Origin of the sequence: Vibrio sp. N418, from assembly GCF_000222565.1 — a bacterium.
GTDB lineage: Bacteria > Pseudomonadota > Gammaproteobacteria > Enterobacterales > Vibrionaceae > Vibrio > Vibrio scophthalmi.
Genome location: NZ_AFWD01000024.1, coordinates 115,344 through 161,953 on the forward strand (window position 1 = coordinate 115,344; position 46,610 = coordinate 161,953).

The window sequence follows — 46,610 nt, forward strand, 5'->3', positions numbered from 1 at the left end:
GGCACGTACACCTTCGCGATGGCGAAGTTCTTAAAGACACGGTACGCGACATCAGCCGTTACAACGGCCGCGCGCTCATCATGCCAAACACCATTCCACCAATTACTGATACCGAAATGGCCGCAGCCTATCGTGAACGTATCATGGCAGAAAAACCAAGTGCTCAATTTTCTCCTCTCATGGCACTTTATCTAACCGACAATACGACTCCTGATGAAATTCGTAAAGCCAAAGCCTCAGGTCTTGTTGTCGCCGCTAAATTGTACCCTGCCGGCGCAACCACTAACTCAGATTCAGGTGTAACCTCAGCAAAAAACATTTACCCAGTGCTAGAAGCAATGGAAGAGGTTGGCATGTTGTTGTTGGTCCATGGTGAAGTGACTGCACACGAAATCGATATTTTTGACCGTGAAAAGCAATTCCTAGAGACAGTTCTCGCACCGATTGTGAACGATTTCCCTAACCTAAAAATCGTTTTAGAGCATATCACCACCGCAGACGCGGCAAATTTTGTTAACACTGCTAACGATAATGTGGCTGCGACAATCACTGCACATCACCTGATGTATAATCGTAATCACATGCTCGTGGGTGGCATTAAACCGCACTTCTACTGCTTGCCAATTCTAAAGCGTAATACGCACCAACAAGCACTGATTGCAGCAGCAACCAGCGGCAGCAAAAAGTTCTTCTTGGGGACAGATTCAGCACCGCATGCCAAAGACAAGAAAGAAGCCGCTTGTGGTTGTGCGGGTTCATACACGGCGCACGCAGCGTTAGAGTTATATGCAGAAGTATTTGAACAAGAGGGTAAACTTGAGAACCTTGAAGGGTTTGCAAGTCACAACGGCCCAGACTTTTACGGCCAGCCACGCAATGCTGATACGGTTACGCTAACCAAGCAAGCTTGGACCGTGCCAACAACCATGCCATTTGGTAGTGATATTGTAGTGCCAATCAAAGCGGGTGAAGAGATCACTTGGTCTGTTAAATAATACCCGCAACGTTCGTCTTGCTGGTCACGTCGTTATTCTGACTGGTATAGCAGTCTAATGGCGAATTCCAACCAATAAAAACGCCCCGAGATTCGGGGCGTTTTCGTCTGAAATAGAACTCTAACACTAAGCGTTATTTGAACTCAAATTTGCCTTTCATGATGGCCCAGTGACCTGGGAACGAGCAGAAGAAAGTGTAATCACCACCCGCCTTAAGCTTCGCAGTATCAAAGGTTAGCGTTGTCGAATCTCCACCACCAATCACTTCTGAAAACGCATAGACACGTTCATCACCTGGCTTGACATAGCTGTTGTCAATACCCGCGCTCATACCTTCTGTACCTACCGCTTGAACGTTTGCAGTATCAGCGATCACAATGTTGTGGCCCATCGACGTCGCAGGTAGGCTACCTGTGTGCTTTAGTGTGATTGAGACCTCTTCACAAGTCGCTGGTACGCTAATCACATCCGTTGAGAATTTCATCATATCGTTTGCTTCGATAGTTACCTCACAGCTTGCGCTTGCTTGAGCTGAGAAAGCCGCTGCGAATAATGTTGTTATAGAAAGCAAGTAACGAAGTTTCATTGTTTATCTCCTTATTGAAAGCTATGCGCATTATACTGAAATAGCTTCATTTTTCCTGTGCAAACCTCTCAATTAACACACCGTTATCAAATATTTCACTCAAACAAGCACAACAGTTCACTTTTTCTGCGGCTTAGCCCGATTGTACGCAAAACCCCACTTTTTCGATCAAAACAATTTTCATCTCAAACCGAACTGTAAAAATTAAATCAGTAAAATATCGTAAAAAACCCAACTTTAACCACAAGTTTATTAACCAACAACAACAAAACCAACTGAAGCAGCCAAAATAACAAGCAAAACAAAGCGAAACAGAACAAATTTCAAACAAACGCCACAGCGCACAAATAGTAAACGTTTGCAATCAAGGGAAACAAATGCAATTGGAGTATTTTTTATACCTGAATACATCAGCACCCATAAACATTCCAAAACAGATTAACAGTGCAAAAGTCAAAGCTATAAAAACGTTTTCATAAGCAATAATCTCAATCAAAAATAAAATGCTAATAGCTTGAATTAAAAGAAAATAAAACACAAAACCAACAACAATAAAGCGCAAGTGACAATTTAGTCATTGACAGTTTATTTTCAATCATCATAATACGCGCCGTTTAACCAAAACATGGCATTTAGTTTTCTTGTCTTACTTGTAGAGGTAAAAATGGCTGCAGATAATAATTATAGTCTTGGACCTGTTCCAATTTCGGCCCGTAAAGGCGTAGCGTCGTTAACCATGGTGATGCTGGGGCTCACTTTTTTCTCGGCAAGTATGTGGACTGGCGGTTCACTTGGTATTGGTCTTTCCTTTGATGATTTCTTACTCGCAGTTCTAATTGGCAACCTCATTCTCGGCATCTACACTTCTTTTCTTGGTTATATCGGCGCTTCTACCGGCCTCTCTACTCATCTTCTTGCTCGTTTTTCTTTTGGCTCTAAAGGCTCATGGCTTCCTTCTGCACTGCTTGGTGGTACCCAAGTCGGTTGGTTTGGTGTCGGCGTGGCTATGTTTGCAATTCCAGTACACAAAGCGACAGGTATTGATACCAATGTGCTGATTATCACATCTGGCTTGCTGATGACTGCCACGGTGTACTTTGGCATTGCCGCTTTAATGATTTTGTCTGCCATTGCAGTTCCAGCAATTGCCCTACTCGGTGGCTACTCTGTCATTGAGGCCGTTAACAGTATTGGCGGCGTAGAGCAGCTACAAAAAGTACAGCCAGCTGAACCTCTCGATTTTTCAGTAGCCTTGGCGATGGTGGTTGGCTCATTTGTTAGCGCAGGAACACTGACGGCTGACTTCGTTCGTTTTGGTAAAAAGCCAATGGGCGCGGTGATGGTGACGATGATTGCTTTCTTTGTCGGTAACTCACTGATGTTTGTCTTCGGTGCGGCTGGCGCGGCTGTTACTGGCCAATCCGATATTTCAGAAGTAATGATTGCGCAAGGGTTACTTATTCCCGCAATTATTGTTCTTGGCCTTAATATTTGGACCACCAACGACAACGCGCTGTACGCTTCGGGCTTAGGCTTTTCAAACATCACTGGGCTACCTAGCAAATATATCTCTATGCTCAATGGTGTAATCGGTACACTTTGCGCATTATGGCTGTACAATAACTTCGTTGGTTGGTTGACCTTCTTATCTCTGGCTATTCCACCAATTGGTGGCGTGATCATTGCGGATTTCTTAGCCAACCGTAAGCGTTACCTCAATTTTGACCAAGCTCAGTTCCAAACCATTAACTGGGCAGGTATCGCAGCCGTTGCGATTGGCGTGATTGCTGGCCACTTCTTACCAGGTGTCGTACCCGTAAATGCGGTACTTGGCGGTGCAATCAGCTACTTAGTATTAAATCCTATCGTAAATAAAAAGACTCTGGTTCAACAACCAGCGTAAGGAACCATCATGACAACACTACTGATCAAGAACGCAACACTGCAAGGACAAGAAGGTCTCAAGCAGATTCTGATTAAGGATGGTCAATTCGAGCGTATTGAAGACAATACCGTTGAACTTAATTTCACCGGTAATGTACTCGATGCGGAAGGTGGCCTAGCGGTCGCACCTTTCTGCGAGCCTCACATTCACCTAGACACGACTCAAACGGCCGGCGAGCCAAGCTGGAACATTTCAGGTACTTTGTTTGAAGGTATCGAGCGCTGGGCTGAGCGTAAAGAACTGCTGTCGATTGAAGATGTAAAGTCACGCGCTAAACAGACACTAAAATGGCAAATTGCGAATGGTGTGCAGCATGTACGAACTCACGTAGACGTCTCAGATCCAACATTAATCGCGCTTAAAGCGATGATTGAAGTGCGTGAAGAGATGAAAGAATGGGTAGATATCCAAATCGTTGCGTTCCCACAAGAAGGCATCCTGTCTTACCCGAACGGTAAAGAACTGCTAGAAGAAGCGGTTCAACTAGGTGCTGACGTCATTGGTGCGATTCCACACTTTGAATTCACGCGTGAGTACGGGGTTGAATCGCTGCACTACGTATTTGAATTAGCACAAAAATACGATCGTCTTATTGATGTTCACTGTGACGAAATTGACGACGAGCAATCTCGCTTTATCGAAACCTTGGCTGCACTGGCGCATAAATTCAACATGGGCCACAAGGTCACCGCAAGCCACACAACAGCAATGGGCTCTTACAACGGCGCATACGCGTCACGTTTGTTCCGCTTGCTACGCATGTCTGGCATTAACTTTGTTGCTAACCCACTGGTGAACATTCACCTGCAAGGCCGTTTTGATGACTACCCAAAACGTCGTGGTGTGACACGAGTGAAAGAGATGCTTGCTGCCAATATTAACGTTTGTTTTGGCCATGATGATGTCTTCGACCCATGGTATCCATTAGGCACTGCGAATATGATGCAAGTGCTGCATATGGGTCTGCATGTGTGTCAGGTGATGGGTTACGACCAGATCAATAACGGCTTAGAACTTATCAGTACCAACTCAGCACGTACTTTGAATATTCATGATCAACATGGTATTGAACAAGGTAAGCCGGGCAACCTACTGATCCTTCCTGCTGAAAACGGTTTTGATGCGGTACGTCGCCAAGTCCCTGTGCGTTACTCGGTTCGCCACGGTAAAGTGATTGCTGAAACACAACCAGCAACGACCCAAATTCACCTAGCTGAAACAGAAGCGGTGACTTTTAAGCGCTAAGCTCTTAATTTAATTTATATAAAAGAAAACCCCGCTAGGCAAAGCCTAACGGGGTCTATTCTTACTCGCAGCAATCCAGCTACTAATAAGTGCTCCCTGCATCATATCCTTGATAGTACGCTGCATCCTTCAGCACTTCCATAACATCGCTGTCCTAGCGGTGTCCTTCGCAATCCTAGCTAACCATCGTTCCTCGATGGCTAAATCTTCGTCCTGAAGATGACCAAATCCTTGGGTCTTTCCTGTTCCGTGTCCGCATCCTGCCGACACCTTTAATTTAACCATCTAAGCCGAATCTCTCAATAGTATTACCGCATACAAATGTTTATCACTTTCCACATAAAACAATTTAATTCCTATTTATCAGCAAGTTAAATGAAGCCCCTCGCTATTTACTCAACAACGAAACGATAGTTTCTTACGTTGCTGTGAGAGATCTCTTACGTACTAATGGGCAGTTTTTACCTCATCATTCTTAAACACACGACTCAGCAGACTATAAACGAAGAAAAATTGAGCAGCCTCAGTGTGGATTGTGGCTACTAACTCATTAAAAAGTGAGATATTATGATCCAACCTAGATCACATTATTGTGTTTTTATGGTCAACGACTTAGCGAATCACATCGCTTATTCGTGGTCACATTCACTCTTTGTAAGGAAGATTTAATGATTTCAAAATGGGCGCAACGCTTTTACCAAATGGCTGAGCTTGTTGGCTCTTGGAGTAAAGATCCATCCACTCAAGTTGGTGCGGTCATTACTAAACAAAATCGCATTGTCTCGGTCGGCTTTAATGGTTACCCACACGGTATTTCCGATAGCGCGGAAACCGATGAACGCGAAATGAAATACTTAAAAACGCTTCATGCCGAAGAGAACGCGATTTTGTTCGCGAAACGAGATTTAGACGGGTGTGAAATCTGGGTGACACACTTTCCGTGCCCAAATTGCGCGGCAAAGATCATTCAAACCGGTATTTCAGCGGTGCACTGCCCAGAGCAAACTGAAGATTTTATCTCACGCTGGGGAGATAAAATCAAAGTCAGCCAAGAGATGTTTTTACAAGCTGGCGTGAAAGTCAATTGGCTACCACTGGCTGATATCAGCAAACCGGCGCAGTAACCAACTTTAATTGCTCAAAGATTTCAAATAGCTGTTTTGATTTGTAGGGTTTCGCTAAGTAAGCATCCATCCCTGCGTCGAAGCAGCTATCAATATCTTCTGGTAACACACTGGCGGTCAGTGCGATTATTACGATGGGCTGATGACCATTATGCAGCTCCCATTGACGTATTTTCCGTGTTGCGGTTAAGCCATCCATCACCGGCATCATGCAATCCATCAATATGGCATCAAATGCCTCACCTGATTGAATCACATCAACCGCATCGGCTCCGTTACTCACCACTTGATAATCCATACCTGCTTTATTGAGAAACAAACTCGCAATTTTCTGATTCATCAAATTATCTTCAACAATCAGAATGTTACGGCTTCGTGTCTGCCTCGGTTCATGATGAACCACCGCTTGAGAAGCGTTTGGCTTTGCCAACCGTACGTAGGATTTTTTTTGCAATGCGGTTACCAGTCGATTTCCTAACATCGGCAAGGTTAAGCTGGATGAGACGATACCTTCTACTGCCACAGTTCGCCCTTGTGGGCCTGACAATACAACAATCTCAGCATTAGTTTGTAGCTGTCTAAGCTGAGTTAGTCCCGCTAGATATGATGGTTGGTTTGCATTATAACCCGTCGTGCAAGCATGGTGTTTATTAGTAATGCAATACAAGATCACATCATACGATTGCACCAGATTACTGGCATGGGCGATATCTTCTACGCTGTAAAAGGTCACCCCTAACTGGTGGAGTTCTTGCTTAATAGAATGCTCATACTGGCAATGATTGGTCAACAGCAAGACCTGCTCATTAATTTGAACGGGAGCAGGTTGCACGGCTGGAACATCAATCGGTATCGAAACAATAAAGCGACTGCCCTTGCCCACAACCGAATCAACATAAATGTCACCCTTCATTAATTCGACTAACTGACGACAAATGGTCAATCCAAGCCCTGTTCCACCATAAGATCGGGTAATACCACCATCTTCTTGAGTAAACGGCTTAAAAATCTCACTCAACTTATCTTGAGCGATACCCACTCCAGTGTCGACGACAGTACAGAGAAGTGTTGTTTGTTCGACTTTTTCCACCAGTGATATCTGCACTTTTACACTACCTTGGTGGGTGAATTTCACCGCATTACTCAAAAGATTCAGGATCACTTGCTTTAAGCGAAACTCATCAATGCGTATTGCCTTAGGAATGGGCGTTAACCATTCAACAAACAAATCAACGTGCTGTTTTCTCGCCTTACTGAGTAAGATGGCTAAGGTCTCGTAAATCACCTCTTTGATATCAGACTCAACAACGGATAGTGATAAGCGTCCTGACTCTATTTTTGACAAGTCCAAGATATCGTTGATCAGTACTAGCAATGATTGCGATGAACCTTCAATATCCGTTAAAATTTCTTCTTGGCTTGGTCTTAATTGACTATCCGACAGTACTTCGGTCATACCGATGATACCGTTTAGTGGAGTGCGTATTTCATGAGAGATATTGGCTAAGAAAATACTCTTTGCTTTATTAGCGGCTTCCGCACTTTCCTTCGCTTCAACTAATTGCTGTTCATAATCTCTTTGCTCTTGAATAATATGATTGAGACTGTCGGCAAAATCGGTGAACTCATCCTTACCATCAACTGGGATCAGCGCAACTGTGCCGTTTCTTTTCATCATCCCCATCGTATTTAGAATTCGGGTCAACTTTGAGTTGATTCGAAATAACGTACTCGCTCCCCACGTAAACATCACAACCAGCACTAAGCCACTGATTATCGCCAGCAAGATTAATTTCTGTTGACTCGCCTTCCCTTTGAGAACCACTGCTTGCTCAAGCTCATTGGCTAAAATAGTCAACTGTTCGACCACGGCATGATTTCGACTTTCAATGACTTTAACCAGTTCATGCATCTCCAAGGGCGTAGCGCGATTGTGCAACATTTGGCTTCTAAAATAGGCGCTTTGACGAAACTCTCGGCTAGTAAAAAGCACTAATAGTTTCTCTGCTTTAGGATTACGTACATCATTATTGAGGAAGTGTTCAAGATAATATTGCTGGCGTTCGCCTACACGAAAATACTCTTCCGCATAATCGGCGTAATCCCACTCTAGCGTACTAATTTCCTTTGCTAGCCATGCTTCTCTCTCCATCCAAAAATGCAGCCAACTAAGATCACTAAGCACGACTTCCGCTTTTTGAATTGACCTATCTGCATGGTAATTTTCAATCTGTTGCACGGTCAAAAACAATGTTTCTAAGCTACTGAACATCAAGCGGCCTAATTCTATCGTGCTGGTGTAACTAGCAAACTCTAACTCAGGTAAGACACCTTTTAGCTCCATAATCTGCTCTATCATTACGCGACGCCGTTCAGGTCGTAACTGCTGCTGAGTAGAAACCAACGCCAACGTTTGATCTAATTGTAATAAGCTTTGATGGATCTCTTGTTTGACCGAGTCATTTTTTAACCGCTTAGATAGAGCAAAGTAAAGCTGATTGGATAAGGCAGAAAGATGGCGTAGATGCTCAGCTTTCACATTGGTCACTGTATAGCTCTCGAGCCTTTCCTGAATGCGGATGACTGAATTTGCACAAAACAGCAAGATAACCAGAGTCGGTAAAAGACACAGCACTAGCAGTCGCGATTTAATCGACACGCGAGCAAAGATCATTGAGGGATTCATTCCTTGAATCAAAAGTGGCTCAAATATAAGCAATCAGTAGCATTCAAACCAACTTATTTACCGTTGCGCATTCCTTTTCTCATTATTGCTACATTGATAGAAATATTGACAATAAGTGTGCGAAGGACATCAGATCATATTGACCATCAGGTTGCACAAATAAACGTTGGCTTGCGCACAATTTTTCAATTTCCCCCATGCCATCTTGCCGCGATATGCATGAAGTCCGCAATTGAAGTCGCTAAAAAGCTCAACTCACCCCCATTGTTTACCAAATAGGTGGTTTATCCATACAAGCTCACATCATGACGCAATCACCTCTTCCCGTTACACCACCAAATGCGCAATGAGTATTTTTTGTAGCAAAATAAGCGCCTCACTATCGAATTTGTCAATGATGCATTGTGCTAATGCCTTCAGCGGAAAACGCCTAAGTTAGGCGACATTTCAGCATCAGACAGGGTGATTATTTTTCCTAGCAGAATAACCCATCGTAAGTTACGCTTTTTACACAAAATAATTACAAAACATTCACTCTAAACTTCCTCTTAATCCTCTGCGTGTCTGTTAGGCAAAGGTGGAGTTCTGACGAGTGGATACCCTCGCTTCCACAAGGAAAAGCACTTCCAAAACGAAAAGGTCCTGTACGCTCATGAGCCCAGAGAAACATCTTCTCGAATGGCAAACTAGCCAGTCGATTGCTGAAACCATTTATCCATTACTTAGGCAGCTTTATCGCCAAAAAGGTGTTGAAGTCTTACTGTTTGGCAAAACACTGGTGAACGCCGCAACAATCGATATCATAAAAGCCCATCGCCTCGCTCGTCACTATAGTGGACATGCGTTATCCGCGAGCCAAACACTGCCTCTGATTCAAGCACTATGTGACATGCCGCTATCACCATGTCGCATCGACGTAGGTCAGCTGGCTGATAAGTTTTGGCAAGATCGTGAAGATGCCCATGGCGTAAAAGATTTTCTACACTCAGCCTTGGTCACAGCAATGAATGGCGAGGGCGTATCAAAACCTAAAGATGTCGTGTTGTACGGCTTTGGCCGTATTGGTCGCTTGTTAACCAGACTTCTGGTCGAAAAAAGCGGCTCAGGCTACCCACTGCGTTTACGCGCTATTGTGGTCCGTGGAGGTAAACAGGGTGACCTACAAAAACGCGCTAGCCTGTTACGACGAGATTCTGTACATGGTCAATTCAATGGCAGTATTGTTGTGGATGAAGAACGAAAAGCCATCATCGCCAACGGTAACTACATTCAAGTCATTTATGCTAACAGCCCTGAAGATATCGACTACACCCAATATGATATTCATAACGCGCTAGTGGTCGATAACACGGGAGCTTGGCGTGATAGCGAAGGACTGAGTAAACACCTCGCTTCAAAGGGTGCACAAAAAGTATTACTGACTGCGCCGGGTAAGGGCGACATCAAAAACGTCGTCTTTGGCGTCAATGAACAGGTGATTAAGCCAGAAGATACCATTATTTCTGCCGCAAGCTGCACCACCAATGCGATAACTCCAGTACTTAAAGCACTCAACGACCGCTATGGCATTGAATCTGGTCACATTGAAACCGTACACTCTTTTACCAATGATCAGAACTTGATTGATAACTTCCATAGCGGTGAGCGTCGTGGTCGTAGTGCTTCACTGAACATGGTACTCACCTCAACAGGCGCAGCTAAAGCGGTTGCTAAAGCCTTACCTGAGCTTGCAGGTAAGTTGTCTGGCAACTCTATTCGCGTACCAACACCCAATGTATCAATGGCCGTGGCTAACTTAAACTTAGCGAGCCAAGTTGAGCGTGACGAGCTCAATCAGTATTTACGCGATATGGCACTAAAATCGAACCTCTCAGCACAAATTGATTACACCGACTCCACCGAGGTAGTCTCATCCGATTTGGTTGGTTCTCGCTTTGCTGGTGTGGTCGATGGGGCAGCAACAATCGCGCAAGACAATCGCTGCGTACTTTATATTTGGTACGACAATGAATTCGGTTATAGCTGCCAAGTCGTTCACTGTATGGAGCAAATGATGGGCGTCCGCTATCAAACGTTTACCTAGAGGTAATCTAACCTCAGCCGTCGGCTTATCACATTACCTATTACCTAAATAAATGGCGGCTAAAAAAATTCCCTGTTGGTCGGTAGCGAACTACCTAGCTAACCTGTTGACTGCCGCTTCTGGATGAGGCGGTTTTTTTACATTCATGTTTGGTTCATCTAAGCCGTATTAATCTGTACACTGTTAACCTAGTGCAATACACATTTTTAGATTTACTTTCTACACTCAGGTCACTTTAAGCTGCAAGTCACCCACTTGCCTTTGGTTTTTTGAGTCAATGCTGCACTACACAATAGAGGTATTAATGATGTATAGAATGCTCACCACAGCGCTAACCCTAGTCATCGGTTTTTTCACTGTTATGTTCGGTTTGCTATTGGCGATCCCATTAGCCATTCTAGGCGCCATCACCGGCAAACGCCTGCGCGATAATTTCAAGGCACAAATGCAAGCACAGCAAGATTCTGCGATGAATCAAAGCATGGATAAAGGTGCGATTGAAGGCGAATTTGAAGAAGTGCGCAAATAAACCATTGCCACCATTAAGCCACCTATAAAAAACGTGATGACCCAATGCGCTTTGACCGCACTTAGTGATAGATCATTCAGTCGTGAACACGTTATAGTGGTCGCAGTTGCAACCGTCATGGAGTAAGACGATGAGTAAAAGACAACGCGATATTACCCTGCGTTTCTTGGCTGAGCCCAGCGATGTCAATTTTGGTGGTAAAGTGCATGGTGGCGCAGCGATGAAGTGGATCGATTTAGCTGCATATGCATGTGCTGCAGGCTGGAGTGGTAAATATTGTATTACTGCCTACGCTGGTGGGATACGTTTTGTATCACCAATTCACGTCGGAAATCTGGTCGAAGTGAGTGCTAAGGTAATCTATACCGGCAGCTCATCAATGCATATTGCTATCGATGTTCAAGCCAGCGACCCTAAAGAACTAACTAATCGCTTAACCACCCATTGTATCGTCATCATGGTTGCGGTGGACGAAAATGGCAAACCCTCGCCGGTACCGGAATGGGTTCCGAGCAGCGATGAAGACATTGAATTACGAGAATCTGCGATCCGACTGATGAATATGCGCAAACAGATTGGTCAGGAAATGGAAGCGCACGTTAAATATCTCAAATAGTTCCTCCGCTCTGATCGCCTCCTATCTAACGAGTCACACTCGAGCAATGCCAGCGGCCAGACACTCCACTTGATGATAATGACAGTATGTCAGGCTTGAGTAAAAAGCTGATACTGTCATTTTTCCTTCACTAAAGTCTGCTTAACTCTGTGCTGCATCCAATGAAAGGCAAGGATCTTAGCCATTAAGCACATCTCATTCAACGGTGATAGATTAACATCTGCATTCAACGCACCTACATTAAGTGAAACGACCTTGAGCGATCTTAAGTCGGTTGAATACCAATGGGTTCGAACCATGTATGCCGAAGGTTACAGCGATCAGCAGATTCACCACTACATCCAAACCTGCTTTGGTGGTGATGAAACATTTGCCACACTGTTTCGTCGCGTCGCACTATCGCAAGAAAGCATTTACGTCTTGCTAAGATACCTAGGATGCGCACCTTCCAATCGCGAGCTATAACACATAAGACCGAGTAATGCTTAGTGCGAGATGGACAATATAAGGCCATGATTAATAAGGAATATAGACTTTAAAACCAAAGGAAGAATAGAAATAAAGCCCGTCATCCGAGCATAAGAAATGTATAAAAAACGCTCATCAAGGACTTGAAACCACATCAATCTGCAACAAATCATGCCGCTACAATGTAATTATTAGCACTGCGTCGCATTGAGTATCGAATTCGCTACCGCACATTAGCCGATTACTTAATATGGACGCTGCAAAAAGAAATGCCTGAGCAATGCTCAGGCAGGTTACAAAAACCGTTAGTTTTCATTTAGTAAGGAATCTAAGCTAACAGCCAGCTATGCGTAACACCAATTTTGCACTCGACTTAACTGATCGGCGGCCAAACCAAGAATGTTAAGTGGAGCAACAATGAGGCGACGTGCAGGTCGCCTTTGTCGTTTTTATTTGCCTTCCACAGCACCGATTGATGGTGAATCCTCTGACCAACCCATGCTATGTAAGTAGAAAAACATCTACATTTTAAATGTAGTGAATACGAAGTAATTCATCAGCCTAAGCTATAGAAAAGTCTAATATTTTAGACTGTGTCGCATTCTTCTAAACAGTGTGTACGAATCCTAGTTAGAAATCAACCATGATGTGACTAGAATCTCATATCCGAGAGTAATTCCTGTTCAGTTTGGGTGAATCAATGCGAGACAACACTTTGCTACTTAGGCCAATAATGCCTAACACAGCGATGATTGCCGCTATCAATATTGATGAACGGCATGATAATCAAACGTCCCCTTCATGTTCATAGCAGATTGTGTCGCACATCGTTTCATTCCAAATAAAAAAAATCCCCTACTTTTTAGCAAAAGTAGGGGATTCAATTTAGACTCAAACTAGACTAACAATTACTCAGCAGGAGCATCTGTTGCCGTCGTGTCATCTTGCTTCTCAACAACCAACTCCGCAAACACTTGTGTTGGCTTCGCAACGATGTTGCGGTTTTCTTGACTCACGTCTGTCAATACCACTTCAAGTGTGTCGCCAAGACGGAACTCAAGTTGCTTATCGATTGAAATCGTACCTTGTTCGCCGTTGCACTCGATACGTTCTTTATTAGACATAATCAATGAACTTGGAATAAAGGCAGCGGCGCCATTTTCAAGTAAACGAATACGCATACCCGCACGATTAATATCAAAGATTTCACCAACGAATTTGGTCTCTTTGCTTGGCTCTTCAGCCAACGTGCGTGCATACAGCCAATCACCTACTTTACGTTCAGCCATATTGTGATGCTTACGATGTAGAGCAAGCTCTTCGCCCACGGTTTCATCTGCGGTTTGCACTGGTTCTTTGCCTAGTACATGCGCTTTTAGCATACGATGGTTAATCATATCGCCGTATTTACGAATTGGAGACGTCCACGTCGCGTAGATATCTAAACCCATCGCATAGTGCGGTAGTGGCTGATTACCCATCTCACTGTATGCTTGCGCTTTGCGGATGCGGTTATCGAGATAACTCGTATCTTGCTGACCTAGCCAACGACGTAGCGCGGCAAAGCCTTCTAGAGTTGCAATGGATTCAGCAGTAAACGGTAATTCACCTTCAGGGTTCACTAGCGCAACCACATCGGCAATTTTTTCAGGCTTGAAGCCAGCATGTGTATTGAAAACACCGCATTCAAAGTTAGCACGCAATGTTTTACCCGCACAGATGTTGGCGGTGATCATTGACTCTTCAACTAAGCGGTTTGCTGTACGACGCATATCCGCATGAATCGCGACGACATCATTATCTTCACTCAATTCAAAACGGTAATCAGGACGGTCAGGGAAAACCACTGCATTATTTTGACGCCAGTTAGCGCGCGCTTGAGAGAATTCATACAAATCACGTACGATTTGTGCAATCTCATCATTTGGTTGCCATTCTGACGACTCGCCGTTTTCCAACCAATCTGAAACATGATCGTAAACTAAACGTGCGTGCGATTTAATGTGTGCAGCAAAGAAGTGGATATCATCACCAATCACACCATCCTTATCGACCGTCACAGTACAGCAAAGTGCTGGACGAACTTCTCCCTCAATCAGAGAGCAAAGATCATCGGCAAGATCGCGAGGTAACATTGGGATGTTACGGCCTGGCAAATAGATAGTGAAACCACGTTCACGAGCCACCTTGTCCATATCACTATCCGGCGTGATGTAGGCAGTAGGATCGGCAATCGCAATCGTTAATTCAAAATCACCATTCGCATTTTTCTTCGCGTATAACGCATCGTCCATATCTTTGGTTGATTGACCATCGATAGTCACGAATGGAACATGGGTCATATCGACGCGCTCTAAATCTGCATCGTCTTTCAATTCCCAATGATCAATACCCGCGGGCTCGCTGTTAGGCAGATCGTTTTCCGCCAGCGTTACCCACCAAGGCGCAATCTTATCGTCAGCATCAGTGATTTTTTTCGAAATCTCAACCAAGAAACCAGCATCGCCTTTAAGCGGGTGTTGTACGAGATGAGCAACGACCCAATCACCTTCAGCAAAATCATTCGGGTTTAAACCCTTCTTCACTTTTGCTTTTAGTGACTGTTTTTTCAGTTGAGGATGATCCGGTGTTACGTTCAATTTGCCCTTGAACATCTTAACGCGACCAATAAAGCGAGCGAGGTTGTGTTCCAACAGCTCTTCTGGCTCTGCCGATTCGCGATCGTTATCGGTACGAATGATCGCTTTCACTCGATCGCCATGCAGACACTTCTTCATATATGGAGGCGGGATAAAGAAGCTGGTTTTGCTATCTACTTCTAAGAAGCCAAAGCCTTTTTCAGTTGCTTTAATAGTGCCTTCTTTTTTCGGTAGCTTTTCTTGGATTTGCTGTTTAAGCTGAGCCAGTAGCGGATTATCTTGGAACATTTTTACTCTTAATCACTTGTAAAATTGCGCACACTATAACATTGCGGTTTTACCCAAGCTACTTAAAGCGAGACTTTGTTCACGCCCTCTCCTTGCCAAACTGAGCAAAATAACAGCAAAATAGCCTGCGCGTGGCGACAAATTCTGCAAAATTGTCTTTTTGAAGAAATTTTTGTGATGAATTTCAATTTTTTCTGGCTTTTTTTGTGCTTTTAGGGAATAATCCGCCTCCCTTATGTCCCTAGCGGCTTGATGCGATTTACAACTTATCCGCATCTGAACGGAACTCAGCTCTTTATCTGGATTGGTAATTGAAATTGGTAGAGCTCGTGGGACCTTTTGTTTTTATTTGTTATATGGGATCCCAATGACAGACTCAGTAATTCAATTTAGTGAATTAGCACTAAACGACGCCATCCTTTCAGCTCTTGACAGCATGGGTTTCGTTTCTCCAACACCTATCCAAGCAGAAGCGATTCCTCACCTTCTTGCTGGCAAAGACGCACTAGGTAAAGCTCAAACTGGTACTGGTAAGACAGCGGCATTCTCGCTACCACTACTAAACAAAATCGATCTTGCTCAACGTAAACCACAAGCAGTTGTTCTAGCTCCTACTCGCGAACTAGCGATCCAAGTAGCGGCTGAAATGAAGAACCTTGGTCGTAACATCTCTGGTCTTAAAGTTCTTGAGATCTACGGTGGTACTTCTATCGTTGACCAAATGCGTGCTCTTAAAAACGGCGCACACGTGATCGTTGGTACTCCTGGTCGTGTTCAAGACCTTATCAACCGTGACCGTCTACACCTTGACGAAGTAAACACTTTCATCCTTGATGAAGCTGATGAAATGTTGAACATGGGTTTTGTGGATGACGTAACTGCAATCATGGAGCACGCTCCTGAAACTGCACAACGCGTTCTTTTCTCTGCAACTATGCCTCCAATGCTGAAAAACATTGTTGAGCGCTTCCTACGTGAACCAGTAATGGTTGACGTTGCAGGCAAAAACCACACTGTAGACAAAGTAGAACAGCAGTTCTGGGTTGTTAAAGGCGTTGAAAAAGACGAAGCAATGTCTCGTCTTCTAGAAACAGAAGAAACTGACGCGTCAATCGTATTCGTACGTACTCGTCAAGATACCGAGCGTCTAGCTGATTGGCTATCTGCACGTGGCTTCAAAGCTGCTGCACTACACGGTGACATTCCTCAGTCTCTACGTGAGCGTACTGTTGATCACATCAAAACTGGCGTAATCGACATCCTAGTAGCAACTGACGTTGTTGCACGTGGTCTTGACGTTCCTCGTATTACTCACGTATTTAACTACGACATCCCGTTCGATGTTGAATCATACATCCACCGTATCGGTCGTACTGGCCGTGCTGGTCGTAAAGGTAAAGCGATCCTATTGGTTCGTGGCAACCAAATCCGTATGCTTCGCACTATCGAGCGCGTAACTCGCTCACAAATGGAAGAAATCCAACTTCCAATGCGTGATCAAGTAGCTGAAGCTCGCCTAATCAAACTAGGTGCTGAGCTAGAAGCAGAGAAAGAACACAAAGCACTAGACAAATTCGTTGAGCTTGTTGAAAAGCTACAAGAATCTCTAGAGATCGATGCGAATACTCTTGCTGCGATGCTACTTAAGCGTCAACAAGGTAAGCGTCCTCTATTCTACGTTGGCGAAGACCCAATGGTAGAAGCAATTGCTCGTGACAAGCAACGTCGCACTGAACGTCGTGAAGGTGACCGTGAAGGTGGTCGTCGTGAAGGTGGTCGTAGCTTCAACACTCAAGATTGGGATACTTACCAACTTCAAGTGGGCCGTGAGCAAGGCGTACAAGTTAAAGATATCGTTGGCGCTCTAGCAAACGAACTAGGTCTAGTTAAAGGCTCTATCGGTGCTATCAAACTAGATCAAGGCCAAACTTACGTTCAGCTTCCTAAAGCGATGGATTCTGAAACAGCTGGCAAACTAAACAAACTACGTATCCGTCAGAAAGAAGTTGGCGCAGTAGTTTGTGACTTCAACGATTTCCGTGAGCCTCGTGGTCGTCGTGACGGCAACCGTGATGGTGGCGGTCACCGTGGTAACCGTGAAGGCGGTTTCCGTGGCAACCGTGAAGGTGGTAACGGCGGCGGTCATCGTGGCAACCGTGATGGCGGCGGCTACCGTGGTAACCGTGAAGGCGGTAATCGCGAAGCTGGTAACCGTGAAGGCGGTAATGGCGGCGGCTACCGTGGCAACCGTGAAGGTGGCAACGGCGGCGGTTACCGTGGCAACCGTGAAGGTGGCAATGGTAATGGCGGTAATGGTGAGCGTCGTTTCGACCGTAACCGTGGCGGCGACAACCGTGGCAACTACCGTGGCGAACGTGGCCATGGTCGCCCAGCTCGCAACGAAGACTAATTAGTCATAAAAAAACCGGCGTTTATCGCCGGTTTTTTTATTTCTACTCTCCCCTTCAGTTCTATAGAGGGGAAGTCAAATCTCCGTTCCCATCAACGTAATTGTGATATGAACGGCAACAACGCTTCTAGCTCTTCATCATTAGAAAGTGAATGCTAAGTTCGCTGATGCACCAAACTGATTTTCGCCCGCGTAAGAACCTGCAATATCGAAGCTCACAGCATCGAATGGGCTAATACCAATACCAGCAGTAATCGAATCATCAAGCGTGTCTTCGAGATCCATTTCGTAACCTGCGCGAAGCTGTGCCCAACCCCATGCATTTCCCTCGACACCAAAGCGAAGGAATTGAGTGTCATCATTCAACTCTTTAAAACGCTTTTGTTTGGTGAGGTCAAAATCAACACTCGCTGCAAGGTATTCACCCGCGTAACCCAAACCAATTGTCGCTTGTGGATTTAACTCGTAGGTATAACCGCCTATTTCGGTATCAATCTCTTGTGAAAATAAGTTTTTCATCGCCAGACCAGCACGCAATGGACCAGAGTGCCAAGCCATACCAAGATCGATATTAAACGCTGTTTTGCTGCGCTCGCTTTTATCATAATCATCTAGATCAAAGTTATCGATAAAATCGACTTGTGAATAGGTCAGTAGATTTTGGTATTTTGGTGAAATACCAAACGCAATATTTTGACCGCCAAGCTCAAAGCTTTTCGCAAAAGATAGACCAACTTCGGCAACACCAAAAGCAACCATGGCAAATTTTGACTCATCATAACGTTGCTTCACTTCGTCAGCGCTATCACCTTTATCTGGTGTAATCATGGTTGCCGCAATCACTTCAGTGTAACCACCGCCAAATAAGTTCACCGATACCGCGCGAGTTGGGATAGCCACGGCGAAATTAAGACCAGCAGTCACAGCCACTGGCGCATTGCCTTCAAGCTCATCCATAAATTTATTTAGCTCAGCAGCGTCAGACGGTGTTGCACCAGTAAAATCGCCGTAACGGTCATACAAATCTTGCGCGTCATCGATGGTCTGAATCGTTTCATCTTGGTCGTGAGCGGTTAAGCCAAAAGCTGGGAACAGAATGCCGACATCGTCGTTATCACGATGCAGTGCTCCCAATGCAGGGTTATGGAAAGGGGCAAGCAAATAGTCGGCAGAGACCACACCGGTGTTACCCATACCGTTACTGCGCGCATCCGCCATTTGAGTTGCTGCGATTGAAGAAGTTGAGATGGTTCCCAACGCACATACCACTGCGAGAGTTGTCTTTTTCATAATCGATCCATGTTGATTCTGATTGTTATTCATACCTATACCGCCCAGTTATGACACAAGTAAGGCCGTGACCCGGTTCAGTTAGGTTTATTTCATTTTGACGGTAAACTTTTTAACTAGTAATAAATCACCCGTCCAGCATCAATAGTGATCGAGATTCCATAATGTGTGCTTGCTCAACTCTTTGCATGATAAGGCGAGAAAAAAAATCAACAAATCCACATAAGACAAATAAATCATCCGATTAGATAAAAAAAGAGCGAGAAGCGAGAAGCGAGAAGCGAGAAGCGAGAAGCGAGAAGCGAGAAGCGAGAAGCGAGAAGCGAGAAGCGAGAAGCGAGAAGCGAAAGAATATCTGACTGGTGATAGCGGTAAACCAATTGGGGGATATAAACGAGTTTTATTGTTCGCCAGCGAGATGAGCGCATGTAATCACAATATAACTCGTTATATTAGGGTGTTAAGAGTGTTCCATCATCGATTAAGACTGAATAGCAACGCTACTGCGCTCCACCAGCGTCGGTTCTAATTGGATCACTTGCGTTTCATCGCAACTGTTATCCAATTTACGTAATAAGGTTTCTACTGCAGCTTGGCCTAAACGATATTTAGGCTGGTGAATCGTGGTTAATGATGGTGACATGAATTTGGCAATTTGAATATCATCGTAACCAATGATCGAAAGCTCTTCAGGAATCGCGATACCTTTTTCATTGGCAGCATTGATCACCCCCATCGCCATCATGTCGTTACAAACAAAAATCGCGCTCGGCAGTGGCCCTTTTTGGTACATGCGATTAAAGGCCTCATACCCACCATCACACTCGAAGTTAGACTCGATAATCCAGCTCGGATGAAACTCCAAGCCTTCCTCATTTAACGCACGCTTATAGCCTTCATAACGCATTTGCGCTTGATAGCGGTTTAATGGCCCGGTAATACAGCCGATTTCATGATGACCGCATTCAATTAGATATTTGGCGGCGATGTAGCCACCTCGTAGAGAGTTGTCTTGAATTTTATCACTGGCAAACAGCATCGGGCCCCAATCCATTACCACCACTGGCACATCAGGATATTTGTCGAAAATCTCAATGTGCTCCCCTTCTAGAGACGAACACATGAGAATTAAGCCATCGACACGTTTTTGCAGCAAGGTGCTGATCGACGTCGTCATACGCTCTTGATCCCCTTCGGTATTACACAGGATCAAGTTGTAGCCTTTTTGGTAGCAGCTGCGTTCCACGCCTTTCACCACTTCACCAAAGAAGGGGTTACTTGAGGTGGTGACCAGCATGCCCAAGGTTTTAGTGCGATTAGTCTTTAAACTACGCGCCAGTACCGAAGGTGAATAATTAAGCTCTTGAGCGGCACGATTCACCCGCTCAGCAATTTCTTCGCTTACATAGCGCGATTGGTTGATAACATGACTTACTGTTGAGGTGGATACACAAGCCAATTTGGCAATGTCTTTCATGGTTGCCATGCTATCTTACTCCTAAATTACTGCTGGGCGAGGAACACCTCGACTTCTTCACGATGCGGAATAGACGTTTGCGCACCAAAACGAGTGACGCTGATTGCGGCTGCCGCATGAGCAAACTTAATTGCTGATTCTATAGACATTTCTTCAAGCAAACCAGTGACAAATGCACCATTAAATGTGTCCCCTGCAGCAGTTGTGTCCGTTGCTTGTACTTTAAAGCCCTCAATCAACTGACCAACGCCATGTTGACTCAACCAAACGCCTTTAGCACCTAAGGTAATCATCACCGTAGCGATGCCTTTTTGATGCAAAGCATCCGCCGCTTGTTGCGCTGAAGTATCGCATTGCACCGTAATGCCAGTTAACACTTCTGCTTCAGTTTCATTCGGAGTGATTAGGTCAACGTTCTGTAGCAACGCATCTGGCAGCTCACGCGCTGGAGCTGGGTTTAGGATCACTTGGGTATGGTTCTCTTTCGCAACCTGAGCCGCTCGCTCAATACCTGCTAGCGGTGTTTCCAACTGCATCAATAAATACTGTGCGTTTGCAATCGTCACCAAGTCATCCTCAATCGCGTCAGCCGTGAGATAATCATTGGCCTCAGCAGACAAACAAATACTGTTTTCACCGCTGTCAGACACTTGGATCATCGCAATACCCGTCGGGCAGTTTGGCTGCATCTTAATGCCTTTGATGTTAATCCCATCCAAACGGAAACTTTCACGAATATTGATACCAAACGAATCATCACCGACACAAGCAATAAAACCAATATCGGCATTTAAGCGCGCTGCGGCGACCGCTTGGTTCGCGCCCTTACCGCCGGGAATGACTTGATAGTTGCGACCATGCAACGTCTCGCCAGGGCGAGGAAAGGAAGGCACTTGAAGAACATGGTCTGCATTAACACTACCGAGCACAACTAACTTATTCATTGGGTAATCCTTGGTTCGTAACGAACGCTTTTTAAACATGATTTTTTAAACAAATGACTTTGGCTTTTCAGCGCTAGTGGGATGTCCACTCAATACGGATCACTAAAAAACCAAAGGCATCAGCCTTCACTCTCTTTCACATGAGTACCCCATACTGGTATGAAAGAGAGTAAAGAATTGTAGCGTTTACTCTAACGAATACCAGTGCGCACCGTGAAACAGCGCTCTTCATGCGGCTGAAGATAGATTAACGTGCCTTTTTCTTTAGCGGTTAAAAAACCTTCCGGACGACAGGTCGCTGGCAGAGCATAGGCTGCGACTTGCTGATCGCCGCTGCGCAAAATCCAACGCGTAGCACTGTTAAATTCATCAGTGCTAAATTCTGTCACCATCTGTTTATCACCAATCGTCATATTAAGCACAGCGCGCTTAGCGTATTGCGAGATGTTATCCATACAGTAAACGATCTCAGGATCGTACATCTCTGGGGTATTTAAGGTTTGGATCGGGGCGGAGGTTTTCAAGCTCTCATTGTACGCTAACCACTGTTCATTAGGCTGAACATGAGCAGGAATCGTTTCGCGCAGTTGTAATGCGTGATCCGGAATATTTTGCGTCATTACCGCATTATCAAAGTACGCAGCATTGATATGACACATGTATTGCAATGGCATCGGCACTGTGGCGAGGTTTTTCACGCTCATTTGAATATCAAACAAGCTGGCATCTTTAGCTAGGCTGACAGAAGGCTGCGCTAAATAGTGATCACCAAAACCCATCACATATTCATAGCTGCCTTTTATCGTTACAGCATTCTCGCTGATTTCTAACCAAGCGCTATCCATCGCAGCACATGGCATTTCACCATGTAATACATGATCATCTTGAGGCGTGGGACACCCCATACGGATCATGCCAGCATGGAAGGCAAAGCAACCGTACGTTTCCACAATTGATTTAGTGGGTTTGGGTTCCGAGAACATGTTCTTCATGCATAAATCGGTACCAAGAAACTCAGCGTCCCAAATCATCTGTCCCATAAACGGTAAGACAACCAAATGACCTTTTGAGTTTTTAATCTCAACCGCTTGAATACCTGAGTTGTAGGTAAAGGTATTGATCTCGAAAGATGCAGACTGCGCGATAAGCGTTTTTTCTTTACCAAACTGCTCTTTATATAACGGAATAGTAAACATAGTAACCTCTCAAAATGGTCACCCTTTGCAGAGTGACCTTTGTTATTCAATTATGCTTTCGCCGTTGTGTAAGTGAAAACTTGTTTGTACTTCTTCTCACTGAGGAAATAACAGAACACAACCGCAAAACACGCTGCATTGACAATGAATGAGGTTTGCATACCCATGTTATCAGCCAGCAGACCTTGCACCACAGGAATAGCCGCACCACCAATAATCGACATCACCACAAAACCACCCGCGGTTTCTGTGTAACGAGTATCAACCGATTGCAATGTTGAAGCGAAAATAGTGGCCCAACATGGTGCGAATAACGCCGAGGTGCCCACGGCAACCCATACCGCGCTAAAGTTTGGCACGAAGGTAACATACAGTAAGCACATAAAGCCCACCGCAGAGTAACCCATCAAAACATTTTCTTGTGATGTTTTAGTAAATAGGTAGTTCGCAAGTAGTTTACCTAAGAAGTACATGATAAAGGCGTACAGTAGGTAGTTTGCCGCATCGTGCTCGACCATGGTTGAGTCCATTTCAAGCGCAAGACGAATCGTGAATGACCATACCGCTACTTGCATACCAACATACGCAAACTGAGTCGCAATCCCTTTGAAGAAGCGAGAATTACCCGCAAGGTATTTCAAGGTTTCACCGAATGACGGTTGATCTTCTTTGTTATCCGCTACCGCTTTACAGTTCGGGTACTCCGTAATGGCAATGAGAATCGCAACCGTGGCAATCACACCCACTAACCATTTGTATGGTTCTAATGTTTGTTGCAAAACCTGCTCTTTAAACACTTCAAGCTCTGGGCCTGTTAGTGTGGCCATCATATGCCCCACATCTACACCTTCTTGGAAAATAAGGTGCTTACCAAGTAGTAGACCGACGATGTAACCCATCGCGTTGATGGTATGTGAAATGTTCAAGCGCAGTGTTGCGCGTTCAGGCTCACCAATCATTGCCGAATAGGTATTGCATGAGGTTTCAAGGAAAGATAAACCAATCGCAATACAGAAAATCGCCGCTAAGAACATGGTGTATGTCCCCGCATGAGACGCTGGGAAAAACATCATACAACCAAAGATATACAGAGCTAAACCAAGCAAAATCGCGAGTTTATAAGATGTCTTCTTCACCACCATCGATGCCGGAATCGCCACAAGGAAGTACGCACCGTAAAAAGCAGATTGCACCAGCGCCGAAGCAAAGTTAGATAAATGGAAAATCGATTTAAACTGAGTAATTAACACGTCGTTAAGTGCCGCAGCAGCAGACCACAGTGCAAACACGGACGAAAGCAGCAAAAACTGGAATATTGGAGTTTTGTTTAGGTAACCGTCAACATGCTGAACGGTATTATTTCTAATAAACATAATGTACCTTCCATTCTCCCCATCACCCAAGGGTAAACAATTACCCAGAGCGACAGGTTATTATTTAAATATTATTTTTTTGGAATTCGTTGAATGCTTCAACGGTAGGGTATGAAGACTGCGTGCCTTTACCGGTAACCGAAAGCGCAGCAAAAACTGAGGCTTTCTCAATCGCCAGTTGCACGTCACCCGTTTGGGTAAAGAAATGCGAGAAACAACCAATAAAGGCATCCCCCGCACCAGAGGTATCAATCGCATCCACTTTTACCGGTTCTGTTATCAGTTCACGCTGCTTTGAAATCCACAATGAACCTTGTGAGCCCATCGTCACGATCAGATTTTTTAAACCATGGTCAAACAGCACACTCGCTGCTTGTTTGATCTCTGCAATGGTCGACACCGGTTTACCGGTCAATATCTCCAACTCTGTCTCGTTCGGCACAAAGAAGTCACATTTACAGGCATATTCAAGAGACAACTCGGCAACCGCTGGGGCAGGATTTAATAGCACTTTGATGCCATGTTTCTGGCCAAAATCGATCGCGTGGTAAACCGTCTCAAGTGGTACTTCAAGTTGCAGCACAATCAGGTCTACGGTTTTCAATGTCTCTTGGGCATTATCAATATCGGCAGGAAGCAAGCTGTTGTTGGCGCCCTTTACGATCAGAATCGAATTCTGCGAGGTTTCCGTGTTAACAAAAATCGGCGCTACGCCAGTACTAACGCCAGCCACTTTACCTACGAATTGCGTATTCACGCCCTGCGCTTGATAGTTACTTAATGACATTTCACCAAACTGATCATCCCCCACTTTCGACAACATCAGAACGTGCGAGCCTAATCGAGCTGCCGCGACAGCTTGGTTTGCACCTTTACCGCCATTACCAATACAGAACGATTCCGCTTCTAATGTTTCACCACCTTTGGCAAAACGATTACCGTAAGTAATCAAATCAACATTGGTAGAACCAATCACCGCAATTTTCTTCATATTCATTTTCCTATTACGTTTTTGGTCGACGATTAAAAAACCACACCAGCTTGAAAGATAACGTTGGCATAAGGCGTGCACTCGCCAGTGCGAATCACCGCTTTGCTCTCATGAGTACGCAGCTTAAATTGCTCATGAGACACATATTGAATACGGAAAGTTTTATTGCATCTGGCTTGCTCTGCCTCAAGCTCAGCCATTAAGGCTTGATGAAGTTCAGGACTCACATCAGCGAACTCTTGTGCCATCACGACACCTTCAATTTGAGACTCGGTTAAGATGACACGCACGGTGTCAATAAAGCTTGGCACGCCTTGAGTAAGCGCTAGATCAATACGAGAAACAGCATCAGGGATAGGTAACCCCGCATCACAAATAGTGATTTCATCAGTGTGGCCTAGCGTCGCTAGTAGATAAGAAATGTCTGAATTTAGTAGGGTTGTTTTTTTCATTTCATCGACCTTTCGATTACACGTCTTGCAACATTACGTTCTTACAAAATTAGGTCACGATGAGGCTTAATATTTTCTCTTTTCTTGTTCATCAAACGCACATCGAAACGTTTCGATGAGATAATAATCAAGCGAGTTTACTTTGCATTAGGCTTGCAAGCGTTGTGTGATTTTGATCTTTTCATCGCCGAGTTAGACTTAAATAATAGTGAAGTTGTTCACAAAACGGTTCGTTCCGTTATTATTACTAGATGCAAGTAGCTGATCTATGTCGATTGAAAGAGAACGGTGAATAGCAGTGCGATCTGCGCTGTAACTTTACTAGAAACAAGATTCGCTTGAGCGACAACAGCGATTACACTGATATTTCAGCATAGCAATTGATGTTAACCACCTAAAATATCAAGAAAAATAGTATTAAACGATTAAGGGAAACCCATGAAAAAATTATTAACCATATTCGGCCTTGGCTTGTTTTTGATGGGTTGTACAGAAGTAGGAAGTGAAGCTTGGTGCAGTGATATGGAACAGAAAGCAAAAGGTGATTGGACTGCAAACGAAGCAAAAGACTACGCCAAACACTGTATTTTCTAGATTGAGTGTATTGGTTGTTTTATCGGCAAGCTTGTATTCACCATAGGCAAGGTTTATTCTACAGCAATCATGATTCAACGCCCTATTAAGCCGTCGAACAAATCCAGGCTGAGAACACGCCACATCGGTGTTTTGTCATATCTGAATACAACTTGATACTCGCAGGGCAGGATATTTTTCACTAAAATATTCTCCCCTAGTTACTAAAAGCTAATCAGCCACACACTCATACTGACACCGGCTGTTTTGAGTAGTATTTTGCTTATGGACCAAGATAAATTTACCAATATTTATCGCTTGCCAACCGCCTTGCAAATTCGTATTGGCCGCTGGCAGCAAACCTTTAATGGTACGTCAGACATTGTATTGCATGACGCGATTGAAGCGCGCAACAAGTACTTTAAACAAGCGGATTTTTTCCCTGCTGGCTGGCACATTAAGCCCTTTAAGTTAGACGACATATCCATCACTCAACACGGTAAGTACATCCAAACCGCGTTACGTACCATGTTGGATAGAAAAGTCTCATACAAACGTGTTTATCTATCACGCGTTCCGTTTGAGCAGGCAGAACCCGCGCTACATGATTACAAGTTAGAGTGGATCAAAAAGCACAATCGTGTGGCGAATAAATACAACCAAATTAAGAAAAAGCAGTTTATGCGCTTTGCGTATGAAGAGGTTGAAACGCTCTACCCTTCGATTCCAAAAAGCGAGTTTGATCGTCAGCTTTGGAACAAGTTGGTACGGTCTGAATTGGGCTCAGAGAAGAAATTTGATAACCCTTACTTTGTCAAAAAAGCCTGCTTCTAACTGGTGTTGTCCATGAGACAAACGAAGTCGGATTGCGATAAATCACCAAAAAACGCAAAGGGGAGCATGCCGCTCCCCTTTCTTATTTGATTGTCACGCGCCAAACTAGCGACTCGGTTTTAGTAGTAAGTTGTTACGTGCTAGCCCTTTACGCACACTACTGCACATCTTACCAAAACGTCGAATCTCATCAAATTGGGGGATGATGCCGCGTGACAAAGCACTCTGCCAATAGGTGAGTTCACCATCAACCATCTCCAGCAACTTTTTAGGACAGCCGACACAATTTCCTTTGCTACCACAAACATAGGTTTCAGGCTCATACAAAGGCAGCTCTTCCAACACTTGCGTGATGATGTCTTGCATCGCAGTGATGCGATCTGGCTTTTTCAATATCGACATAATTAATTCAGCACGTAGATTGCGGGCGACAAATTATATGCCTGACCAGACAAATATCAACTCCCTGCTGTTTATTTATTCCGCACCTCGTTGACGAGTAAGCTTGCCATTTTGTCAGTATTGAATCTGCGCTATATTGTTAAATCAATCGCTTGGAAGGCAACCTATCGCCAACAGGCGTACTCTAGGCAAAACGCACGTGTAAAGAAAGGAGTTCACATGCAACAACAAGTTCTCGATTTTTGGTTTAACCAACTCGAAGCAAAAGATTGGTTCGTTGCCAATCAAGAGGTTGATAACGCCATCCGTGATCAATTTGGTGATTTACTCAAGCAAGCATCACAAGCGGAACTGTTTACATGGCGCGTCACACCGGAAGGCCGTTTGGCCGAGATCATTGTGCTTGACCAGTTTTCACGCAATATTTACCGCAATACCCCACTGGCTTTCAGCCAAGATCCATTAGCGCTCGGGCTTGCGCAGGAAGCAATTCGGTTAGAGGCTGACAAGTCACTCACCACCATTGAACGATCCTTCTTATACATGCCTTTTATGCATAGTGAGTCTGCTGCGATTCATAAACAAGCCGTCGTTCTATTTTCTCAACCGGGCATGGAAAATAACTACGATTTTGAGCTCAAGCACAAGCTAATCATTGACCGCTTTGGCCGTTACCCACATCGAAACGCAATCTTAAGCCGTGAAAGCACAACCGAAGAAATCGACTTTCTCAGCCAACCGGGCTCTAGCTTCTAAATGAGTACCTATCTTGCCGGATTGGCGCTAGGACTATCACTGATCATTGCGATTGGCGCGCAAAATGCGTTTGTTCTAAAGCAGGGTATTCAACGCCAGCATGTCTTTTTAGTTTGCTTACTGTGCGCGGCCTCGGATGCCATTTTGATTGCGGCCGGAGTTGCTGGGTTTGGCGTGTTGATAAAGCAATTTCCGAATTTGGAACTGTTTGCACGTTACGGCGGAGCACTGTTTCTATTTTGGTATGGCTTGCGCAGTCTCTATTCAGCATGGAACACCAACCATGCATTAACCCCACATGGGGATTCGCAAGCCAATGCCAAAAGGACTGCAATACTCTGCTTAGCTTTTACTTGGCTCAATCCCCATGTCTATCTTGATACCGTCGTGCTATTGGGTTCGATTTCCACCCAGTACGAACCCAATAAACTACACTTTGCCTTAGGTGCTATCTCAGGATCATTCTTATTCTTCTTTACCCTAGGATACGGTGCAAGATTACTTGCTCCAATATTTCGCCATCCACGCTCATGGAAGGTGTTAGAAGCAATCATTGGCATCGTGATGCTGCTGCTGGCTGCAAAATTGCTCGTGTAGGATTGCGGGGGGAATATGGTATGTTCAGTCGAGGATCACTCACTAAGGTAGATAAACGTCATTACGTAGGTAATTTGATATGATTGAGATCATCGGTTTAGACCATCTCGTGTTACGTACTAGTCGAATCACAGCAATGCTTGAGTTTTATCACCACATCCTCGGTTGCCGTATCGAGCGTACCCTACCCGACCTAGGCTTAACGCAACTCAGAGCCGGTCACGCTTTGATAGACATAGTGACCGTTGACAGCGAATTGGGACAATTAGGCGGTAAAGCACCACAGCAAAATGGTCGCAACCTTGACCATTTTTGTTTACAAATCGCCGCTCGCGACGAAGACACTCTATTACGTTATCTCCATCAGCATGGTATTCAAACCGAATCGTTTGTTGAACGTTATGGCGCACAAGGCTTTGGCCGCTCGCTCTATATCAGAGATCCTGAAGGTAATATCGTCGAACTCAAACCGTTTAAGGAACCATCATGATTTCATGCCAGCAATACGATTACCTTGAAATAGCCTGTCTTTATCATTTTTTGGTACGTATCACCCTAAAAGATCAGTCAGTGTACGAAGGTGTCGCGCGAGACACTCGCTATAACGAGCATCATCAAGAGTGTTTGATAATAGAAATCAAACAAGAAGAAATATTGCTACCAACAGAGTTAATGCTTTCACTCCAAGCACTCACCGACAACCCTCACTTCTCTTTGATTGAGTTCAACGCATAAAAATTCCAGCCATTTGGCTGGAATCTGCTTACCTGTTCTCCCTGAATTTGCACTCAGCGACCACAACACACCTTACAGTTTGAAGCAGCAATCAAGTCGGTAGTCATCACCGTTCTTCGCGGTGTACTCCTTGTCTTCACTGCAGGCACATGGACGGCCTTTTTGATCCCCTTTCACCAAGCTAATCCAATGGCGCATCGCCGCACTTGAATCCGCTTGTGGGAATGTGGTGCACGTTTCCATCTGGATATCATCAATATCGATATGTTCAACTGCCCCAGTGCCTTTGTGGTGACCAAACAGCACTTCCATGTGGCTACCATTGCCATCACGTAGCACGACGGAATGTGGGTCTTCTTTTTCACCAGTAAAAGCCACAAAGTGCTTAGGGTGCTTCAAACCACTATGACGGCCATCTTTGAAGTAAGCCATTACGTGGCGGTAATCAATCACATAAGCGGTTACATCACTGTGTGAACCATTCTCAAGCGGAAACAGTCTATCAAGTAGCTGCTTAGCTTTGAGTTGTTTCTCTGCTGCTTGTTCAGCATTGATTGCTTCCACGGCAAAGACTGCATTTGCAATAAATGGCGCTGTATTCGTTTGAATCTCATTATTATCGAAAGTTTGCATATTCATAGTCTTTCCCTCGCGGATAACACATCATCTAAGTCCCTACGCAGTTCATGAAACTTGTTTAGCAATTTAATGACAAATTTGTGAACTTGCATACTTTGTAGACTAGCGAATTTTTGACTACAATTTCACAACAAAAATTTTACAATGTGAATTTTACAAAATGTCCTTGTCAAAAAGCTTAATACGTCAGTCCCATTTCCTAGGAACAAAAATTAGGAATCTTAGGAAACGTAACCATTTAACGATGGAAGATCTCTCAGCGCGTTGTATTCGGATCAATCCTGAATATGCGCCATCCGTTTCTTATCTCTCGATGATAGAGCGAGGTAAGCGCGTACCAAGCATCGATATGCTTGAAGTGATCGCCGAGGTATTCCAAAAAGATCCGGCTTGGTTTTTAGATGATGAGCCTGCTCACGAAGCCATTACCCCCGATAAAGGCAACCGCGGTGGGATTAGTGGCATGGCGCTCGAACCAAGCTTTCTCTTCTCAAAAGACATTTTACAAATCGCCATTCCAGAAATGCTCTCGCAAACCGGCATTACTGGTCGTCAATTTGCGCACCTTTTGATCCGCGCTCATCAAGAGAGTCATCAAAACCACTTTCCCGATCTCGAAAGAGCAGCGGAAGAGGTTGGCCTCAAGCGCTTGAACTTGTCGGCGCAAGATCTTATGGATATCGCCCGTAGTATGGGACTGACGATTCGTTGGATTTCACGCTCGCCACAAGATGTGGTTGATGAACTAGGGGTCAGCGCAAAACAAGTGGTAACTTCGTTTTTTGAACCGCCGGGTTTTATCTATATCAATGAAATTCTGCGTGATTACCCTACTCGTCTCAAGTATGACCTAGCGGTTTATATCGGCCATTGCGTCTTGCACTCAAAAGAAGGCTTAAAAAGCGTTCTCTCGGTCGGTCATGCAAATAGCTGGGAAGAGCATCCAGATCAAAACAGCAGTTCTGACTTGAACTCAAAGGATATTTTGCAAGCATGGCGCGATTTTGAATCCAGTTTCTTCGCCGGAGCCTTGCTGTGCCCTAAAGTGCCCTTTCGCCAGTTACTCGATCGCAATGGCTACGAAATAGATGTACATAAAAAAGCGGGGGTTTCGCCATCCGTTGCCATGCGACGAATGACCGTTGTATCGCCTTATCCTCACTGGCACTATTTCGATGCTTATGGCCAAAACAAGCTCAAAGCGGTGTATCGTGGTAATGGCATCCCGCTACCTTGGGGCAATATGCGTAAAGTGAACGATCCCTGCCAACACTGGGCAGTATTTAGACGTTTATCAGAGCCGCAGAGTGCCACTTCTGCACAAATCTCTATTTTGCACGTTGGTGATGAACCGCGAATCTATTGCTGCGAATCGATCAACATGACCGACCCTGCAGGTAACAATCGCGTATTGTGTGCCGGGATAGATCTCAACCCCGCCATCGATGCGCAAGGCGGCCAATCGCGTGCCATTGCTGAAGAGTTAAAAGCCTTGTGTGTTGAAAGTGGTGGCAGTGCACCAATACCAAGACACATTCAGCAAGAATTTACTACGATTGCGAAAATACTGAACATCAATTGGGTCGAGCGAGGGCTCTATTCTGACGCACGAGTTATCTGTTCACGCGGAGCTGTTTGCCCGCGACAACCAAGTTGTTATCAGCGTTGTGGTGATAATTAACGGGATAGAGTGAAATCGACTGCATTACTGAAATTTAGGCAGAAAAAAAGCCAATCACAATAGAGATGATTGGCTATGTATGATTGTGAACAAATATTCGGTTCACTAACAACGTCAGTTGGCTAGGTGACCCTCGGCTTAATAAGGGTCATATTTAATAAAGCACAATGCGTGCCAAGTTTTTTAATTTATCTAAACGATTGTTTTTGGTTAAATGTTCAGCTGTTTCATGAAAACATCATGCATAGTGCTTTTGCAAAATGCAAATATAGAATATTTTGCAAATCCTCAATTTGCAAATTGCGAACATTATGGCTAATGATGTTGATTTTTGACGTGATACATTCGGCTGTCAGCTAACTTAAACATCTCTTCCACACTCACAAATCTTCGATCGTAGAGTGCATAGCCAATGCTCACCTCAATGTTGATAGCATGATGATCATACATAATTGGAGTCGTACTCACTGCACGAGTCAAAGTGCTGACAATACGCTCTACATCATGTTCTGTCGCGACTCTAGGGAGCAATACCAGAAATTCATCGCCTCCAACCCGTGCAACCACATCCGATGCCCTTAGAGCTCCTTGAATACGTTGAGCGATAACTTTTAGGACTTTATCTCCCGCCGCATGCCCTAGCTGATCATTGACCGATTTAAACTTATCTAAATCAATATTCAGCACTGCGAAGCCCTCGTTCACTTCTGAGCTTATTGCGAGTGAAAATTGATGCTCGATGGTATAAATAAAATATCGCCGATTGGGTAGCCCCGTCAGTTCATCGTGCAACGAACGTTCGTTTGCGGTGTGATACATACGCGATATCGCGAGGAACGACAGTGAGATAGCAAACAAGGCACAATAGCCAATAATGCGCGCGCTGTGGACTTGATACCAATCAAGTTGACTTAAGAAATCATTTTTTGCTGAGGCCGCAATCACCCAATGTCCATAAGGAAAGTAAACATTTTCAATTGCAAAAGCATTAGTGAAGGTCTCTTTTTCACCGAAGAACATCGCCCCCGCATGGCCAGAACTATCGACCCCGCGTAGAGCGATATTATATTGCTGATCTAACCGATATACGCCTGCGTCTTCAAAAAGAGCGTTCAAATCAATCACAACGCTGCACACTCCCCAATAGTTTTGGTTAAAGGGAGCATCGATAAAAATAGGCAAGCGAGCAATCAAGTGCCGGCCTCCTTGATACAATTCCACAGGCCCTGCAATAAATGTTTCTTTTATCGATTTGGCTTTCTGAATCGAAGACCATTGTTCGGGAACCATTCGATAATCTAACCCTAAGACGGATTCATTACCCTCAAGCGGATAGATGTACTTAACCACATCATTGGGCGCTAGCCCAATCACACGAATATGGCGACTACGTTGAAAAACATTTTCAGCCAATTTGTTCCAATCCAGTTTCTTCATATCAGGATTTAGCGCGACCAAAACTGGCAAGCTATTCAAGACATAGATATCAGAGACAATTAATGACTCCAAACGAGAACGCACTAAGGAAAGATCTTCTTTGGCATCTTCTTGCTCTAACGAATTAAGGTATTGCTGTTGATAGCGATTTAAAAACTCCACTCCCATCACAGCAATGAGCATAAACATGGCCCAACATAGAAATAACGGCCAATACCAGCCTTGGCGGTGCTTCATTCTACCGCTCCCCCTTAAACAAGCTAAATGCGACTCGCGAAAGCGCTATTAGCCAAAAAAAACAACTTGGCGCTACTATTGCTTTGCATGCTCCCGTCATGATCAACAGAGAGATGCTGCAATTTATATTTTTATCATTAGTAAACTATACTACGCGGCGTAGAATTCACCGTCAAAAAAGGCAATTCATTGATGAATTGAGCCGATAATGGAGAAAATAAATGGAAAAAAGCAGGAAATGGCAAACGGTGCAGGATGGCAAGCTCTTATACCTGCCCGACTTTATCGCTAAAGAGGAAGCCGATGCTCTCCATTCACTTTTGTTGCATCGAACCGCTTGGCAGCAAAAATCCATCTCTCTATTTGGAAAAACGATTCCGCAGCCTAGGCTCATCGCTTGGTATGGTGAGCGCAATTATCAATATTCAGGGCTGACGCTCGAAGCTCAACCAATGCCACAAGAAATCATCGCTATAAAACAGCGTTGCGAACAGGTATGCCAAAGTCAGTTCAACTCCGTCTTATTAAATCTCTACCGCGATGGTCAAGACTCAATGGGATGGCATCAAGACAATGAGCCCGAGCTTGGCATTAACCCCGTTATAGCTTCTCTCAGCTTGGGGGCACGTAGAATGTTTGCTCTTAAACATACCCAAAGTGGTGAAACTATTCGCCTAGAGCTTTCCCACGGCGCTTTGCTCGTAATGGGCGGGGCATTACAACACTACTGGAAACACGCTTTACCTAAAACAAAACGGCCTAAAGAGCCGCGAATTAATCTCACCTTCCGCACCATCAAATAGGGCCATTTATTGAATTAAATAACTTTACGTGAATCTGACTGATTACTCACATTGACAACAGTAATGTTTGTTATTGTTGTATACTCATCATTTTACTAGGGATATTCGATGCGCCGCTATTTTCTCACCCTCATACTTGGCCTAACCCTATCACATTCTGCTTTCGCTGATACACAGAGTGAACAATACCAACAATCAGCTGATTTGATCCGTCAAACTTATGAGCAAAAGCTCTTCACACTGCCTGCTTTCAAAGAAGGCCACTATGGTTTGCGAATGTATCGCCAAACATTAGATAAAAAATACTCCGCGGCAATCTGGAGTGATCTTGCCCGCGTCGCGAGTCGATTAAATTACTTCGCAGCAGACGTAAACACTCCGGAACAAATCTATCTTTATTCAGAAAAACGCCTAGAAGGTTACGTTGGTGACGAAGATGAACGCAGCATGCGCCGCTATACCGTCACAAAACACACACCAGAATATCTCTACCTGGGCGTCGACTTACTTGGCTCGATGGCAAGAGCAAACGAATATGGCCTCAAGCACCAACAAGATGCAAAATTGCGTCAAGTGATCCGCCGTTACGATTTTAACCACTACGCCAGTGATCCTGAGATGATTCGCGCATGGGCAGCACAACTAGCCAATCAAGTTTACTGGTTACGCCAACTTGGAGAACAAGATGTCGTACCGGCTTTTATCGAAGCATTTCGCAAAACCTACCCTGACGATAAAGACAGCAAGCTCTCTCCGCAGCAATACGGCAATAAACTGTATGGCATGACGCACATCATTTTTGCTGAATCAGAGTATTACCAAAAACAGGTCAACGAAAAAGATCATCAATGGATCTATGACTACTATCGAGACAATATCGATGAGATTCTGATCCGCGCAAAAGAAGATGTCATCGCAGAAGTGGGGATTAACTTCTTACTTGCCGGCCTTGAAAATGACCCAGTGGTGGCCAAAACACGCGCGGCCATTGCCGCAGCCGTTAATAAGCAGCATGGTATGGTACCTTCAAATACTGGCGACTTTGACTTCTCCAAAGGTGAGCACCGCAATGTACTAGCGATCATGTTGCTCGATTGGCAACAAGTAAACCAAGCGCCAACCTATACCAATCAACCAGAGATCTTCACGCGACTTCCTTACGGACTTGAAGCCAAATAACCCATCATACGCCCTCCTTCGAGGGCGTCTTTTTATAAAAAAGCACCGCTACTCGCTCATCAACGTCAATCTGCATGATCTTAGCGGATCAAATAACCCGAGCAACTTTCCGCTTTGTAACGAAATCACACTATAGATTCATATAATTTCAAGACCTTGGTCACAGTAAAACACCGCTATCCAGACTTCAGAGTGGATTTAATCTCCTAGACTTAGGGCAGAATATGAGTTAGGAGGCATAGCTACAAATGAGTAATTTTGTCGGCAGACACTTAGAAGAAATGGCAGATATCCGTGCAACTCGAAAATGTAAATTGGTGCGCCTGTGCTCGCTACTCTCTATCTGCGTGTTGACTGGTTATGGTTTTGCTTACTTCGCGAACCATGAAAATGTATTCGCGACCATCAACTTTGTCTGTTGCGTGGTGTTAGCCCTTAATCTTTGGCACCTTCACTACCATCGCAGCCTCAATTACTCAGACCTTATCCTCACTGGCGTACTCATGCTGCAAGGCGTGATATTGCTTCTCTACAGTGAACGCTTTCCTGATCGCTTAATGTGGATTTTCCCTATTATCGCCGCAACGATTTTGATCAATGAATTCAGAACAGGTCTTTTGTTCAGTGTGTCCTTTTGCGCCTTAGCGATCGCCGCAAGCCTTTTTACCGATGCGGTTTTTACTCAGTTGGATACCTCACATGAGCGTTTCATTCTAAGCCTTGTCGTCATCTGCTTGATCTGCAATACCGCCTCTTTCTACTACTCTAAAATGCTCAACTATATCCAGTCGCTCTACCGTGAAGGCATAGAAGATCTCGCCTACCTCGATCAATTAACCGGGCTGGCTAATCGGTGGAGTTTTGAACATTGGGCAACCAAAAAATTGGCAGAAATAATCCACTTACCTTCAACAACCGCTCTGGTCTTTTTAGATATTGATGACTTTAAAGAAATCAATGACACCTATGGGCATGAAGTGGGCGATCGAGTGTTACAACAGTTCTCCAAACGGTTAAAGAACAACATTAGAACCCGAGATCGTGACAGTAATAAACACGACTACTCAATCGCAAGATTTGCCGGAGATGAGTTTGTCATTTTACTTTATGATGTGCGCAGCAAGCAGGATCTAGAAGGTATTTTGCATCGAATTTGTCATTTATTTCAGGACAGTTATTCCGGTTCGAAACAGGTAAGCAGCTTAACCGTTAGCGTCGGGGTAGCGTTATATCCTCAAGATGCAGATAACTTACATGAGTTAACACGTTGCGCAGATAAAGCGATGTATGCAGCGAAACATAAAGGGAAGAATCAATTTCAGTATTACCATGGTGACACGCTTTGTTCACTGCAAGAGATTCCCACATTAACAGAAGGCAATGTCAGGAAGCTCAACAACGCTTAACCGGTCATGTACATCACCCAAAGTAACCCGACTAACGCAACAATGAGCCAAATAGCGTAACGAACAGAATGCTTATTTTCCGATAACGAGGGAATAATCGGCTTGAGTGCTCGCTTTTTCGCACGTTTCACGATTGCATCGTCTTCACTAAGATCTAAATCCTCCGCACGTTGACGCTGCTCTCGCGCAATCTGGGCACGATTAGCCACTCGACCAAAGCGATGAAGTTGATCAGGAGTAAAACCTTCATCAGGATCATAACGTGAATTTGAGTCAGTACGTCGGGAACCCACTGCCATACTTACCTCCTCATAAACGATTATGGATACTATAAGTATAGTCAACTGATTGAATTGTAGGCTCGGATATTACGAACTCACCCATCGAATTTATCGAACATAATGGTCAGTTTTACCAAGGGGAGTTGATAGAAAAAGTAACGCAGAATAACGCTAAGGTTTTTACTTATACTCAATAGCTGCAATATAAGTGGGGATTGGGGAAAGAATTATAACCGACGAAGACATCATCCACTGTCGTCTGCGATTAAAAGCAGTTTGGTTAATGCCGCGCCTAAGCGCGGCACTTTTTTTATAGATATTCGCAGAAATATGCGGTCGCCATTTCAACACGAAGTTCAAATGAAGAATCACCTGAAACGTTAAATGACTCACCGTCTTTGAACGTAGTCCAATCAAGCTCACCTTCACGTTTGATCGTTAGTGCACCTTTAATCACGGTCATTTTCTCTGGAGATGCGGTGCCAAAGGTGTATTCACCAGGAGCCATCACACCCACACTTGATTCATCGCTTAGTTGAGTAAACGCTAGTGACTGTACATTACCTTCAAAATAAACATTGTGTTTCATTTTTCTTCCTTGAGCTTGCTGAATAATAGTCATCGACTCAACGCTATCGCTCAGCCGATTTTAAAGTGATCTTTTATCCTAAATTTATCGGTCCAACAAGCACTAAGTGAATAAAATCAATTAGCCTCGGAAATACCTTTGCGGAACAAATGGCATCTTTTCGATCGTCATTGGTAACATCTTTCCGCGAACTTCAGCGAAAACTTGTGTGCCGACTGTGGCAAGATCGGCGCTCACATACCCCATTGACACAGGCTTACCTGCTGTAGGGCCTGCCGTTCCACTGGTTACATTACCAATTCGCTGACCATCAGCATCAAACAACTCACAACCTTCGCGTACTGGCGCTTTGGTTTCTCCAACTAACCCCACGCGTTTGCGCGCTACTTGCTTTGTTTCAATCTGAGTAAGAACAATGTCTGCCCCCGGGAAGCCACCAGCACGCGCTTCACCAGAGCGACGTACCTTTTGAATGCCCCATAATAAACTCGCTTCGACAGGGGTAGTGGTTTCATCCAAATCATGGCCATACAGACACAAACCGCACTCAAGACGCAGAGAGTCACGAGCACCAAGCCCAATCCACTCAACTTCCTGTTCGGCAAGTAATGCTTGTGCTAATGCTTTCGCATGTTCAGCTGGCACCGATATTTCATAGCCATCTTCACCGGTATAACCGCTACGAGAAATGATGCAATCCACATCGAGCAAAGAATATTGACCGACATCCATAAAGATCATCTCTGCCACCGCAGGTTGTAAACGCTGTAAAACATTCACCGCTTTAGGCCCTTGTAATGCAAGTAGCGCACGATCTTCAATCACCTCAAGCTCAACCCCTTGCGGAAGATGATCTTGTAGATGAGTAATATCTTGTGTTTTACATGCCGCATTAACGACAACAAACAAATGGTCACCTAAATTGGCCACCATCAAGTCATCCATAATGCCGCCTTGAGCATTGGTAAAAAACGCATAGCGCTGATTACCTACCGGTAAATCGATAATGTCGACTGGCACTAAAGTTTCAAGAAATGCTGCTGCATCCACGCCTTTTAAACGCAATTGCCCCATGTGTGACACATCAAATAAACCTGCCTGTTCACGAGTGTGTAAATGTTCTTTTTTTACACCTAACTTGTATTGAACTGGCATATCGTAACCGGCGAAAGGGACCATTTTCGCCCCCGCTTCAAGATGCAAATCATGCAATGGTGTGGTCAGTAGCACTTCAGTCATGGGGCTCTCCAAATGTCCGTTTGGTTCTACTTCGGATTCCTGCGATCGAGTTAAGCAGGAACCGATAAGAAATCTTGTTTCCGATAATAAACATGATACAGGTGAGTTTGCACGGTTAAAATTTACCCATAGATGTAAAGTGTGACATTTAACATTTTACGAACATTCGTTACCGTATTCATTGCCATGCAAAGAGGCATAAAATAATATGAGCTGGCTTCGGCCAGCTCAAGAAATCCATGATTGCAGTGTGTATTTCCAATTGGAAACAACCTGCTTATTTTGCGGTTACCCAAAGAATATGAGCATCTTCATCACTGATTGAAACCAGCATATGCCCCATATTGGCATCATAATAAACACTGTCACCCTCACCCAAAACAACCGGTTCATAGAACTCGGAATAGAAGGTAACAGAGCCAGAAAGAATCAATAAAAACTCCTCACCTTCATGCCTAACCCAATCGCTATATTCATCAAATGAACGGGCACGAACACGGCTTTTAAATGGCATCATCTTCTTGTTGAGCAATTGCGTGGCCAGTAATTCATGCTCGTAAGTTTGTGTCGGGTGCGGTTTTCCTTGCCCTTGCAATGTAATATCCCTGCGCCCCGTCGCCACCTTTTTCTCAGGTGCTTCAAAGAGTTGTGGCATGTCTATTTGCAAACCGTTGGCCAATTTTTGCATCGCCTGGAAGGTTGGCGATATTTGCTCATTTTCAATTTTGCTTAACGTTGAACGTGCCAACCCAGTGCGCTGACTAGCCTCTTCCAAGGTAATACCTAAGCGGGCGCGGATCTCTTTGATGCGTACTCCCAGCTTCAGTGGCGCAATGGCCTGCTCTTGGCTCTCTTTAGCTAGTGTTAATGATGGATACTCATCATAAATTTCTTCCGCCATGCATCCCCCAGCGAATTAAACATCCTGTATGACGTTGCATTGTGCAATAAGCCCTCAAAAGAAAAAAGGATAAAAGTTCGCCAATCGTGGGTTTGCTAACAAATCCTGAAACTATGTTTCCTATAGGAAATTTTAGGGTTGATTGTTTTTACACCAACCGCTATGTTACCGAGATGTTAGTTGCAAATCGTTTATTCATGGGCATTTACAACCATTCAATAAGGCAGAAACAGAGGCTCGATGCTTACCAAGAGCGCACTCACCTTATTCGAAATAAACGTAGCCTAGAATCCGTGACTAAACAGAGCGTAATTCAGTGATCGGTCACTCAAAAATCCGCATTAAAGTAATGCAAACTGATCAATGCGGACTTGTGATCGATAATAAGGTCAGGCGATGTTTTGCTGATTAGCGTCTTGAAAAAGACTTGATCAGCAAAACAGACAAGCCGCGGCTTTGGCGTAGCAAAATTTAGACTCAGTAATATAGACGTAATAATTTAGACGCAATGGTAGCAAGCAAGTGCAGAGTGTTTAGGGCCTTCCTAACACGTAAAAAAGAAAGATGAGATAACATCTGCCTGCACTCTCTTTTTACCTAAAAATGAAATGTGGAGATCAAGCAATGGACAAAACCCTCAAGTTTACAGACAGCCATGAATGGGTGCGTGATAACGGTGATGGTACTGTAACCATCGGCATCTCTGAGCATGCACAAGAAATGCTTGGTGATGTTGTTTTCGTAGACTTACCTGAAGTCGAAGCAGAAATCGATGCAGGTGAAAACTTCTCATTAGTTGAATCAGTGAAAGCCGCATCTGACATCTACGCGCCAGTCACCGGTGAAATCATCGAAGTGAACGAGGAGCTTGAGGACAGTCCTGAGCTTATCAACGAAGAGCCATACGAAGGCGGTTGGATCGTCAAAGTAAAATTGTCTGATCCGGAAGAGTTAAACGATCTCAAAGACGCAGACGAATATTTAAACTCTATCGAAGAAGAATAATAAATCAGCAAAAGCTGCCCATGAAAGTGGGCGGCTTTTTTTAAAGGCTCGTATTAATGGATATCGGTATCTTTTTCTCACCAGAGTCAAAAAGCCCCCGACATCCGAGCCAGAAGGTAAAGGATAATGACAACACTACTTCAAAGCCTCAGCACTCAACATGAGTTCGTTGCTCGCCACAACGGACCAAACAAAGCCGACCAACAAGCAATGCTCGATGCGATCGATGCAAAAAGCTTGGATGAGTTGATCATTCAAACCGTGCCAGCACAAATCCGCTTGGAAAAACCACTCATGCTCACCGAAGCCAAGAGTGAAGCCGATATGCTTGCCGCCATGAAACAGTTTGCCAAGCTCAATCAAATTAAGCGCACTTACATTGGCCAAGGGTACTACAACACCTTCACGCCAAATGTTATTTTGCGTAATGTATTCGAAAATCCAGGTTGGTATACCGCTTATACGCCTTACCAACCGGAAATATCACAAGGCCGCCTTGAAGCACTACTCAACTTCCAACAAATGGTGATGGACTTAACTGGCATGGAAATCGCCAATGCATCCTTGTTGGATGAAGCCACTGCGGCTGCGGAAGCGATGGCCCTATGCAAACGAGCAGGCAAGAGCAAAAGTAACCAGTTCTTCGTCGCTACGGATGTGCACCCACAAACTATTGGAGTGGTTAAAACCCGTGCAAAATACATCGGTTTTGACGTGGTCATTGATGACGTTGACTCACTACCTAATCACGATGTGTTCGGAGCTTTAGTTCAATACCCATCGACCACGGGTGAAGTACGCGATATCACTGATATCATTAGCGCCGCGCAAGCCAACAAAACTCTAGTGACCGTCGCCACCGATCTGCTTGCCAGTACGCTTTTAAAACCTGCGGGTGAAATGGGCGCCGATGTAGTAATAGGCTCTGCTCAGCGTTTTGGCGTGCCAATGGGTTATGGTGGCCCACACGCCGCCTTCATGGCGACCAAAGACAAACACAAACGTACCATGCCTGGTCGCGTTATCGGTGTTTCCATTGATGCTAAAGGTAACCAAGCGCTGCGCATGGCAATGCAAACTCGTGAGCAACATATCCGCCGCGAGAAAGCGACCTCAAACATCTGTACTGCGCAGGCTCTACTGGCCAATATGGCCTCGTTCTACGCGGTATATCATGGTGCAGAAGGCTTGCGTACTATCGCTCGTCGCACACACCATATGACGGCAATCCTTGCCGCTGGGCTAACTAAGTCAGGCTACGAACTGGCGCATAATAGCTTTTTTGACACCATTACCATCAACAGTGGTGATCAAACCGAAGCGCTCTATCAAAAAGCCCAGTCAAACGACATCAACCTTCGCTTGCTAAAATCTTCACACCAACTCGGCGTAAGCTTAGATGAAACTACCACTGTCGTGGATATCGAAGCACTCTTTAACATCTTTGATATCAAAGAAAATGTGGCAGCTCTCGCCGTGGATATAGAGAAAAATGAGTTTGCTGCGATTCCTGAATCTTGTCGTCGCACCAGCACATATTTAACGCACCCAGTGTTTAACACTCATCACAGTGAAACGCAGATGATGCGTTACCTTAAACAGCTAGAAAATAAAGACTTCTCGCTCACTCATGGCATGATCCCGCTGGGCAGTTGTACCATGAAACTCAATGCAGCTGCCGAAATGATTCCTGTCACTTGGCCAGAGTTTGGCGCGCTGCACCCATTTGTGCCTCTTGAGCAAGCCGCTGGTTACACCGCGCTAGCGAAAGATCTTAAGCAGAAACTGTGTGAAATCACCGGTTACGACGACTTCTCGCTACAACCAAACTCTGGAGCATCAGGCGAATACGCAGGTCTTATCGCGATTCAGCGTTACCATGAAAGCCATGGCGACGCACATCGCAATGTCTGTTTGATCCCAAGCTCCGCGCATGGCACTAACCCTGCTACAGCCTCTATGGTGTCAATGAAAGTCGTGGTAGTGAAATGCGACCAAGAAGGTAACATCGATATTAACGATCTGGCTGATAAAATCGAAAAACACCGCGATAACCTATCCAGCATCATGATCACCTACCCTTCAACCCACGGCGTGTATGAAGAACAAGTGAAGCTGGTATGCGAAATGGTGCACAAAGCTGGCGGCCAAGTGTACCTTGATGGTGCCAATATGAACGCGCAAGTAGGCTTAACCACGCCGGGCTTTATTGGCTCAGACGTTTCGCACCTTAACCTGCACAAAACCTTCTGTATTCCGCATGGTGGTGGTGGCCCAGGTATGGGACCTATTGGGGTGAAATCCCACCTTACACCTTTCCTACCCGGTCATATTGAAAACGGAGTCGAAGGCGAAGCGTTTGCCGTTTCCGCTGCAGATCTCGGCAGTGCATCAATTCTACCTATCTCATGGGCTTATATTGCCATGATGGGCGAAGTAGGCTTAACCGAAGCAACCAAGGTGGCAATTTTAAATGCCAACTATGTGATGGAAATGCTGCGCCCATACTACCCAGTGCTTTACCGAGGTACCAATGGCCGTGTGGCGCACGAATGCATTATCGATATTCGTCCACTCAAAGAAGCCACCGGCATTAGCGAAGAAGACATTGCCAAACGCTTAATGGATTACGGCTTCCACGCGCCAACGATGTCGTTCCCAGTGGCGGGCACGTTGATGGTTGAGCCAACCGAATCGGAAGACTTGGAAGAGTTGGATCGCTTCTGCGAAGCCATGGTTGCTATTCGTTTAGAGATGGACAAAGTGAAAAATGGTGAATGGCCGTTAGATAACAACCCACTGGTGAATGCACCACATACACAAGTGGATCTGTCTGATGACCAATGGGATCGTCCTTACTCGCGTGAGGTTGCGTGTTTCCCATCTTACGCCACCAAGCAATCGAAATACTGGCCAACCGTAAACCGCGTCGATAATGTTTATGGCGATCGTAATTTGATCTGCTCATGCCCAAGTGTGGATCATTATCAATAGGAGTGTGAGGATTGAGGATAACTAATTAAGTTGGTTATCTTAATGAAGTTGGTTAATTCCTAATAATTCAAAAGCGAACCGAATGGTTCGCTTTTTGGTTATTGGGCTAAGCTACCTGGCGTCAATCAACTTCGCGACTCTGCTAGCGATGATATCGCTGGCACGTATCTGGACAAAAATGTGTTTTGGAAAATCGAGCTTTAGCACTTTATGAATTACTTAAAGTATGGAAACGTCGCACGCTTAACTGGCTGTCTAAAGCTAATGGTACAGATCACAACGATGGTAAATCCGTACGATACCTATAGCTAAAAACGAAATTGCTCAAACACAACAAGATCTCCAGCAGCATACTTCTCGCCTGAAATCATATAGTCATTTGCTAGTCTTCCGCTTGTCACGTTCCCTCTTTCATCAAGCGAAATCTGAGTTGATGCTTTATAAACATAAGATCCAAACTTCGTATCAGCAGCCAAAACACCTTCTTTTACTTTCCCATTATCATGAAAGAAAACACCTAATAAATCAGAAGAATAAAGAACGCCATCAATAATTTGATCATATGCTAAATATGCACTTTCTAATCCATTAATATTAAAATCTATGCGGCCACTTTTATACTCTACACCTTTATAATTAAAACCCTCTGTTAGCACCGCTGCAACAATTTTCATTTTAGGGTTCCTAGGTTGATAGAAAAAGTATGAACCTTTTGAAATCAGAATGCCTTTATGTTCGAAGCTTTTATCAAAATACTGACCACCAATGAAACTCGATAGCGCCATATTACAAGACTCTGATAAATAATCTCTATCGCTATCCAAGCAACTGACAACGTCACGCTCTGACTTTAAATTGCATCTTGATTCTATTTCGACAGTGCACTCGTTTGTTATAGAAGAAAGGATGCTTCGTGCTTGACTGTATATCTGTATTTTTCTTTGCTTATGTAAACTCTGAGAGCTAAACTCGCCATATTCAGACTTTGCAATTTGAAATTCTCTAACCAACTCCAAGAGGCGACTATCGCCCGCAAATAAATCGTTTGAAACTAATAATAACAATACTGTAAAACGATTCATCATACCGAGTTCTCCTCATATACCGCTAGTTAGATGGCAAACGATCACCTTTCATATTCGCATGATGCCGTCTTTTACTTATTATTTCAATTTACAATCAATAAGTTAAAGATAATAAAGGATGGTTAGTTTAGTAAATGAAGCGTAGCCCCTAGTTACGCTTTGTTTCCCTATTCGATTTCAGTTAAAAACGCACCTAACATGACTAGTTGTTAGGCGATTACTACCGTTTCAGGCATACCTAGCCCTGTAAGCTTATTTAACGCTTTTATCATGGCGTAAATCTCACAAACCTGAGCATTGTAACTTCTTAAGCTTAATGTACCGCCGAACAGTTTTTTCAAACAGAACATCGCCGTCTCTGAGAGCAAACGTTTATGGTAGCCAATGCTTATTTGAACCGTATAGCTTCTGGCAACCGACCGCTCACCAAAAGGGACACTCACCATGAAGTAACCAAAGTATCGCTCACCAAAAAGGACACACACCATAACGTAACCAAAGTATGGTTTGGTGATAAGCTCGTTATACGTTGAGGTATTTAATATTGCGACTGTCTTTCTGTCTTTGATTATTGAGAGGTGAACACTACTCGAGACCAACAATGACCACAGCCAGAAGACAACAGATATCCGTCGATGCAACACCCTATTATCACTGCGTTTCTCGCTGCGTTAGGCGCAGTTTATTGTGTGGTATTGACCCGTTAACAAAGCAAAATTTTGAGCATCGCCGCGAGTGGATCAAAAACAAAATGTATGCGCTCTCGCAAGTCTACTGCATCGATATTTGTGCTTATGCGATTATGAGCAACCACTATCATCTGGTCATGCATATCAATCGAGACAAGGCCACTACGCTTTCTAACCATGAAGTGGTCGAGCGCTGGCAGCAAGAGCACAAACTTCCAAGTCTTGTTCACGCTGGTTATTGGGGCAATTAGCCACTGAGGCGGAAACAGAAGCTTGTTTGTTAATCATTGACTCTTGGCGCTCTCGCTTATGGAGTCTTAGCTGGTTTATGAAAGAGCTCAATTTTGATATTGCTTGCCAAGCCAATAGAGAAGAAGATTGTAAGGGGCATGTTTGGGAAAGCCGCTTTAAAAGTCAGGCATTACTCGATGAACAAGCACTCGCTGCGGCGATGGCTTATGTCGATTTAAACCCATTGAGAGCGGGCATTGCCAAAACGCCAGAAACCTCAGAATTCACTTCGATACAAGCCAGATTGAAAGCGTTAAACCATCAACAAGAAACCGCTCCATGCTTGCACCCGTTTATCGGCAATCCAACCAACAAAAAACTCGATGGCATTCCCTTTCGACTGATGGATTATCTTGAACTGGTGGATTGGAGTGCGCGCCAATTTCGAGAGGGAAAAGCTTATTTAGGGGCAGGCGTGCCGCCGATACTACAACGGCTCAACCTAAACCAGCGCAATTGGCTCAGAGCCTGTACTGAATTAGAACGTCATCGTAGTACCGCCGTTGGCTGTCTCTGCACTATCGAACCAGCCAGAAGTCACTTAAACAAAAAACGGATACATCTTTTTCGCTTAGATGGTTGAATATCGCCGATTTACTCTCTTAATAACACAGCCAATCCAACGAATGACCATATTCGTTTGTCTTCGTTCCTCCAACCTCACCTCATTTAACCAATATTGTATTTTTCCACCAAATAAACGCCAAATGATCAGCAATTTAAAGAGTATCGATGACCTTGATATTGCTCGACATCTCAGAATCATGATTTTTCTATATAGTGTCTGTCCTGTTTGTACCCTTTTTGTATCAGTGCCTGTCCTTTGTATTAAAGAAGCACCTTTGAAAGGGTTTTTGGGCGTTAGTGGACAACTCGATATAAGAAATTAGTTGAACTGTTACCGAACAATCAATTCAATT

Annotated in this window: 39 protein-coding genes and 2 pseudogenes (1 of these 41 only partly in view); 22 read left to right on the top strand and 19 right to left on the bottom strand. The window is 44.4% G+C overall.

The genetic code is table 11. The annotated features are described in order from the left end of the window. On the top strand, positions 1-995 hold the 3' portion of the coding sequence (gene pyrC, locus RH86_RS04190) for a dihydroorotase (protein ID WP_005595370.1). Its footprint begins 34 nt before the window's first position; 995 of the gene's 1,029 nt are visible here — the last part of the coding sequence; its start codon lies beyond the left edge, outside the window; it ends in the stop codon at positions 993-995. A gap of 133 nt (positions 996-1,128) precedes the next feature. Here the strand turns inward: pyrC and azu are convergent, their stop codons facing one another. Beyond that, entirely contained in the window at positions 1,129-1,581 is a 453-nt protein-coding gene (azu, locus tag RH86_RS04195; RefSeq protein ID WP_005595368.1) for an azurin, read from the bottom strand. Between the two features lie 664 nt (positions 1,582-2,245). Between azu and codB the strand changes: the two genes are divergently transcribed. The 3 genes from codB to RH86_RS04210 all read left to right on the top strand — a co-directional run bounded on the left by codB (position 2,246) and on the right by RH86_RS04210 (position 5,895). Beyond that, positions 2,246-3,484 (top strand): cytosine permease, encoded by a 1,239-nt coding sequence (gene codB, locus RH86_RS04200; RefSeq protein WP_005595367.1) that lies wholly within the window; start codon positions 2,246-2,248, stop codon positions 3,482-3,484. A 9-nt stretch (positions 3,485-3,493) separates the two neighbouring features. Further along, positions 3,494-4,771: a cytosine deaminase gene (locus RH86_RS04205; protein WP_009385143.1), complete on the top strand. Its 1,278-nt coding sequence runs from the start codon at positions 3,494-3,496 to the stop codon at positions 4,769-4,771. 668 nt (positions 4,772-5,439) lie between these two features. Beyond that, positions 5,440-5,895, top strand: coding sequence for a dCMP deaminase family protein (locus RH86_RS04210; RefSeq protein WP_009385144.1), 456 nt, complete (start codon positions 5,440-5,442; stop codon positions 5,893-5,895). On the opposite strand, the gene RH86_RS04215 is transcribed toward RH86_RS04210, so the two are convergent. Beyond that, entirely contained in the window at positions 5,876-8,569 is a 2,694-nt protein-coding gene (locus tag RH86_RS04215; protein WP_009385145.1) for an ATP-binding protein, read from the bottom strand. The genes RH86_RS04210 and RH86_RS04215 overlap by 20 nt on opposite strands. Before the next feature lie 664 nt (positions 8,570-9,233). Here RH86_RS04215 and RH86_RS04220 point away from each other — a divergent pair. The 4 genes from RH86_RS04220 to RH86_RS04235 all read left to right on the top strand — a co-directional run bounded on the left by RH86_RS04220 (position 9,234) and on the right by RH86_RS04235 (position 12,274). After that, complete coding sequence (locus tag RH86_RS04220; protein ID WP_009385146.1) at positions 9,234-10,664, top strand: glyceraldehyde-3-phosphate dehydrogenase; 1,431 nt, start codon at positions 9,234-9,236, stop codon at positions 10,662-10,664. Between the two features lie 304 nt (positions 10,665-10,968). Beyond that, positions 10,969-11,193 (top strand): hypothetical protein, encoded by a 225-nt coding sequence (locus RH86_RS04225; RefSeq protein ID WP_223296322.1) that lies wholly within the window; start codon positions 10,969-10,971, stop codon positions 11,191-11,193. Positions 11,194-11,323: 130 nt separating this feature from the next. Beyond that, positions 11,324-11,809, top strand: coding sequence for an acyl-CoA thioesterase (locus RH86_RS04230; protein WP_009385147.1), 486 nt, complete (start codon positions 11,324-11,326; stop codon positions 11,807-11,809). 192 nt (positions 11,810-12,001) lie between these two features. Next, the gene (locus RH86_RS04235; protein ID WP_083823359.1) at positions 12,002-12,274 is read left to right on the top strand and encodes a hypothetical protein; all 273 of its coding nucleotides are present in this window, start codon (positions 12,002-12,004) and stop codon (positions 12,272-12,274) included. Between the two features lie 911 nt (positions 12,275-13,185). Here RH86_RS04235 and rnb read toward each other — a convergent pair. Beyond that, positions 13,186-15,204 carry an exoribonuclease II gene (gene rnb / locus RH86_RS04240; RefSeq protein WP_009385149.1) on the bottom strand — a complete coding sequence of 673 codons (2,019 nt, stop codon included), beginning with the start codon at positions 15,202-15,204 and terminating at the stop codon, positions 13,186-13,188. A gap of 367 nt (positions 15,205-15,571) precedes the next feature. Between rnb and RH86_RS04250 the strand changes: the two genes are divergently transcribed. After that, positions 15,572-17,614: a DEAD/DEAH box helicase gene (locus RH86_RS04250; RefSeq protein WP_009385151.1), complete on the top strand. Its 2,043-nt coding sequence runs from the start codon at positions 15,572-15,574 to the stop codon at positions 17,612-17,614. A 141-nt stretch (positions 17,615-17,755) separates the two neighbouring features. On the opposite strand, the gene RH86_RS04255 is transcribed toward RH86_RS04250, so the two are convergent. The 7 genes from RH86_RS04255 to rbsD form a co-directional block, all read right to left on the bottom strand. Beyond that, positions 17,756-18,904, bottom strand: coding sequence for a conjugal transfer protein TraF (locus RH86_RS04255; RefSeq protein WP_009385152.1), 1,149 nt, complete (start codon positions 18,902-18,904; stop codon positions 17,756-17,758). A gap of 481 nt (positions 18,905-19,385) precedes the next feature. Beyond that, positions 19,386-20,390: a substrate-binding domain-containing protein gene (locus RH86_RS04260; RefSeq protein WP_009385153.1), complete on the bottom strand. Its 1,005-nt coding sequence runs from the start codon at positions 20,388-20,390 to the stop codon at positions 19,386-19,388. A 17-nt stretch (positions 20,391-20,407) separates the two neighbouring features. Further along, positions 20,408-21,325, bottom strand: coding sequence for a ribokinase (gene rbsK / locus RH86_RS04265; protein ID WP_009385154.1), 918 nt, complete (start codon positions 21,323-21,325; stop codon positions 20,408-20,410). A gap of 191 nt (positions 21,326-21,516) precedes the next feature. Then, positions 21,517-22,521: an aldose 1-epimerase family protein gene (locus tag RH86_RS04270; protein WP_009385155.1), complete on the bottom strand. Its 1,005-nt coding sequence runs from the start codon at positions 22,519-22,521 to the stop codon at positions 21,517-21,519. 50 nt (positions 22,522-22,571) lie between these two features. Continuing rightward, positions 22,572-23,894 carry an L-fucose:H+ symporter permease gene (gene fucP / locus RH86_RS04275; protein ID WP_009385156.1) on the bottom strand — a complete coding sequence of 441 codons (1,323 nt, stop codon included), beginning with the start codon at positions 23,892-23,894 and terminating at the stop codon, positions 22,572-22,574. Positions 23,895-23,958: 64 nt separating this feature from the next. Next, positions 23,959-24,885 carry a ribokinase gene (gene rbsK / locus RH86_RS04280; RefSeq protein ID WP_009385157.1) on the bottom strand — a complete coding sequence of 309 codons (927 nt, stop codon included), beginning with the start codon at positions 24,883-24,885 and terminating at the stop codon, positions 23,959-23,961. Positions 24,886-24,917: 32 nt separating this feature from the next. Continuing rightward, positions 24,918-25,337, bottom strand: a complete 420-nt coding sequence (rbsD, locus tag RH86_RS04285; protein ID WP_009385158.1) for a D-ribose pyranase — start codon at positions 25,335-25,337, stop codon at positions 24,918-24,920. 438 nt (positions 25,338-25,775) lie between these two features. Between rbsD and RH86_RS20080 the strand changes: the two genes are divergently transcribed. Together RH86_RS20080 and RH86_RS04290 are read left to right on the top strand one after the other, a co-directional pair. Next, positions 25,776-25,931, top strand: a complete 156-nt coding sequence (locus RH86_RS20080; RefSeq protein WP_009385159.1) for a DUF3012 domain-containing protein — start codon at positions 25,776-25,778, stop codon at positions 25,929-25,931. A 264-nt stretch (positions 25,932-26,195) separates the two neighbouring features. Beyond that, the gene (locus RH86_RS04290) at positions 26,196-26,744 is read left to right on the top strand and encodes a hypothetical protein (protein WP_005595335.1); all 549 of its coding nucleotides are present in this window, start codon (positions 26,196-26,198) and stop codon (positions 26,742-26,744) included. 105 nt (positions 26,745-26,849) lie between these two features. Here the strand turns inward: RH86_RS04290 and RH86_RS04295 are convergent, their stop codons facing one another. Further along, entirely contained in the window at positions 26,850-27,146 is a 297-nt protein-coding gene (locus RH86_RS04295) for a hypothetical protein (protein ID WP_009385160.1), read from the bottom strand. Between the two features lie 219 nt (positions 27,147-27,365). Between RH86_RS04295 and RH86_RS04300 the strand changes: the two genes are divergently transcribed. The 4 genes from RH86_RS04300 to RH86_RS04315 all read left to right on the top strand — a co-directional run bounded on the left by RH86_RS04300 (position 27,366) and on the right by RH86_RS04315 (position 29,234). Continuing rightward, complete coding sequence (locus RH86_RS04300) at positions 27,366-27,902, top strand: DUF924 family protein (protein WP_009385161.1); 537 nt, start codon at positions 27,366-27,368, stop codon at positions 27,900-27,902. Next, positions 27,903-28,499, top strand: coding sequence for a LysE/ArgO family amino acid transporter (locus RH86_RS04305; protein WP_009385162.1), 597 nt, complete (start codon positions 27,903-27,905; stop codon positions 28,497-28,499). A gap of 79 nt (positions 28,500-28,578) precedes the next feature. Next, entirely contained in the window at positions 28,579-28,989 is a 411-nt protein-coding gene (locus RH86_RS04310; protein ID WP_009385163.1) for a VOC family protein, read from the top strand. After that, complete coding sequence (locus RH86_RS04315; RefSeq protein ID WP_009385164.1) at positions 28,986-29,234, top strand: Rho-binding antiterminator; 249 nt, start codon at positions 28,986-28,988, stop codon at positions 29,232-29,234. The genes RH86_RS04310 and RH86_RS04315 overlap by 4 nt, the downstream gene beginning before the upstream one ends. Before the next feature lie 72 nt (positions 29,235-29,306). Here RH86_RS04315 and RH86_RS04320 read toward each other — a convergent pair whose 3' ends face one another. Further along, complete coding sequence (locus tag RH86_RS04320; RefSeq protein WP_009385165.1) at positions 29,307-29,873, bottom strand: malate synthase; 567 nt, start codon at positions 29,871-29,873, stop codon at positions 29,307-29,309. Positions 29,874-30,033: 160 nt separating this feature from the next. On the opposite strand from RH86_RS04320, the gene RH86_RS04325 reads away from it, so the two are divergent. Continuing rightward, on the top strand, positions 30,034-31,554 hold the full coding sequence (locus RH86_RS04325) for a DUF3612 domain-containing protein (protein WP_009385166.1): 1,521 nt from the start codon (positions 30,034-30,036) through the stop codon (positions 31,552-31,554). Positions 31,555-31,869: 315 nt separating this feature from the next. Here RH86_RS04325 and RH86_RS04330 read toward each other — a convergent pair whose 3' ends face one another. Continuing rightward, positions 31,870-33,228, bottom strand: a complete 1,359-nt coding sequence (locus tag RH86_RS04330) for a diguanylate cyclase (RefSeq protein WP_009385167.1) — start codon at positions 33,226-33,228, stop codon at positions 31,870-31,872. Between the two features lie 221 nt (positions 33,229-33,449). On the opposite strand from RH86_RS04330, the gene RH86_RS04335 reads away from it, so the two are divergent. The 3 genes from RH86_RS04335 to RH86_RS04345 all read left to right on the top strand — a co-directional run bounded on the left by RH86_RS04335 (position 33,450) and on the right by RH86_RS04345 (position 36,616). Further along, on the top strand, positions 33,450-34,031 hold the full coding sequence (locus RH86_RS04335; protein WP_009385168.1) for an alpha-ketoglutarate-dependent dioxygenase AlkB family protein: 582 nt from the start codon (positions 33,450-33,452) through the stop codon (positions 34,029-34,031). A gap of 108 nt (positions 34,032-34,139) precedes the next feature. Next, positions 34,140-35,210, top strand: coding sequence for a DUF3541 domain-containing protein (locus RH86_RS04340; RefSeq protein WP_005595318.1), 1,071 nt, complete (start codon positions 34,140-34,142; stop codon positions 35,208-35,210). A gap of 248 nt (positions 35,211-35,458) precedes the next feature. Further along, positions 35,459-36,616, top strand: a complete 1,158-nt coding sequence (locus RH86_RS04345) for a GGDEF domain-containing protein (protein WP_009385169.1) — start codon at positions 35,459-35,461, stop codon at positions 36,614-36,616. Here RH86_RS04345 and RH86_RS04350 read toward each other — a convergent pair. The 4 genes from RH86_RS04350 to RH86_RS04365 all read right to left on the bottom strand — a co-directional run bounded on the left by RH86_RS04350 (position 36,613) and on the right by RH86_RS04365 (position 39,626). Then, the gene (locus RH86_RS04350) at positions 36,613-36,915 is read right to left on the bottom strand and encodes a hypothetical protein (protein ID WP_009385170.1); all 303 of its coding nucleotides are present in this window, start codon (positions 36,913-36,915) and stop codon (positions 36,613-36,615) included. The genes RH86_RS04345 and RH86_RS04350 overlap by 4 nt on opposite strands. 292 nt (positions 36,916-37,207) lie before the next feature. Next, complete coding sequence (locus tag RH86_RS04355; RefSeq protein WP_005595314.1) at positions 37,208-37,486, bottom strand: pyrimidine/purine nucleoside phosphorylase; 279 nt, start codon at positions 37,484-37,486, stop codon at positions 37,208-37,210. A 120-nt stretch (positions 37,487-37,606) separates the two neighbouring features. After that, positions 37,607-38,725: a glycine cleavage system aminomethyltransferase GcvT gene (gene gcvT / locus RH86_RS04360; protein ID WP_009385171.1), complete on the bottom strand. Its 1,119-nt coding sequence runs from the start codon at positions 38,723-38,725 to the stop codon at positions 37,607-37,609. A 277-nt stretch (positions 38,726-39,002) separates the two neighbouring features. Beyond that, positions 39,003-39,626: a helix-turn-helix domain-containing protein gene (locus RH86_RS04365; RefSeq protein WP_009385172.1), complete on the bottom strand. Its 624-nt coding sequence runs from the start codon at positions 39,624-39,626 to the stop codon at positions 39,003-39,005. 624 nt (positions 39,627-40,250) lie between these two features. On the opposite strand from RH86_RS04365, the gene gcvH reads away from it, so the two are divergent. Beyond that, positions 40,251-40,631, top strand: a complete 381-nt coding sequence (gene gcvH, locus RH86_RS04370; RefSeq protein ID WP_009385173.1) for a glycine cleavage system protein GcvH — start codon at positions 40,251-40,253, stop codon at positions 40,629-40,631. A gap of 126 nt (positions 40,632-40,757) precedes the next feature. Continuing rightward, positions 40,758-43,625 (top strand): aminomethyl-transferring glycine dehydrogenase, encoded by a 2,868-nt coding sequence (gene gcvP / locus RH86_RS04375; protein ID WP_009385174.1) that lies wholly within the window; start codon positions 40,758-40,760, stop codon positions 43,623-43,625. A 308-nt stretch (positions 43,626-43,933) separates the two neighbouring features. Here gcvP and RH86_RS04380 read toward each other — a convergent pair whose 3' ends face one another. Beyond that, positions 43,934-44,710 (bottom strand): hypothetical protein, encoded by a 777-nt coding sequence (locus RH86_RS04380; RefSeq protein WP_009385175.1) that lies wholly within the window; start codon positions 44,708-44,710, stop codon positions 43,934-43,936. Between the two features lie 209 nt (positions 44,711-44,919). Then, a pseudogene (locus RH86_RS04385) lies at positions 44,920-45,133 on the bottom strand (IS5/IS1182 family transposase); the annotation flags it as partial. 262 nt (positions 45,134-45,395) lie between these two features. On the opposite strand from RH86_RS04385, the pseudogene RH86_RS04390 reads away from it, so the two are divergent. Continuing rightward, positions 45,396-46,273 (top strand): annotated as a pseudogene (locus RH86_RS04390) (transposase). Positions 46,274-46,610: the final 337 nt, after the last annotated feature.

Coding starts and splice junctions, on each gene's coding strand:
- azu (WP_005595368.1), bottom strand. CDS start 1,581: ATGAAACTTCGTTACTTGCTTTCTATAACAACATTATTCGCAGCGGCT.
- codB (WP_005595367.1), top strand. CDS start 2,246: ATGGCTGCAGATAATAATTATAGTCTTGGACCTGTTCCAATTTCGGCC.
- RH86_RS04205 (WP_009385143.1), top strand. CDS start 3,494: ATGACAACACTACTGATCAAGAACGCAACACTGCAAGGACAAGAAGGT.
- RH86_RS04210 (WP_009385144.1), top strand. CDS start 5,440: ATGATTTCAAAATGGGCGCAACGCTTTTACCAAATGGCTGAGCTTGTT.
- RH86_RS04215 (WP_009385145.1), bottom strand. CDS start 8,569: ATGATCTTTGCTCGCGTGTCGATTAAATCGCGACTGCTAGTGCTGTGT.
- RH86_RS04220 (WP_009385146.1), top strand. CDS start 9,234: ATGAGCCCAGAGAAACATCTTCTCGAATGGCAAACTAGCCAGTCGATT.
- RH86_RS04225 (WP_223296322.1), top strand. CDS start 10,969: ATGATGTATAGAATGCTCACCACAGCGCTAACCCTAGTCATCGGTTTT.
- RH86_RS04230 (WP_009385147.1), top strand. CDS start 11,324: ATGAGTAAAAGACAACGCGATATTACCCTGCGTTTCTTGGCTGAGCCC.
- rnb (WP_009385149.1), bottom strand. CDS start 15,204: ATGTTCCAAGATAATCCGCTACTGGCTCAGCTTAAACAGCAAATCCAA.
- RH86_RS04250 (WP_009385151.1), top strand. CDS start 15,572: ATGACAGACTCAGTAATTCAATTTAGTGAATTAGCACTAAACGACGCC.
- RH86_RS04255 (WP_009385152.1), bottom strand. CDS start 18,904: ATGAAAAAGACAACTCTCGCAGTGGTATGTGCGTTGGGAACCATCTCA.
- RH86_RS04260 (WP_009385153.1), bottom strand. CDS start 20,390: ATGGCAACCATGAAAGACATTGCCAAATTGGCTTGTGTATCCACCTCA.
- rbsK (WP_009385154.1), bottom strand. CDS start 21,325: ATGAATAAGTTAGTTGTGCTCGGTAGTGTTAATGCAGACCATGTTCTT.
- RH86_RS04270 (WP_009385155.1), bottom strand. CDS start 22,521: ATGTTTACTATTCCGTTATATAAAGAGCAGTTTGGTAAAGAAAAAACG.
- fucP (WP_009385156.1), bottom strand. CDS start 23,894: ATGTTTATTAGAAATAATACCGTTCAGCATGTTGACGGTTACCTAAAC.
- rbsK (WP_009385157.1), bottom strand. CDS start 24,885: ATGAAGAAAATTGCGGTGATTGGTTCTACCAATGTTGATTTGATTACT.
- rbsD (WP_009385158.1), bottom strand. CDS start 25,337: ATGAAAAAAACAACCCTACTAAATTCAGACATTTCTTATCTACTAGCG.
- RH86_RS20080 (WP_009385159.1), top strand. CDS start 25,776: ATGAAAAAATTATTAACCATATTCGGCCTTGGCTTGTTTTTGATGGGT.
- RH86_RS04290 (WP_005595335.1), top strand. CDS start 26,196: ATGGACCAAGATAAATTTACCAATATTTATCGCTTGCCAACCGCCTTG.
- RH86_RS04295 (WP_009385160.1), bottom strand. CDS start 27,146: ATGTCGATATTGAAAAAGCCAGATCGCATCACTGCGATGCAAGACATC.
- RH86_RS04300 (WP_009385161.1), top strand. CDS start 27,366: ATGCAACAACAAGTTCTCGATTTTTGGTTTAACCAACTCGAAGCAAAA.
- RH86_RS04305 (WP_009385162.1), top strand. CDS start 27,903: ATGAGTACCTATCTTGCCGGATTGGCGCTAGGACTATCACTGATCATT.
- RH86_RS04310 (WP_009385163.1), top strand. CDS start 28,579: ATGATTGAGATCATCGGTTTAGACCATCTCGTGTTACGTACTAGTCGA.
- RH86_RS04315 (WP_009385164.1), top strand. CDS start 28,986: ATGATTTCATGCCAGCAATACGATTACCTTGAAATAGCCTGTCTTTAT.
- RH86_RS04320 (WP_009385165.1), bottom strand. CDS start 29,873: ATGAATATGCAAACTTTCGATAATAATGAGATTCAAACGAATACAGCG.
- RH86_RS04325 (WP_009385166.1), top strand. CDS start 30,034: ATGTCCTTGTCAAAAAGCTTAATACGTCAGTCCCATTTCCTAGGAACA.
- RH86_RS04330 (WP_009385167.1), bottom strand. CDS start 33,228: ATGAAGCACCGCCAAGGCTGGTATTGGCCGTTATTTCTATGTTGGGCC.
- RH86_RS04335 (WP_009385168.1), top strand. CDS start 33,450: ATGGAAAAAAGCAGGAAATGGCAAACGGTGCAGGATGGCAAGCTCTTA.
- RH86_RS04340 (WP_005595318.1), top strand. CDS start 34,140: ATGCGCCGCTATTTTCTCACCCTCATACTTGGCCTAACCCTATCACAT.
- RH86_RS04345 (WP_009385169.1), top strand. CDS start 35,459: ATGAGTAATTTTGTCGGCAGACACTTAGAAGAAATGGCAGATATCCGT.
- RH86_RS04350 (WP_009385170.1), bottom strand. CDS start 36,915: ATGGCAGTGGGTTCCCGACGTACTGACTCAAATTCACGTTATGATCCT.
- RH86_RS04355 (WP_005595314.1), bottom strand. CDS start 37,486: ATGAAACACAATGTTTATTTTGAAGGTAATGTACAGTCACTAGCGTTT.
- gcvT (WP_009385171.1), bottom strand. CDS start 38,725: ATGACTGAAGTGCTACTGACCACACCATTGCATGATTTGCATCTTGAA.
- RH86_RS04365 (WP_009385172.1), bottom strand. CDS start 39,626: ATGGCGGAAGAAATTTATGATGAGTATCCATCATTAACACTAGCTAAA.
- gcvH (WP_009385173.1), top strand. CDS start 40,251: ATGGACAAAACCCTCAAGTTTACAGACAGCCATGAATGGGTGCGTGAT.
- gcvP (WP_009385174.1), top strand. CDS start 40,758: ATGACAACACTACTTCAAAGCCTCAGCACTCAACATGAGTTCGTTGCT.
- RH86_RS04380 (WP_009385175.1), bottom strand. CDS start 44,710: ATGATGAATCGTTTTACAGTATTGTTATTATTAGTTTCAAACGATTTA.